This window comes from Bradyrhizobium manausense (assembly GCF_018131105.1).
In the GTDB taxonomy this organism is placed as follows: Bacteria; Pseudomonadota; Alphaproteobacteria; order Rhizobiales; family Xanthobacteraceae; genus Bradyrhizobium; species Bradyrhizobium manausense_B.
Map to the genome: position 1 here is coordinate 1 of NZ_JAFCJI010000001.1, position 55,763 is coordinate 55,763.

The window sequence follows — 55,763 nt, forward strand, 5'->3', positions numbered from 1 at the left end:
ATCGCCGTGCTCGGCCTCACCTTCAAGCCCGACACCGACGACATGCGCGACGCACCGTCGATCCCGCTCGTCACCGGTCTCATCGACATGGGCGCGAAGGTGAAGGCCTTCGATCCCGTCGGCATGGAGCAGGCGAAGAGTGAGCTTCCCAACATCACCTATAGCGAGGATGCCTATTCCTGCGCCGAAGGTGCCGATGCACTCGTTATCGTCACCGAATGGGTGCAGTTTCGCGCGCTCGATCTCGATCGGCTGAAGGCGACCATGACCCAGCCTATCGTGGTCGATCTCCGCAATATCTACCGCCCCGAAGAGATGGCCGCGGCCGGCTTCACCTATGAGAGCGTGGGGCGGTCGGCTCAGGCCTGATAGCTTCTGCGACACCGATCGTCGCCCGCCGCTTCGCAAGGCGGGCGAAATCGTTTCTGATGCGGTATGATCCGGTCACGGCTGCCGCGATGGAGATTTGCCATGACCGACGATACCCACACGCTTCGAAGCGGCTCTCTCACCGCGACCATCAAGGCGCACGGCGCCGAGATGTGCTCGCTCAAGCACAAGGACGGCACTGAGTTCGTCTGGCAGGCGGGGCCGGCGTGGCAACGCCATGCGCCGCTGCTGTTTCCGATTGTCGGGCGCCTCGCCAACGACGAGATGCGGCACCGGGGCAGGACCTACCGGATGACGCAGCATGGCTTTGCGCGCGACAGCCGCTTTGCGTGGGTGGAGCGCGGTGAGAGCAGCTGTGCCCTGGTGCTCACGGACAGCGAGACCACGCGCGCGCTTTACCCGTTCGCATTCCGCCTGACAGCCAGCTATGCACTCGACGATTCCGGTCTCGATCTCTTGCTCACGGTCGTCAATACCGGCGGTGAAACTTTGCCGGTGTCGCTCGGTGGTCATCCCGCTTTCAACTGGCCGCTCCAGCCCGGCGTGCCGAAGGAGAGCTACGCCCTGACGTTCACGAACGACGAGCCGTCTCCCGTTCGCCGCGTCGAGGGCGGACTCCTGCTCGCGGCAACTGATCCGAGTCCCGTCCGCGGCAAGGTGCTTCCCTTGTCGGAAACCCTGTTCGCCAGCGACGCCGTCATCCTCGATCCCGTCAACAGCCATGCGGTCCGCTACGCTTCTGCGGATGGCGCCGGGCCCTGGCTCAAGATGTCGTGGCGCGGCTTTCGCGAGCTCGGTGTCTGGTCGAAACCGTCGGACGCGCCGTTCCTTTGCATCGAGCCGTGGCGCGGCTATGCCAGCCCCAAAGACTTCGACGGCGAATTCACCGACAAGCCGGGCCTGATGCACATCGCGCCCGGCGCAGAGGAGCGCTTGTCGTTCCGGGTCGATGTCGGAACGTCCTGAGCTCTCACACGTCTATGCGCGTGAGGTCCTCGCCGATGATGACAGGACCGGAATAGTCTCGCCTGACGTCGGCGAGCAGCGCGTCCAGCATCGCATCGTCGGTGCGGGGACGGTGATGGGTCAGCGCGAGCTTCTTGACACCGGCCTTGGCCGCGACCTTGCCGACCGTGTCGCCGCAGGCGAGCGTGTATCTTGCAAGCTTGCGGAAATGATCGTTGTTGATCTCAGGCGTTGCCAGAAAGCAGACCTGCACGAGCAGGTCGGCGCCCTCTGCCAGCCGCTCGAGGCCGGGGCAGGGGACGGTGTCGCCGGAAATCGCAATGACCTTGCCTTCCGCCTCGAAGCGGTAGCCGAGACACATCCAGCGCGCGAGAAACGCCGGCGACATGTCGAGGCCGTCGCCATGCGAGACGAGCTCGGCGCTGATCTTCCAGCGGCCGGTGTCGAGGACGGGCCCGGGAATGATGTCGGTTGCGACCACCGGCTTCCAGCCGCCGAAGGTCGGCTCGCCCTGATCGCGCCAGGCGATGTCCTTGTCGTAGACCTGCGTCACCAGCGTGTTGACGAGCCGTTCGGTGTCGGGTGGTCCATAGATGCGCAGGTCGTTCTTGCGCCCATGCATCCAGGAATTCAGCATCACATCGTAGAGATCGCCGATGTGATCGAAATGATGGTGGGTGAGAAAGACCGTGTTGATGGCGCCGAGCGGCACGCCGGCCTTGCTGAGCTGAACCATGACGCCACGGCCGGCGTCGAACAGGATGTTCTCCTCGCCAAGCCTGATCAGCGTGGTCGTCGCCATGCGGCGCGGATCGGGACGCGGGCCGCCGGTGCCGAGCAGGATGACTTCCATGGCGTCTACTCCCGTGTGAAGCCGGTCGATTTGATCATACTGGTTCGAGGCCGGGCCGGCCAAACCGAAGCGGGAGGCCTCCTTTGACGCTATCCCGTGGCTGAACCTGAATTCGGATAAATGGGTGCTCGGGAGCTTCGGTGCGCCCAGTGAGAAGTGTGGGGCAATTCATAGTTAATACTTCAATACCGTGACCTATATTGTTTGGGCGGCACAACGCGCCTAATATTGGGCAGGCAATTTCGGGGGCTCGAATAAGCCGTGAATGTTCGTTCACAGGACAACGCATCACGCGGCAACTCGAATTATCACGCCGGGTCGCACGCACACAGGACATCCAACATCGTGGCTGATTCCGCACTGCAGGAATTGCGTCCTATTGGGCGCGAGCGATTGATCGTGGTCGAAGACGACCCGGTAACCCGGACGATGCTGGTCGGTTACTTCAGCGAGAACAATTTCGAGGTGATCGGCGCCGGCACCTGCGCGGAATGTCGGCAGGCCTTGCGCGCGCGCACCGACCTCGTCTTCCTCGACGTGCAGTTGCCCGACGGCGACGGCTTCGAGCTCGCCAAGGAGATCCAGGCGACCAGCAATGCGGGCATCATCTTCGTGACCCGCCGCGACACCGATGTCGATCGTATCCTTGGCCTCGAGATCGCCGGCGATCATTACGTCACCAAGCCGATCAATCTGCGCGATCTGCTGGCGCGTGCGCGCAGCGTGCTGCGGCGCCGCTCGATCGACCGCAAGGCCGCGCGCAACCATAATTCGATCGCGTTCGGCGACTGGATCATCGACCTGACGCGGCGCGAGCTGCTCGGCAGCGACGGCAAGCCGGTGGCGCTGACGCGCGCCGAGTTCGACCTGCTCGCCGCATTGGTCGGCGCGGACGGCCGGCCGCTCAGCCGCGACTATCTGATCGAGGTGGTCAGCAACCGCCAGGCCGAGGTCGACATCCGCACGGTCGATGCGCTGGTGGCGCGGCTGCGCCGCAAGCTCGTCGGCAGCGGCACGCCCGTCATCGCGACCGTCACCGGCGTCGGTTACAAGCTCGCGCTCAGCGAGCGGCTCTGAGTTCATTTGTCGAAGATCCGTTCGCCCGCGCGCCTATCGCGCCCGGGCGCTTTGATCCGTGGTGATTTGTCCTGTCGTTCCCGCCAGCTGGTCGTCGACTGCATAGAGCGTGCAGGTCGGCGCCCATTTCGTGCAGGCCGCGAGTGAATCGCGTTGCGCGTCGTCCACGGTGTTGCGTCCCGAACGCCAGCCGTAACCGCCGTTCGGCGACACGGCAAAGGCCTTGTGCGGCGAGGTGCTGGCCAGATAGCGCGCGAATTCGGCTTTCGCCGCGTCATTGAAATGGCCCGGCGGCGGCAGCGGATCGGGCGGGCTCAGCACGTCCCGGGCGAGGGCGCGCTCGCGCAGGAAGGTGTCGACATAGGGCGTCCATTGTGGGCGGCCCACCACGGAATAGAGATAGTGACCGTCATCGCCGTAGGGCGGCGCGACAATGAATTTTGCGTTGCCGCCGCCGGCGCGAAACCCGTCATGGAGGCGGCGCGCAAGATCGGGGCCGAAATAGGAATCGTTGCTCGCGTAGACCCATAGCATGGGCACGCGCGAGGTCCTGCCCAAGCTGGCGAAGGTCTGAACCAGGCCATCCTCATTGCAAACCTCGTCATCATCGCGCGAGCCGCGGCCGCCGGCAAAATTGATCGCCGCGACGAGACCCGCCGGGGCCTGCGCCGTCAGCGCGACGGTGGCGAGCCCACCGGCGGAATGGCCGGCTGCGATCATGCCTGTCGTGGTGACGTCGGCCCGTCGTGACATCGCATCGATCGCAGCGCGCAAGTCCGCAACCGCGACTGCCGCTGCCGGCAAATAGGCGGCGTTGGCGCACCCTCCGACGCTGTCGACGCGCCCGCCCGGCGAGGTGCCATAGCCGCGCCGCATCACGACCAGCGCGGCAAAGCCGCGCCGGGCATATTCCAGCGCGATGCCGTAATATTGGTGAGCCGACATGGTGGCGCGGTCGTCAAAACTGCGCGGCGAGCCGTGGCTCAATAGCGCAAGCGGATAGCGCCGGGTGCCAACAGGGCGAACCAGGAACGCCTCCAGCCCCTGCGGTCCGGCCTCCGTCATCGGGATGCGAAGATCCTCGATGTAGAACTGGGCGGCGCGCGCCGTCGCGCCGGCCAGCATGATCGAGCCGAGACTGCCGATCAGAACACATAAAAGCCTGCGAAAGCGCGTCATGCTCCGACTCGAAAAGCTCCGGTCCGATCGACCATAGCACGATCCAGGGAACGGGCACCCGGCCGCGCGTGTTGTGGTTTGGCGCGGGCTCGCCCGATGCTAAGGTGCATCTCGCAATCTCTTGACGACAGGACGAGGATATCCCAGTGGCTGATGTACATCCCGCGGCGGGCAAGCTGGTTTCGCCGAACGCGCTCGCCAATATTCCGCGGCTCGTGACGGCGTATTTCGCCAACAGGCCGGATGCGGCCGACCCGGCGCAGCGAGTGGCGTTCGGGACATCAGGCCATCGCGGGACCTCGTTCAAGAACACCTTCAACGAGGGCCACATTCTCGCGACCACGCAGGCCATCTGTGACTACAGGAAAGAGAAGGGGCTGACTGGTCCGCTCTTCATCGGCATCGACACCCATGCGCTGGCCGAGCCCGCGCTCGCAAGCGCGGTGGAGGTGTTCGCGGCGAACGGCGTCGACATCATGATCGACAAGGACCACGGCTACACGCCGACGCCGGTGATCTCGCACGCAATCCTCACCTACAACAAGGGCCGCACCAGCGGCATCGCCGACGGCGTCGTCATCACGCCTTCGCACAATCCCCCCGAAGACGGCGGCTACAAATACAATCCGCCGAATGGAGGCCCGGCCGATACGGACGTGACGTCCGTCGTCGAGAAGCGCGCCAATGCCTATCTCGCCGACGACCTCAAGGGCGTGAAGCGGATCGACTACGCCAAGGCGCTGAAATCGTCGACCGTCCACGCCTATGATTACATCATGCCTTATGTTGCCGATCTCGGCAGCGTCGTCGATCTCGACCTCATCAAGTCCGCCGGCATCAATATCGGCATCGATCCGCTCGGCGGCGCCGCCGTGCATTACTGGCATCCGATCATCGATCGTTACGGCCTCAAGGCCACCGTGGTGAACGAGGCGATCGACCCGACCTTCCGCTTCATGACGGTGGATTGGGACGGCAAGATCCGCATGGACTGCTCATCACCCTACGCGATGGCGAGCCTGATCGCGATGCGTGACCGCTTCGACGTCGCCTTTGCCAACGACACCGACGCGGACCGCCACGGCATCGTCACCCGCACCGGCGGCCTGATGAATCCGAACCATTATCTGGCGACCGCGATCTCCTATCTGTTCGCGCATCGGCCGAACTGGGCCAGGGACGCCGCGATCGGCAAGACCGTGGTGTCGAGCTCGATCATCGACCGCGTCGCGAAGAAGCTCGGCCGCAAGCTGGTGGAAACGCCTGTTGGCTTCAAATGGTTCGTCGATGGCCTCGTCACGGGCAGCTTCGGCTTCGGCGGTGAAGAGAGTGCAGGGGCCTCGTTCCTGCGCCGCGACGGCACGGTGTGGACCACCGACAAGGACGGCATCATTCTCGGCCTGCTCGCCGCGGAGATCATGGCGAAGACCGGCCGGGATCCGAGCCAGTTGTTCAATGAACTCACCGCCGAGTTCGGCATGCCGCATTACGCCCGTATCGATGTCGCCGCGACCGGCCCGCAGAAGAACATCCTGAAGTCCCTCACGCCCGAGCAACTCGGCCTGAAGGATCTCGCCGGCGATCCCGTTCGCTCAACGCTGAGCAAGGCGCCCGGCAACGGTCAGCCATTCGGTGGCATCAAGGTCGAAACCGATTTCGGCTGGTTCGCGGCAAGGCCGTCGGGCACGGAGGACGTGTACAAGATCTACGCGGAAAGTTTTCGCAGCACCGGGCACCTGAAGAAGATTCAGGAAGAAGCCCAGGCCGGGCTCGCGAAGGTGTTTGGAGCGTAACGGCGCGAACGCATAGAACGGCCACGTCTCTACATTCACGAGAGGTCGTCATGCCCGGGCTTGTCCCGGGCATCCATGTTCTTCGTGCCAAGGTGCAGGGCGTGGAGGATCGAGATAAGCTCGTCCATCTGTATACATAACGTTGGACTGAGGTATAATAGTACGCCAATTTTGCCCTTGAACGAACCTCGCCCTTCAGTATTGTATACATATAGCACACAAGTCTAGGGAGATCGCCGGTGACAAAACCCTTCCCCATGAACGCCTGGTACGCGGCCGCCTGGGATGCGGAGGTGAAGCCGGCGCTGTTGCCACGGACGATCTGCGGCAAGCACATCGTGATGTACCGCAAGGCCGACGGTTCGGTGGCTGCGCTGGAAGATGCCTGCTGGCACCGACTGGTGCCGCTGTCGAAGGGGCGGCTCGAAGGCGACACTGTCGTCTGCGGCTATCATGGCCTGAAATACAATTCGCAGGGCCGCTGCACCTTCATGCCCTCGCAGGAGACCATCAACCCGTCGGCCTGCGTGCGCGCGTATCCCGTCGTCGAGCGTCACCGCTACATCTGGCTCTGGATGGGCGATCCTGCATTGGCCGATCCCGCGCTGGTGCCCGACATGCACTGGAATCATGACCCGGCCTGGGCCGGCGACGGTAAGACGATTCACGTCGCCTGCGATTATCGCCTCGTGCTCGACAATCTGATGGACCTCACCCACGAGACCTTCGTGCACGGCTCCTCCATCGGCAACGAGGCGGTCGCCGAAGCGCCGTTCGACGTTACCCATGGCGAGAAGACTGTGACCGTGACGCGCTGGATGCGCGGCATCGAGGCGCCGCCGTTCTGGGCCAAGCAACTCGGCAAGTCCGGCCTCGTCGACCGCTGGCAGATCATCCGCTTCGAGGCGCCTTGCACCATCGCCATCGACGTCGGCGTGGCGCCGACAGGCACCGGCGCGCCGGAAGGCGACCGCTCGCAAGGCGTCAACGGCTTCGTGCTCAACACCATCACGCCGGAGACCGAGAAGACCTGCCATTATTTCTGGGCCTTCGTGCGCAACTACCAGCTCGGCGAGCAGCGCATCACCACCGAGATCCGCGAAGGCGTCTCCGGCATTTTCCATGAGGACGAGCTGATCCTCGAAGCGCAGCAGCGGGCGATGGACGAGAACCCGGATCGCATCTTCTACAACCTCAACATCGACGCCGGCGCGATGTGGACGCGCAAGCTGATCGACAGGATGGTGGCGAAGGAAAACCCGCCGACCCATCTCCAGGCCGCGGAGTAATTCCATGGCCGAGCGTGAGGTCGACCGCTCCGTCTCGCAGACCGTGAAGGCGCAACTCGCGCTGCGCGACCAGATCCTCTCTGGCTCCTTGCGGCCGGGCGAGCGCATCTCCGAGCTTCAGGCGGTGGAGACCACGGGTGCCTCCCGCACGCCGGTGCGTATGGCACTGGTGAGGCTCGAGGAGGAGGGGCTGCTGGAAGCGATTCCTTCCGGCGGCTTCATGGTGAAGGCATTTTCGGAACGCGACATCTCCGACTCGATCGAGTTGCGCGGCACGCTGGAAGGCCTCGCCGCACGCTTCGCCGCCGAGCGCGGCGTCTCCGCACGCGAGCTCGAGCCGCTGAAGGAATGTCTCGCCGCGATCGACGAGCTGCTGCGCCAGGTCCCGATCTCGATCGAGGCTTTCTCATCCTATGTCGCGCTGAACGCGCGCTTCCACGCGCTGCTCACCGAGATGTCGCGCAGCCCGCCGCTGATCCGGCAGATCGATCGCGCCTCGGCGCTGCCGTTCGCCTCGCCAAGCGGCTTCGTGATGGCGCAATCGGCGCTGCCCGAGGCGCAGCAGATCCTGATCATCGGGCAGGAGCACCACCGCGTCGCGATCGACGCCATCGAGAACCGCGAGGGCGCGCGGGCCGAGGCGATCATGCGCGAGCATGCGCGGCTCGCCGTGCGAAACCTGCGGCTGGCGCTGCGCAACCGGACCCATCTCGATCTTTTGCCGGCGCTCGCGCTGATCAAGACCGCAACGGATTGAGGGCACCATGCGCTTCATCGAAACCTGGATCCCGGCGACGCTGGTCTCGATCCGCGACCTTTCGTCCGGTATCCGCGAATTCCTGATCCGGCCGGATCAGTTCGACGGTGCCGCCTATCCGGTCGGCAGTCACATCAATGTCGGCGTGACCATCGACGGGCAGCCGGAGACGCGATCCTATTCGCTGGTCGGCGAGGCCTCATCGAACGGCTTTCGGATTGCGGTGCGCCGGGCCGAGGATTCCCGCGGCGGCTCGCGCTACATGTGGCAGCTCGCGCCGGGCGCGCGCCTCGACATCACGCGGCCGGCTTCGCTCGTCGCAGTCGACTGGGCGCGCGAAAACTATTGCCTGATCGCCGGCGGCATCGGCATCACGCCGATCCTCGGTGTCGCCCAGGCGCTGGCGCGTCGCGGCGCGGATGTCGCCCTGCAATATGCCGTGCGCAGTCGCGCGGATGCCGCCTATCTCGATGATCTCGCCGGCCTGCTCGGCGACCGCCTGGTCGTCCATGCCAGCGATGAAGGCAAGCGCCTCGATCTCGACGGCCTGTTCGCCTCGCTGCCGAAGGGTACGCTGGCGCTGTTCTGCGGCCCGATGCGCATGCTCGATGCCGCCCGCCACGCCTGGGTCGGCGCGGGCCATCCGCTGCCCGATCTCCGCTACGAAACCTTCGGCTCAAGCGGCACGCTGCCGACCGAAACCTTTCGCGTGCGCCTGAAGGGCTCCGATGTCGAGCTCGAAATCCCGCGCGAGCGTTCGATGCTCGATGTGCTCAACGCCAGCGGCTTTGAGGTGATATCCGACTGCAAGCGCGGCGAATGCGGCCTCTGTGCCATCGACGTCGTCGCCGTCGACGGCGAGATCGACCACCGCGACGTCTTCTTCAGCGATCACCAGAAGCAGAGCAACGCGAAGATCTGCGCCTGTGTGTCGCGCGCGAGGGGCACCATCACGGTGGACACGCTGCTCAGGACGGATGTGGTCTGACCTGGCCGGGACGTAAGCTAGTCACCGCCCCATCGCCATCGCGGGGGCTCGCCTTTCCACCAGCACACAGCGGCAAAAAGAACCGTCAGCACGATGAAATAGGTAATGAACTCCGCCAATGAGTGCCTTGGTATCGTGGCCGCACCGATGGCGATCAGAAGCACGTAGGCGATCATGATCGCCCAACCTTGCCAAGTAGCTGGCATCCCCCAGCCCCAGCCGTAGCGCTTTGCAGGAAACCAGTATTGGATTTGATGTTGCATATGATGCCTCCATCATGCGCGCGCACAAATGAGCTTAGCCGATTGCGTGAACGCCCGTAACGGGTCACTTCCAGCGCCACGCGCTGCTATGCCGGCAAGGGCGTGGTGCGTTAGCCCGGTATTGGTCCAGGCCTGATCGACAGCGGCGCAGAGTGTCCGCGCCAGGTCACCGCCCGAGCTGCTTCGGGTCGTAAAAGAACCGCTCCTCGATCAGCTCGTCGCCCCGCCAGGTCTGCCAGGCGATCTCCTCCAGTGTTCGCGTGACGCCTTCGGCGTTGGTGAAGCTGAAGATCCAGCGCGTCGCGACATGGTCACCCTCGATCAGGCTCGGCCCGATGCGAACCGCCTTGACTTCCCTGGAAGCCGCCAGCACGCCGCGCTCCTTGGCGACGAGCTTGTCGCGGCCGATCGTCGGTGCGGTGTTGTTCTCGTAGGTCACGGCATCCGGCGTGCAGAATTGCTCGATCGCGCCGATGAAATCTCCATCCTCCAGACGCTTGGCAAAGGCTTCGACGACATCACGGCTCGGCATGGTACACCTCGTGAATAAAACCGACTATGGGTCGGTAAATACCGACCGTTAGTCGAAAAGTCAACTGGTGGCCCGAAGCGAATTCGATTAGAGCAGAGTGACTTGAAGCGATGCGACCCAGGACCTCAGACACCTCTCCCGCCGGGGAGAGGTGGAGACGAGACGACATGGCGAAACAGGCGGAGCGGCGGGCGGCGACATCCGAGGCGATCCTGACGGCAGCGCGCCGGCTGTTCGGGACGCGCGGCTTTGCCGCCACCACCATGGACGAGATCGCCTCAGGTGCTGGTATCGCCAAGGGCGCGGTCTATCATCACTTCAAGACCAAGGAGGCCGTGTTCGAAGCGGTGTTCGATCGGGTCTCGCGCGATCTCGTGGTCGAGATCGACAGCGCCGCGCGCGCGGAGAAGGACGTGCTGGCCGCGATGGTCGCCGGCACCCAGCATTACTTTGCCGCGACCGCCAAGGGCCCGACCGGCCAGATCATTTTGCGCGACGGCCCCGCCGTGCTTGGCTGGGAGCGCTGGCGCGAGATCGACGCGAAGCACTTCGGCGGCAAGATGCCGCGTGCGATTGCCGCCGCCATGGAAGCCGGTCTCATCGCGAAGCAGCCGGTCGAGCCGCTGGCGCGGTTGCTGCTCGGCGCGGTGACGGAGGCTGCGGTCGCCTGCGCCGGACGCGCCGATATCGCAAGGGCGGGTGCGGAATATGCCCGTGCGTTCAAGTCACTGGTCGAGGCGCTGCGTCTTCGCGCATGATTGTGCTAATCACGCACCGGAAATGCCCACACCAACAAGAAGAACAGCAGCGCATGAACGCAACTTCGTCCCTCACGCCATCAGATCCTGAGTTCGACTATATCATCGTCGGCGCCGGCTCTGCCGGTTGCGTGCTCGCCAACCGTCTCTCCGCAAACGGCAAGCACAGCGTGCTTTTGCTCGAGGCCGGCCCGAAGGATTCCAACATCTGGATCCATGTGCCGCTCGGCTACGGCAAACTGTTCAAGGAGAAGAGCGTCAACTGGATGTACCAGACCGAGCCGGAGCCCGAGCTGAAGGGCCGGCAGGTGTTCCAGCCGCGTGGCAAGACACTCGGCGGGTCGAGCTCGATCAACGGTCTCCTCTACGTTCGCGGCCAGCATGAGGACTATGATCGCTGGCGCCAGCACGGCAATGCCGGCTGGGGCTATGACGACGTGCTGCCCTATTTCAAGAAGGCCGAGAACCAGACGCGCGGTGCCGATCAATACCACGGCACGGGTGGGCCGCTGCCGGTCTCCAACATGGTGGTGACCGATCCGCTGTCGAAGGCGTTCATGGACGCTGCGGTCGAGACCGGTCTGCCCTACAATCCTGACTTCAACGGCGCCACGCAGGAAGGGGTCGGCCTGTTCCAGACCACGACGCGCAACGGCCGCCGCGCCTCGACGGCGGTGGCCTATCTCGGCCCGGCGAAGACGCGCAGCAACCTCAAGATCGAGACCGAGGCGCTGGGGCAGCGCGTGCTGTTCGAGGGCCGCCGCGCCGTTGGCGTCGAGTACCGGCAAGGCGCAAATGTGCGCCGGGCGCGGGCGCGGAAGGAAGTCGTGCTGTCGAGCGGTGCCTACAATTCGCCGCAGCTCCTGCAGCTTTCCGGCGTCGGCCCCGCCGATCTCCTGCGCAAGCACGGCATCGATGTGGTGCTCGACGCGCAAGGCGTCGGCCACGATCTGCAGGATCACATGCAGGTCCGCATCGTGATGCGCTGCTCGCAAAAAATCACGCTCAACGACACCGTCAACAATCCGCTCCGCCGCACGCTGGCCGGCGCGCGCTATGCGCTGTTCCGGAAGGGCTGGCTGACGATCGCGGCGGGCACCGCGGGGGCGTTCTTCAAGACCAATCCGCGGCTGGCGTCGCCCGACATCCAGGTGCATTTCCTGCCGTTCTCGACCGACAAGATGGGCGAGCGGCTGCACGATTTCTCCGGCTTCACGGCATCGGTGTGCCAGGTGCGGCCCGAAAGCCGAGGCTCCCTGCGCATCAAAAGCGCCGACCCGACCGTGGCGCCGGAAATCCGCATCAACTACATGTCGACCGAAACCGACCGCACCACCAATGTCGAAGGGATCAAGATCCTGCGCAAGATACTGAACGCACCGGCACTGAAGCCGTTCGTGGTCAGCGAGTACGATCCCGGCACCAAGGTCTCCACGGATGCCGAGATCCTGGATTATTGCCGCGAGCGCGGCAGCACCATCTATCATCCGACCTCGACCTGTCGTATGGGCAACGATGCGCTCGCGGTGGTGGACCAGCGTCTGAGGGTGAGGGGGCTCGAAGGCCTTCGCGTCGTCGACGGTTCGATCATGCCGGATCTCGTCTCGGGGAACACCAACGCGCCGATCATCATGATCGCGGAGAAGGCCTCCGATATGATATTGGAGGACGCGCGATAAATACGCGGTTTGAGAGGGTTTGAGCTTGGCTACGCGATTCAGGATCGGCACCCGCAAGAGCGTGATGGCGCTGGCGCAGACGGAAGAGATCGCGCGCCGCCTGACATCAGCCGTATCCGGTCTCGATGTCGAAATCGTCAAGTTCGACACCACGGGCGATCTCGACCAGACCAGCAAGCTGCTGCCGCATGGCGGCAAGGGCGGCGCCTTCGTGGCGCAGATTCGCGCCGCGGTGCTGTCAGGCGAACTTCACGCCGCGATGCATTCGCTGAAGGACATGCCTGGCAATGAGGACACGCCGGGCCTCGTCATCGGCGCCACGCTGTCGCGCGATCCTCCCGGCGATGCGCTGGTGTTGCGCGCGGGAGTGACGCTGGAAGCGCTGCGCCGGTCCCGTGGCAAGGGTTTCAAGATCGGCACCAACGCCGTCCGCCGTGCAGCCTATGCGCGGCGGCTGTTTCCTGATGTCGAGGTGATTCACTTCCGCGGCGCCGCCGATACGCGCGTGCGAAAACTCGACAATGGCGAAATGCAGAAGCTGCCGGACGGCGGCGCGGTCGGTCCCGCGGATGCGTTGATCATGGCGCGATCGGGTCTCGATCGTGTTGGTCTTTCCAGCCGTATCGCCTACGAATTTACAGCGGCCGAGATGCTGCCGGCGGCAGGGCAGGGCATCGTCGCCGTCGAATGCGCCGCGCAGGACTGGCAGACACGGCAGATTCTGTCCGCGATCGACGACGCTGACGCACACGCTTGTGCCGACGCCGAGCGCGAGGTGCTGTGGGTGCTGAACGGTCATTGCAATTCGCCGGTCGCTGGCTTCTCGACCATCTCAGGCGATCAGATGTCGCTGGCCGCCTCCGTGCTCGATCTCTCCGGCAACACCATCATCGAAGCCGCGTGCGCAGGCCCCGCTAGCCGGCCGCGTGAACTCGGCCGTCGCGTCGGACTGGATCTGCTGGGCAAAGGCGCCGCCGAAATCATCGAGCGCAGCCGGCCGCGCTAGGCTCTCGGCGAAATGGCGTTGGGGGTGATGATGGCAGTATGCGCCTGTTTTGCCCGACGGATCAAGTTTTATTCTGAAAAAACGAATGAGCGCGCGACGCGAAATTCCTCAATGATTTGTACTGTGCATGGGGTTGTTTTCGCGGTTTTGCGTCCGCCCGCTTAAGGGCAGCACAAAAATTACCCCCGCACGCGCTTGATCATCTGCTCGACATGGGCGATCGGCGTCTCCGGCTGGATGCCGTGGCCGAGATTGAAGATGAAGCGTCCTTGCGCAAAATTCGCCAGCGTGGTGTCGACCGCCCGGTCGAGCGCAGCGCCACCCGCGATCAGCGCCAGCGGATCGAGATTGCCCTGTACGGCGACCTTGCTCTGCACGCGCTCGCGGATGAAGGCGGGCTCGGCGGTCCAGTCGATGCTGACGGCGTTGACGCCGGTGGCCTCGACGTAGCCAGGCAGTTGCGCGCCGGCCCCGCGGGGGAAGCCGATGATCTTTGCGTCGGGCACCTTGGCACGCACGCCTTCGACGATGCGCCGGGTCGGCTCGGTTGACCAGCGCGCGAATTCGGCCGGCGGCAGCACGCCGGCCCAGGTGTCGAAGATCTGCACGGCGTTGGCGCCGGCGTCCAACTGCGCCAGCAGATAGTGGATCGAGTTCTCGACCAGCACGTCGATGATTTTCGCAAACGCCTCCGGATGCCGATAGGCCATCATCCGCGCCGGCGCCTGGTCCGGCGTGCCCTGGCCCGCGACCATGTAGGTCGCAACCGTCCACGGCGCGCCGCAGAAGCCGATCAGCGCGATATCAGGATCGAGCGCGCCGCGCACGATCTTGAGCGCCTCGAACACCGGCGTGAGCGTGCCGAAGTCGGCCTGCGCGGCGAGCGTTCCGACCTTGGCCGGATCATCCAGCGGCTCGAGCCGTGGGCCCTCGCCGACCTCGAACCGCACCGAGCGGCCGAGCGCGTAGGGGATCACCAGGATGTCGGAGAAGATGATCGCCGCATCGAAGCCGAACCTGCGGATCGGCTGCAACGTGACCTCGGCTGCGAGCTCCGGATTGAAGCAGAGATCGAGGAAGCCGCCGGCCTTGGCCCGCAGCTCGCGATACTCAGGCAGATAGCGGCCGGCCTGCCGCATCATCCACATGGGCGGGACGGTTTGCCGGTGGCCGGAGAGCACGTCGATGAAGGGCTTGGTCTTAGACTGGGGCACGAGATTTCCTGATGCAGATTTGGAGTTCCTGATACACCGCCGCGGGCAGAAGCGGAACAGGGGAACCAGCGCAAATGCGCCGCGTTGACCCGCCGATGGAGGAGGAATTCCATGGCCCAGACATTCAACCCCGCGCCGCATGACAAGCACGCCGACGACTTGCGCGAAGCGCTCGCCGCAGATCGCAACGCTAAGCTCGACACCGGCTTGGAAGATACGTTCCCCGCCTCCGATCCCGTGAGTGTCGCGCAGCCAACGCCGTCGAAGGCCGATGCGGATGCGGACAATCCCTCGCTCTGGGACAAGGTGAAGTCGATCTTCAGCTAGGGGCCGCCGGTTTCCGATAGGCTTGATAAGACCTTGTTAGTGATCTGCGGAAGCCCCGGCCCGTAGGAGTACGGAAAAGCCCGTAGATGAATGCGAATCTGCGCCTGCGCTTCAGGGTTCTATAACAGAAGCAGCAGAGTCTCCGACCATCGGAGATGACTGCCGCATGAACCTCGCCTCACAGAGAGCCGGATGGAGCCGCCTGCCGCTACGCGCGGCGGCGTTCGTCGTGCTCACTTGCGTCGCGATCCTCGGCGTCAGCGGCTGGCGTGAATGGGCCGCGCGCGAGGCGGTGCTGAAGGGTGCCGAAACCGAGATGGCGAACGTCGCCCGCTCCCTGACGCAGCATGCCGAGGACAGCCTTGATCTCCTGGATTCCGGCGTCGTCGGCGTCGTCAGTCGGCTGGAGATGGATGGTGCCGATGCCACAACGATCGGAAAGCTGCGCAACCTGCTGGACGCGCGCAAGAAGGCGATGGAGCGCGTCCACAGCCTCGCCATCATCGACGACCAGGGCAACTGGCTGACCTCGCCCGGCACGATCGCCACAACACTCAGCGACGACGCGTTCTTCCGCCACCACCAGCTCTCGCCCAAGCGCGAGGCCTTTGTCGGCCATCCCGTGAAGAGCCTCGTCGACGGCGAATGGGTCGTCACTTTGTCGCGCCGCTTCAACAAGCCGGACGGCAGCTTTGGCGGCGTGGTGCTCGCGGCCATCGGTTCCCGCTATCTGTCGCATTTCTACGAGCAGTTCGAGATCGGCCGCAACAGCTCGGTGACGCTGATGTACGGCGACGGCCTGATCATCGCGCGCAATCCGAACAACGAGAAGTTCGTCGGCCGCAATGTCGGCGACACGCCGTTGTTCCGCGATCCCAGCCTGCAGCGGCCGAGCGGCGCCTATCATTTCAAATCGCCGCTGGATGGCGCCGAGCGCGTCAGCTTCTTCAAGCGCAGCGGCCGTTACCCGCTGGTGCTGCTCGCAACCGTCGACAAGGAAGAATTGTTGGCACCTTGGCGGGCTGCGGCGATCTCTCGCATGCTGTACGTGATCGCGCTGGTGATGCTGATCGCGATCATCGGCGCGGTGCTGGTGCGGCAGTTGCAACGCGGCCAGCGCATGGCGGCGGCGCTGGTCGAGAAGGAGGCGCACTTCCGCCTGCTGGCGGAGGGCTCCAGCGACATGGTCACCCGCATCGGCCTCGACGAGCGGCTGCGTTACGTTTCGCCATCGTCCAATCGCGTCGTCGGCTGGCGTCCCAATCAGCTCATCGGCACCGATGCGCTCGCCGGCATCCATCCCGAGGACAGGCCGCAGGTGCAGGCGATCGTCGACGCCCTGAAGCGCGGCGACATGGAAGAGGCGCGCATCACTTATCGCAACGGGCACCGGCAGCAGACCGAGATCTGGCTGGAATCGACCATGCGCGTCACGCGCAGGGACAATGGAAGTGTCGACGGCGTGGTCGCGATCTCGCGCGACATCACCGAGCAGAAGAAGCTGGAGACGCGGCTCGAGACGCTCGCGATCGAGGACAGCCTCACCGGGCTAGCCAACCGCCGCCGCTTCGACGAACGGCTGAAGGAGGAATGGGCGCGTGCCTATCGCGACCGCTCCAGCCTCGGCCTCGTGATGATCGACGTCGACCACTTCAAGGCCTACAACGACGAATATGGCCATCCCGCAGGCGATGCCTGCTTGCGCGTGGTCGCAAAGAGCATTGCGGCCGAAGTGCAGCGGGTTGGCGATCTTGCTGCCCGCTACGGCGGCGAGGAATTCGCCATGCTGCTGCCGAACACCGATGCCGCCGGCTGCGCCCGGATCGGCGAGCGGATCCGCAGCGCCGTTCACGATGCGTGTCTGGTGCATGCCACCAATCCCGCCGGGCCGTGCGTCACTGTCTCGGTCGGAGGCGCGGCCTGCCGGCCTTCGGCGGAGCGTACCGCGGGCACAGGATCGCTGGTGGAGGCCGCCGACCGCGCTCTCTACGCCGCCAAGGCCGCCGGCCGCGACCGGTTGATGATGTCGGGCGAGATCATGAATCTGCTGCCGAAAGCGTCAGGCCAGTAATCGCGTTCAATAGTGCGGCGGGCGCTCGTTGGCCGGGCCCGGCGCGTTCGTCTCGGCTTCCTGCAACCGCTCGCCGAGCTCTGTGACTTTCCGCGTCAGCACGTCGATCTGCTTCCATTGCGCGGTGATGGTCTGGTTCAGCGTCTCGATGGTATCGTCCTGATACGCGAGGCGCATCTCCAGCGCGTCGATGCGCTCGGCGAGTGCCTTGATCTCATTCGTCACGTGCCGCGTCCTTGTCCCGTTCGCGTAAGCCATGGCCGAGCGCGACGCGCTCGTCGAACACGAAGCATTCGCCGCGCCAACGGCTTTGCGCCTCCGGCACCTCTTCCAGATATTTCAGGATGCCGCCCTTGAGGTGATAGACCTCGGCAAAGCCACGTGCCAGCAGATGCGCGCTCGCCTTCTCGCAGCGGATGCCGCCGGTACAGAACATCGCAATGCGCCGATGCTTTGCAGGATCGAGCTTCTCGGCGGCATAGTCCTTGAATTGGCCGAAGCTCTTGATGTCAGGGTCGACCGCGCCCTCGAATGTGCCCATCGCCACCTCGAAGGCGTTGCGGGTGTCGAGCACCAGCGTGTCCGGCGAGGCGATCAGCGCGTTCCACTCGGCGGCCTCGACATAGGTGCCGACCTGCCGGGTTGGATCGGCGGCTGCATCGCCAAGCGTGACGATCTCCTTTTTCAGCCGTACCTTGAGCCGGCCGAACGGCATGGTCTCGGCCGTCGAGCACTTCAATTCGAGATTGTTCAACCGGCCGCCGAACACGGTCCCGTGCGCGAGCTCGTGGGCGAAGGCGTCGATCGCCTCGCCGGTGCCCGCGACGGTGCCGTTGATGCCCTCCTGCGCCAGCAGCACGCTGCCTTTCAGGGACAGACCGGCACAGAACGAGCGCAGCGGCTCGCGCAGCTCGCGGTAGTCGGGCAGGGCGGCGAATTGATAGAAGGCGCAGACCTTGTAGAGCATGCGGTTCGTTTAGCAGGCCGCCCGCGCCCGGAAAACCCGCAACGAGCAGGCCTATTCCCGGCGGATGGCAGCCATCTCCTGGTATGCCAGCATTGCCCGGGCGGGCCGGAATGTGTCATGTAAGCCCGGTTTTTCCGAGCCGGCGCGCAAACCGCGCCCCACGGCCCAAGCGAGCCCAACGAGAGCAAGAATTCGATGAGAAACTTCCATTTTCCCGGCAGGTCCACGGTTCATGCCACCAACGCGATGGTGGCGACCTCGCATCCGCAGGCATCCCTTGCCGCAATCGAGGTGCTGCGTGAGGGCGGCACGGCGGTGGACGCGGCCGTGGCGGGTTCGGCCATACTCGGCGTGATCGAGCCGCAATCCACCGGCATTGGCGGCGACTGTTTTGCGCTGATCCAGCCCCGCGGTGAAGGCAAGATCATCGCCTATAACGGCTCCGGCCGGGCGCCGAAGGCGGCGAGCGCCGACTGGTATCTCGAGCGCAAGATCAATTCCGTGCCGCTGACTTCGGCGCATGCGGTTTCGATCCCCGGTGTCATCGACTGTTTCGCGACTGTGCTGCGTGACCACGGCAAGTTCGGCTTCGACCGGCTGCTCCAGCCGGCGATCAAGGCGGCCGAGGAAGGCTATGTCGTCGCGCCTCGCATCGCCTTTGACTGGAAGAACCAGTTCGAGAAGCTGAAGGGCGGCACCAACACCGTGCGTTACCTGCTGCCGGGCGGCAAGCCGCCGGTCGCCGGTGACGTCATCCGCCAGGCCGAGCTCGGCAAGACGCTGCGCGCGATTGCCAGGGACGGCCGCGACGCCTTTTACAAGGGGGCGATCGCTGAGGACTTGGTCGAGACGCTGCGCGGCATCGGCGGCCTGCACACGCTCGACGATTTCGCCGCGCACACCACCGAGACGACGACGCCCATCGGCACCATGTACAAGGGCTACGACGTATGGCAGTGCCCCCCGAACGGTCCGGGCCTGACCGCGCTGCTGATGCTGAACATCTTGTCGCGGTTCGACCTGACGAAATACGCGCCCCTCAGCATCGAGCGCTTTCACCTCGAGGCGGAAGCCGCGCGCATCGCCTACATGCATCGCGAGCTGCACGTCGCCGATCCCGATCACATGCAGGTCGAAGTCTCGAAGATCCTCGCCAAGGAATTCTGCGACGAGCACATCGCAAAGATCCGCATGGACGGCATGCTCGACCTGCCGAACGTCGCGCCGCCGATGAATCCCTCGACCATCTACATCACGGTCGTGGACAAGGACCGCAACGTCTGCTCGTTCATCAACTCGATCGCGCACTCCTTCGGCTCGGCGATCGTCTCGAACAAGACCGGCGTGCTGTTCCAGAACCGCGCCGGTGGCTTCCGGATCCAGCCCGGCCACCCGAACTGCATTGCCGGCGGCAAGCGGCCGCTGCACACGATCATGCCGAGCCTGCTCACCAAGGGCGGCCGCTCCGTGATGCCGTTTGCGGTGATGGGTGGACAGTACCAGCCGGTCGGCCAGACCCACGTTGTGACCAACATTCTCGATTACGGCTGTGACGTGCAGGAAGCCATCGATATGCCGCGCGGCCTGCATTACGAGGGCCAGTATCAGCTCGAGGACAGCGTGCCGGCCGATATCGTCGAAGGCCTCAAGAAGCTCGGCCACAAGACCACCAGCGTCGTGGGCCCGCTCGGCGGCGCGCAGGCGATCTGGATCGACTGGGACAAGGGCACGCTGACCGGCGGTTCCGATCCGCGCAAGGATGGCTGCGCGCTCGGCTACTGATCGTCGCGCGGTTCCTCGGGGCAGGATCAGAAAAAGTTGACGGAGGGCGACGCGGCATTGGCTGCGTCGCCCTTTCCCGTTCGGAACGGAGCTCATGGCGCCAAGTTGGTGGGCGATGAGCGGTGCAGGCGTGCGCTGCTTTGTTGTCGATGCGGCGGAGGCCGGCCATGCCTGATACTTCAAGTTCCCGACCATCCGGATTTGACCGGCGCGCGTTCATGGCAGGTGCCGCAGGCGGCGCGCTTGTTCCGCTTGCCGCGCGCGCGACACAGGATGCGCGCGCGCCCATGGCACACGATCCGGCGCTTCCTGTCGACGTCACGCTGCGGGTGAACGGCCAGGACAAGCACCTCAGCCTCGATCCACGGACCACGGTGCTGGATGCATTGCGTGAGCATCTCAAGCTCACCGGCAGCAAGAAGGGCTGCGACCACGGCCAGTGCGGCGCGTGCACAGTGCTGATCGGCGACCGCCGCGTGGTGTCGTGCCTCACGCTTGCGCTTGCGGCCGAAGGTCAGGAGATCACGACCATCGAAGGTCTCGCGACCGACGACCGCCTGCACCCGATGCAGCAGGCCTTCGTCGACAACGATGCCTTCCAGTGCGGCTATTGCACGCCCGGCCAGATCATGTCGGCGATTGCCTGCGTGAAGGAGGGACATGCGGGCACCGACGCCGACATCCGCGAGTACATGAGCGGCAACATCTGCCGCTGTGCCGCCTATCCCAACATCGTCGCCGCGGTGAAGCAGGCCGCGCCCGAGATCATGAAAGGCTAGGCGCATGCGACCGTTTTCATTCCAGAGGGCGACAGACCCCGGCATGGCCATACAGGCGCTCAGCGCCGCGGCTGCCAACAATCCCCTGACACACGCCACGGTCCAGCCGCTCGCCGGTGGCACCACGCTGATCGACTTGATGAAGCTGGACGTGATGCGGCCCACCGCGATCGTCGACATCAATGCATTGGCGAAGGGCTGGTCGGCGATCGAGCCGGGCAGCGAGAACCTGCGCCTCGGCGCGCTCGCGAGAATGTCGGATGTCGCCGCGCATGACGAGATCCAGCGCAACTATCCGGTCATCGCCAATTCCCTGAAGCTCGCCGCCAGTGCCCAGTTGCGCAACATGGCGACTCTCGGCGGCAACGTGATGCAGCGGACGCGCTGCAGCTATTTCCGCGATGTCTCGTATGAGAATTGCAACAAGCGCAATCCGGGCGCCGGCTGCGCCGCCATGGACGGCGTCAACCGCATGCACGCGGTGCTCGGCACCTCCGATCAGTGCATCGCGACCTATCCCGGAGATTTCGCCCAGGCGCTGGTCGCGCTGGATGCCACGGTCGAGGTCACCGGCAGATCCGGGACCCGCAGCATGCCGTTTGCGGAGCTGCACAAGGCGCCGGGTAATACGCCCGAGATCGAGACCATGCTTCAACCGGGCGAGCTAATCTCGGCCTTTCTCATTTCCGGTCGCTGGCCGCGCTCGGTCTATCTGAAGGCGCGCGACAGGCAATCCTACGAGTTCGCGCTGTCCTCTGCTGCTGTGGCGCTGGATATGCGGGACGGTACGATCAGGGACGCGCGTGTTGCGCTGGGTGGTGTTGCCACCATGCCCTGGCGCGCGCGCGAGGCGGAAGCGTTGCTGAGGGGACAGAAATTTGATGACGGTCTGGCACAACGTGTCGCCGATGCCGCTTTCGCGGATGCGAGGGGACGCCAGCACAACAGCTTCAAGATCGCGCTCGGCAAGCGTGTGGTGGCACGCGCGCTCCAGCAGGCCGTAACGATGGAGATCTGACCATGACCGCTGCTGCTCCCGAGCCCAAGGCGAACATGGGCCAGCCCGTGCCGCGCTATGATGCCGCGGCAAAGGTCACGGGGCGTGCGACCTACGGGTCCGACATGCCGCTGGACAACCCGGCCTACGCGTTCCTGGTCACCAGCGCGATCGCCCGCGGCCGCATCAACAGCTTCGATCTTGACGATGCGAAACGCGTCCGCGGCGTGATCGACGTCGTCACGCACGAGAACGCGCCCAAGTTGAAGGAGTCCAAGCTCTTCAGCAATGGCGGCTATGCCGGCACAACGATTCAGCCGCTGAAATCGGCCGAGATCGCCCATGACGGCGAGATCATCGCAGTGGTCGTTGCGGAGAGCTATGAGGCCGCGCGCGAGGCTGCGAACCGTGTCAAGGTCAGCTTCACAACCGTAACGCCGAGCGCGAGCTTTGACTCGCAGGGAACAACGAAGGCTGCCGCGAAGGGGCAGAACGCCCAGTTCAAGGAAGACCCGCAGGTCGGCGATTTCGCCAAGGCGTTTGGCGAGGCCGAGGTGCAGGTCACTGCGTCCTATGAAACGCCGACCCAGCACCACAATCCGATGGAGCTGTTTTCGACGAGTTGCGCCTGGATGGGTGATACTCTCGTCATCTATGAGCCCAGCCAATATGTCTATGGCTTGAAGAATGGCGTCGCCGAGCAGCTTGGCATCGACGCCGACAAGGTGAGGGTTGTCAATCCTTATGTCGGCGGCGGCTTTGGCTCGCGCGGCTCGATGACACCGCGGACGGCGATCATCGCAGGCATCGCCAAGCGGCTGAACCGGCCGATCAAGCTGGTCCCGACCCGCGACCAGGGTTTTACCATCGCGACCTATCGCGCCGAGACCCGCCACGAGATCAAGCTCGGTGCCAGCCGTGACGGCAAGCTGGTCGCGCTGAGGCACGAGGGCGCCGAGGTGTCCTCGCGCGCCGATCCCTATTGCGTCGGCGGCACCAAGACCACGACGCGGCTCTATGCCTGCCCGAATGTCGATAGCCTGGTGTCGATCGTGCGTGCTGACCGCAACACGCCGGGCTTCATGCGCTCGCCGCCGGAGGTGCCGTATCTGTTCGCGCTGGAGAGCGCGATGGACGAGTTGGCCGTGAAGCTGAACATGGATCCGGTCGAGCTCCGCCGTCTCAACGACACGACTAACGAGCCGATCGGTGGCAAGCCCTATACATCGCGCTCGCTGATGGCGTGTTTCGACGAAGCAGCGAAGGCTTTTGGCTGGTCGCAGCGCTCGGCGGCGCCGAAATCGATGTCCGATGGCGACTGGCTGATCGGCTATGGCTGCGCGGCCACTTGCTATCCGACGCAGATGGCACCCGCCGCGGCGCGCGTGCGCGTGCAGCGCGACGGCCGCACCCGCGTCGAGATCGCCGGCCACGAGATCGGCACCGGCGCTTACACCATCATCGCCCAGACCGCGGCTGAGCGGCTCGGCGTGCCCCTGGAGAAGGTCTCCGTCTTCATCGGTGACAGCGACCTGCCACCGGGACCGGTCGCGGGCGGCTCCAATTCCACGGCCAGCACCTGTTCGGCCGTGATGATGGTGTGCGACCAGGTCCGCCAGCGTCTGTTCAAGGCGGTAATGCCGAACGAAAGTCTCGCGGACAAGGCCAAGGAAACGGTTGGTATGGGGCAGACCCCGTCAACACAGACGGCCAAGAGCGATCGTCCGGTCGACCTGGAAAAGGCATTCGACGCGCTCGGTGCCGGCGTGGTCGAGGAATATGGCGAATGGAAGCCGGAGGGTGCGCCGCTGGATTCCTTCAAGGCGATGCATAGCGGCCACGCGCGACTGGTCGGCGGCGCCGCCATGAAGGACAAGATTGCCTACGCCTTCGGCGCCGAGTTCGTCGAGATCAGGGTCAACCGCTTCACCCACGAAATCCGCGCGCCCCGGCTCGTCGGCGCCTTTGCGGCCGGCCGCATCATGAATCCGCGCACCGCCCGCAGCCAGCTCATGGGTGGCCTGATCTGGGGCATGTCCTCGGCACTGCTGGAGTCGACCGAGATCGACCAGCGCACCGCGCGCTACGTCAACGACAATTTTGCCGACTATCTCGTGCCCGTGAATGCCGACGTCCCAAATGTCGAGGTGATCCTGCTGTCCGAGCAGGACGATCACATCAATCCGGCGGGCGCAAAGGGTCTCGGCGAACTCGCCAATGTCGGCACCAATGCGGCCGTCTGCAATGCAATCTACCACGCCACCGGCCAGCGCATCCGCAAGCTGCCGGTGCGGCTGGAAAATATCGAGGTTTGAGGGGTGGAAACGGCGTCGGCCTTGCGCTAGACACCTTCGGCCTCAAACCGAAGGTGTTTTATGCAGCGTTTCCAGCGCATGCTCCTTGCCATCATGTCGGCACTCGCGATCACTGTGATCGGCGGCGTCTCGACATTCGTCTCCACCACGGCCTCGGCCCAGACCGCAGGAAAGACCATGACCACAGCTTCAGGATTGCAGATCACCGATAGCGTCGTCGGCACCGGCGCCTCGCCGAAGCCCGGCCAGATTTGCGTGATGCACTACACCGGCTGGCTCTACGAGAACGGCCAGAAGGGCAAGAAATTCGACTCGTCCGTCGATCGCAACGAGCCGTTCGAATTCCCGATCGGCAAGGGCCGCGTTATTGCCGGCTGGGACGAGGGCGTTGCCACGATGAAGGTCGGCGGCAAGCGCACGCTGATCATACCGCCGCAGTTGGGCTACGGCGCGCGCGGCGCCGGCGGCGTGATCCCGCCGAATGCGACGCTGATGTTCGACGTGGAATTGCTCGGCGTGAAATAACGCACAAACAAAAGACCGGCCTCACGGCCGGTCTTTTCGCTTTCAGACTCACGCAGGTCATTCAGCCGCGCGACGGGCCGCCGCAGCGGCGCGATCGGTCGCTTCCTTCGCGGCGTCCTTGGCATCGCCCATGGCCTTCTGGCCCTTGCCCTTCACTTCCTGGACCGCGCCTTCGCCCTGCAAGCGCTCGGAACCGGTGGCTTCGCCGATGCCCTGCTTGGCCTTGCCGATCGCCTCGTTGACGTTGCCCTTGATCTTGTCGCTGGTGCCACTCATGAAACTCTCCTTCCAGACTGTTCGCAAAGGCAACGTCTGGCGGCTATGAGGGTTCCGATTTTGGTATGGCTTGCGCCTGCGGCTTTGGGCTAATTTGCGGCGCACAGAACCAACAGAAAGCAAGCCCATGACCGGCCATGACCACACACATTCCCACCATGACCACGATCATCATGATGATCGCTGGAAACATGACGGTGTGCGCGTCATTCCCGGCAATCAGCTCGATACCAATGTGCCATCGACGGCCGGCATGGACCGTGCGGCGGCGATCAATTTCGCCCGTGTCGGCGCGCAGAAATTGTGGGCTGGCACCGTCAGCATCAGGCCGGATGCCAAGACCGGCGCGCATCACCACGGCCATCTCGAAAGCGTCATCTATGTGGTAAAGGGCAAGGCCCGGATGCGCTGGGGCGAGAGCCTGCAATTCACTGCGGAAGCCGGCCCCGGCGATTTCATCTTCGTGCCACCCTACGTCCCGCACCAGGAGATCAACGCCAGTGCTGACGAGGTGCTGGAATGCGTATTGGTGCGCAGCGACGGTGAGGCGGTCGCGGTCAATCTCGACATCGAGCCGGTCGAGAAGCCCGAGACTGTGCTGTGGATCGACCCGATCCATCGGGATCCCAGCGATAAGAAGTAAGACGCGAGGTCAGCGCGGGGTTCGGTGCGACCAGACCCCGCAGCCGGCGTTCAGAAAAATAATTGGAAGCCGTGTCGGAACGCCTCTCGGTCGTTCGTCCTTGGGCAGAACCCCGCCCAAGGAGCTCCCGATGTCCAGGATGTTTTTTCTCAATCTGCCGGTGACCGACCTCAAGCGCGCGACCGCCTTCTACGAGGCGATTGGCGCGACCAGGAACCCGCAATTCAGTGACGACACGGCGAGCTGCATGGTCTTTTCCGAGGCCATCTACGTGATGCTGACGACCCACGATAAGTTCCGGCACTTCACGCCGAAGCCGATCGCGGATGCAAAGACATCGAACCAGGCGCTGTTCTGCCTGTCCGCCGATAGCCGGAGCGAGGTCGATGAGATCGTCGGCAAGGCCGAAGCTGCGGGCGGGGTCCCCGATCCCAGCCCGATCGATGACTACAGCTTCATGTACGGCCGCAGCTTCGAGGATCCGGACGGCCATATGTGGGGCGTGAACTGGCTGGACATGGCAGCCGTTCCCGCGAAGCCCGCCATGGCCACGGCCTGATCGAAAGCCGAAGAGGAGCATTCGCAATGTCCAAGCTCGTGCCTTGCATGTGGTTCAACGGCGATGCCGTGGAAGCCGCGAGATTCTACGTTTCGCTCGTTCCGAACTCGGAGATCACGCACGTTCAGCACAACGTTTCCGACGGCCCGTCCGGCAAGGAAGGCTCGGTGCTGGTCGTCGAGTTCACGGTGGCCGGACAGCCCCTGGTCGCGCTCAACGGCGGCATGAAGATGGAGTACACGCACGCGATCTCGTTGATGATCCATTGTGACGATCAGGCCCAGGTCGACAGCGTCTGGAATGCGTTCCTGGCCCACGGCGGCAAGGAAGAGCAGTGCGGCTGGCTCAGGGATCGCTGGGGCGTGGCCTGGCAGGTCGTGCCGAAGGTGATGTTCGAGTTCCTCACGAGCTCCGACAAAGCTGCCGCCGCCCGTGCGATGCAGGCCATGATGAAGATGGTGAAGCTGGACGTGGAGACTTTGCGACACGCGTTCGAGGGCAAGTCGGCGGCGTGACTCGTGCCGCGCACTCAGTGCCGCAGGGTAGGCAAAGGCGGGCAAGCGCCGTGCCCACGATCTCTCTGCGATTGAGGGAGGTGGTGGGCACGCTTGCGCTTTGCCCACCCATGAGACCGTGCGGCCCGTTAGTAGTTAATCCTCAGCCCCACGCCGCCATGGATGGTGTTGCCCACCGGCTGAGGGCCCAGCGTGCCGTTGGCGAAGAGGTCCACGACCCACCCCTTCTGCACGCGGAAGCCGAGGCGGCCGCCATATTCGAACCAGCCCTGATTGCCCATCGTCGGCACCACCGTGCCGTCGCCGGTGACGGTGGCGACGATGCCGCTGTGGCTGGCGAACGACTGCACCCAGCCGCCGTTGATGTTGGTCTCGATGTTGCCGGCGAAAAGATGGGTCCATTGGCCGCCGATCTTGACCAGGCTGGTGCGGTCGGTGCCATCAGCAATGGTGGCGTCGAACGGATTGAACGCGACTGTGTTGTCCGCATAGCCCGACACGCGCTGCCAGAGCTGCCAGACCTCGATCGAGGCCGCGACCTCGTCGCGCGGTGACAGCCGGCTCATCCAGCCGGCGCGACCGTAGACTGCGTAGTTCGCAGCATTGGTCGCACTCGTCACGTTCACCGGACCGAGGCTGGTGTCGTAGCTGCGGGTGTAGCGCGCCTTTTCCCACGGCGTCAGGATCGTGCCGACGTCGAAGAACGGGCGTGACGAGCCCCAATCGGTGAAGTCATAGCGCAGCGCAAAGGCGCCGATCGGCGCACTGGTGATGTGGTAGCCGCCCTCGCTGTATTGCGTGTAGGCAAGGCCGGCGAGCAGCGATAGATTGTTGGTCAGCTCCTTGCGGCCGTGGATGCCGGCCGAGAACGAGCCGGCCGAACCGAATGCGCTGACGCAGTCGCTGCAATTGACTTGCTCGTTGACACCAAGCAGCACCGTGCCGAGCACGCGGTTGGTGATCATCTGGTTGAAGCGCTGGTTGGCGAGACCGCCCACCGAGTCGCCACTGGAATCGGCGCCGGTCGGCATCGGGCTCGGCGACGGATAGGGACTTGGCGACGGATAAGGGTAGGGCCCGCCGCATCCGGACTCGCAGCTCGCAGCGGTGACAGGCCGCGTGTTGAGTGCGAACAGGGCAAGCATAGCGGCGGCGGCCAACGCGCCGGCCAGAAAAAGCCGTCCGAAGCGGAGCTTCGCCATCATCAGCGTCCGCACAGCATGCCGTCGTCTTGGACGGCAGGGGTGATCGTCGGTGAGGCATCGGCATATTGGTTGACGGCGCAAAGCCCGGCATTGGCGGCGCAGTTGGCCGCAAACGTCCAGGGCGGCGTATTGGTCTTGGTGATGGTGACCTTGCCGCCCGTCGAGGTGATCACCGCGGTGTCGCCCGGTTGGGTGAGCTGGATGCACTGGAAGTTCAGCGTGCAGACGCTGGCCGCGCCCTCCTGAAGCACGACAACCGAGCGGCCGCGCTGCGACAGGATGTCGAGCGTGGTGCCGCGAACGCCGATGGTCGCGAGTGGCGTCGTGATCTTGTAGGCGGTTTTCGCCGAGTGTCCGGTCACGAAGCGGAAGGCGCCGGTGGTCATGCGGATCGCGACGTCGCGATAGCTGCGTTCGTCGTTGAAAACGGTGCGGTCGAGCTTCAGCGTCGCGCTCGGCCCGAGCGACAGATTGGTGCTATCGGCCATTACGAAGCGCGCCGCGCCGTCGGCGCCGGTGCGCACGGTCTCGTCGCGCAGCATGCTGTCGCCGACGCTGATCGGCGTCGTGGTCGCGGCGACGCGGACCACCTCGTTCTGGACGAGGACGGCTTCACCGACGCGCGTCTGGGCCTGTGCACAAGGCGCAACGCACAGTGCGGCCGTCAGCAGTGTGGGGAAAAGCAGAAAACGTAAATTCATTTCGTAACCGATCGAGGTCCCTGATCGCGCACGCTCATGTTGTGGTAGAATGATCTCAAGCGGCGCGAGACGAGCGTTAGCTTAGTGACAGTTGCGGCAGAATGCGTTCAATGGATCGGCTGAGTTGTTTTTTATTCGCGGTGACGCAGATTTGCCACGTAAAATAGTCCCAGAGCAGTCGCATGAAGCACACGCGGTTCCGAAGGTGTCGCGAAGCGCAGTGATCGCTGTCGCGATCTTCCTGGTTGCTCATCTTGCGTTTCTGATCGGGCTTGTGACGCCGGAAAAATTCGTCTTCGACGAGGTGCATTACGTGCCGGCCGCGCGGCAGATGCTGGGCTCCACGGCGTCGCAGACGATGCTCAATCCGATGCATCCGCCGCTGGCGAAAGAGCTGATCGCGGCATCGATCGCAGCCTTCGGCGACAACGCATTCGGCTGGCGCTATCCTGCGGCGCTGTTCGGCGCACTCGCGATCGTCGCGATCTATCTCTGCGGCCTCGCATTGTTCGGATTGCAAGGGCCGGCGATCGCGGCGGCGTTGATCGCGGCATTCAACCAGATGCTCTATGTGCAGGCGCGCATCGCGATGCTCGACATCTTTGCGCTCGGCTTCGGTCTGCTCGCCATCGCGGCCTTCATGCACGGCTTTCGACGCGAGCGGCCGCAGGCGCTGTTCGCGCTCGCGGGTGCGCTGTTCGGTCTCGCGGCTGCCTGTAAATGGAGCGGCCTGTTTCCGCTCGGTGTCTGCATCGTCATCGTTGCGGTGATCCGCCTGATGCAGGGCTGGCACACCCTGTTTGCCGACGCGAAGCCCGCTGACTGGTACCGGCCCGATCTCTGGCCCGGATTCAGGGCGCATCATGCCGTGCTCTGCTTCGTGCTGCTGCCGGTCGTGACTTATGTCCCCGCCTTCGTTCCGCTTTACGGGGTGTCGCTGCCGGATCTGCTCGAGGCGCAGCGCAGGATCTTCGCTGACAACACCACGGCTGCGATCGCCGGCCACACCTATATGAGCTCGTGGCCGTCCTGGCCGCTGCTGGCGCGGCCGGTGTGGTATCTGTTCGACAGGACCACGGACGACAACGTCGCGGCGATCGTCTTCCTCGGCAACCCCCTGGTGCTGTGGCCGGCGCTGTTCGCGCTGTTGATGGTGCTGCGCGACTTCATCGTCGCACGTCGCTGGGACGCGTTCCTGATCGCGGCGTTCTATTTCGGACCCTGGTTTGCCTGGGCGCTGCTGCCGCGGACGCTCGGCTTCATCTATTATTATCTGCCGGCCGCAACTGCGGCCTCGCTCGCGCTGGTCTATGTGCTGCGCAGAGAGGGCGTGCCGCGATGGTTGTTGTGGGGGTATGTCGGAATCGCCGCGATCGGCTTTGCGGTGATGCTGCCGATTTCAGCCGCCTTCATCGGCACGTCGATGCAGATGTTCAACCGGCTGATGCTGTTCCAGAGCTGGATCTGACAAGTGGAAAACCGCCCGCCGCGCAAGCGGCAGGCGGTTTGTCGATCATTGCGATCACTTCGACGCGGTCTTGGTGTCCATGTTCACGACCTGGACGCGGCGGTTGATCGGGTCGGCGCCGTTGGCGGTGTCCTTCAGCTTGGTCTTGCCGTAGCCGACGGTGACGAGGTCGCTGCCGTTGAGGCCGTAGTTCTGCACCAGGTACTTCTTGATGGTGTCGGCGCGACGCTCCGACAGACCTTGATTGTACTCGTCGGTGCCGACCGCATCGGTGTGGCCGGCGACCACGAAGGTCGAGCCCTTCAGCGACGGGTCCGACAGAGCCTTGCCGAGCGCCTGTACCGATGGCACCGAGGTCTTGGCGATGTCGGCCGAGTTGTAGTCGAACTGGATCTCGAGATCGACGTTCGGCTTGGTCGCCGCGAGTTCGGCAATCTGGTCACGTTCGCCCGTCGAGAGTGAACGGGTTTGCCGATTGCGTATGGTGTTCAGGAAGGTCGCTTCCTTGGCCTGCGCGGTCGCGTCGACCTGCGGACCGGTGGAGAGACCGCGGGTGATCGGCTTCGGCTTCAACGCATCCAGGATCTGGCTGGTCGAGACGTTGGTATCGCCGGCGAAAGCCAGGCCCGCGGTCAGCGACAGTGCGGCCGTGAGCGTGATCGTCTTCAGTCCAAAAAACTTATTGAAATGGGTCATTGTCGTATCCTCGCTGTGACGCCTGATGGCGATTTGATGCTGCGAGCATAGAGAAGGTTCAAATGCTCCGATGTGATCCTCGTCACCTTGCTGGGCAGGGGCTTCCAGGCCCAGTTTAGCGGATTTTCGCAGCGTTTCAGCTGCCCCCCGCGAACTGGTGAACAGCATGCGTTGCGCCTCTTTCAATGCTAGTTCGAGCCCCCCGCACATCTTGCGTGATGTGGGTCACATTCAGCTTGCGTCGAAGAGTTCAAAGTCCACCCCATCGGCAGTTCCGAATTCGGGGAGAAAGACCATGCGTTTCCTGATCGCGGCAGTCTCCTTCGCGGCTCTCGTCTTCTCTGGCAACGTCGTGCTGGCTGTCGACGCAGCCGTTCCGGCGATTGCCCCCCAGGCCAGCGAAGTCGAGCTCGAGTTCTGGCGGTCGATCAAGGACAACAGGATCGAGGAACTCAGCGCCTATCTGAACAAATATCCAAACGGCGCATTCAAGGCGCTGGCGCTGGCCCGTATCGCGGCGATCCAGAAGGGCTCCGCGACGACGACGCCCAATCCCATACAAGCTACCGCCCCTTCGATTACCAGGGACGTCGCCAACCAAGCCTCCGAAGAGCAGATCGATCTGGACAAGGACCAGCGCCTCGACGTGCAGCGCCGCCTGGACGGCCTTGGCTTCGATACCAAGGTGAGCGGCAAGTTCGACGACGACACGCGCTATTCGCTCAAGCGCTGGCAGACCGCGCGCGGTTATCCCGCGAGCGGCTATCTCAACAAGCTCCAGCACAAGGCCTTGCTTTCGGAGGTCGTCTCAACCCGCGTCGCTGCGACCGGCAATTCCGACGACGAGCCGGCGCATCGTCGCTCTTTGGCTACCAATGGCCGCCGCTATCACAGCAGTGGCGGCGGTGGTGACCGCGGCGGTGATGGCATGGACGGCCCTGGCGTCTTCCTCGGCCACGTGGTGGGCGGGCTGTTCGGGCGCTGAAACCTATGCACATCGATCGTCGCAAAGCCGTCGCTGCATGGCCTGCTCGCGAACAAGAAATCGGCCAGATGCGCGCCTAGCAAAATCGTCATCCGAACAGCAGACGAGGGAGCCGAGTTCCGTCCAGTGCCGAGGCCAAGTGACTACCAGTTCTACCGCAATGGCCCGCCGGATCGGACCGTGTCTCTGAATGCGATGCCGATCTATATCGGTGCGGCGATGATCGCGGTGGCGATCCTGCTCTCGACATTGATCACGGGGCTCACCAGCCGTTATGTCGGCCTCGAAGCTCCGACCGAGGAGAACATGTGGCTGGTCGACCGCCTGACCGGCAGCGTGTATCGCTGCCAGGCGGAGGGGCGGGGCAGGGCGTCCTGTGAGCCCGATATCGCAACCGGCAGCCTCAGTGATGGGCCCAGGGACCAATCCAAGGACCAGCCCAAGGCGCCGAAGGACGGACGCTAATCTCGGCTCGCTTTGCGTTGCAACAAGAAAGAAAATTGTCTTCTCCGCGAAACGTTCTCACCAGAGAATACGTATTTGCGAATGCCGGCATGACGCCGGTTTCGTTTTACTTAAGGAGACTTCTCGATGAAGACATTGCTCACCGCCGCAGCCTTTGTCGCGTTTGCCCTTTCAGTTTCCCCGGCGTCCGCCGCGATGATGGCGTGCACCAACGATAATCTGATGAAATCGACGGCCATGATGACCGGCACCGCCGACACGCCCGCCAAGGTCGCCGCGAACAAGGAAATGGCGATGGCCAACACGGACATGAGCATGGGCAAGATGAAGGGCGCTTGCATGCATTATATGAAGGCGCAAAAGGCCATGATGATGAAGTAGGCCTCGGCCGCATCATCCAGCCGCGTTGTCAGCAGATGGCAGCGCGGCTTTTCTTTGCCGCGTTCTCTCGTGTTCTGCTTTTGCTTGGCGCGAATCCCGCTACATTGTTCCTTGCAATGTCCCGCGCACCAAAACCCCTTCCGCTTCCGACAACACAGGCCCGGCAGATCTGGCTGCGCGCCCAGCGGCTCGACACGCGCGCGCCGTTCGGGGAGGGCGCGCGGGCGGTGGCCGATGCGATCGCGCATCTCGGCTATGTGCAGATCGACACCATCAATGTGATCGAGCGCTGCCATCACCATATCCTGTTCAGCCGCATCCCGACCTATCGCCGCGCCGACCTGCGCGATGCCCAGGGCGTCGACAAGAGCGTGTTCGAATACTGGACCCATGCGTTGTCCTACATTTCCTCGAACGATTTTCGCGTCTTCCTGCCGGCGATGCGCGAGCACAAGCGGGAGGGGCATCGATGGTATGCCTCGGTGACGCCGGCCGACACGCGCAAGGTGATGCGGCTGTTGCGTGCCGGTCCGCTGACGATTCGCGACATCGAGGACGACGTGCTCACCGAGAAGGAGCATCTGTGGCAGAGCCGAAAACCCTCGAAGCGGGCGCTTCAGCTCGCCTTCTACACCGGTGTTGCGACCATCAGTGCGCGCCAGGGCATGCTCAAGACCTATGATCTGATGACGCGGCACTTCGGCTGGGACAAGCTGCCGAAGCCGGCGTCGCCTAAAGAGATCACGGCCTATCTGCTCGACCGCGCGCTGCGCTCGCAGGGCGTCGTCAGTCTCGATTCGATCTGCCACCTCGATGCGCCGAGCAAGAAGGCGGTCAGTGCCCTGATCGCCGCGCGTGTTCGTCGCGGCGAGCTCGTGCCTGTCGCGATCGAGGGGGCCGGCAAGCAGGAGCATTGGGCGAGTCCTGCGGCGCTGGAGCCGCATGACGTGCCGCCCGATCTTGTCCATATCCTGTCGCCGTTCGATCCGTTGATCATCCAGCGCAAGCGCACCAATCTCATCTTCGGCTACAACCATCTGTTCGAGGCCTATGTGCCGAAAGCCAAGCGCAAGCTCGGCTATTTCGCGCTACCCGTGCTGGTCGGAGACGAGATCGTCGCCGCGCTTGATCTGAAGACCGACCGGCAGGCCAAGAAGCTGTTGATGCAGAAATGGACCTGGCTTGGGCAGGGCAAGAAGACGGTCGGGCGCAAGGAACTCAAGCAGAAGATTGAGGAAGAACTCGATCGCTTCGAGCGATTTCAGCTGGCGGAGTGAATGGAGATCGGACGCGTCGCGGCGAGCCGGTCGATCCAGACGCCGAACGCAATCCCGATCGCATACGCCAGAGCGGCGCGGGTCAGAACCTTGCGTCGCTGCGCAATTGTGTTGCCCGGTTGCGCTCCGCGCATGGCTTCCATTGACTCTTTGCCCATGATGCTCAAAACCGCCAATCAGCCCATAAAAGCAACAACCCTGGGGAAGATATGAGCCAGACCACGACCTACGCCGGTTCTGCCGGAGCGGCCAAGAGCGAAATCGAGACGTCGGCCATCCGCGCCATCTCCTGGCGCCTGATCCCGTTCCTGGTGCTGGCCTACTTCTTTTCCTATCTCGACCGCGTCAATCTCGGCTTCGCCGCGCTGACCATGAACGCCGAGCTGAAGTTCACGCCGCTGATCTTTTCCTGGGGCGCCGGCATCTTTTTCATCGGCTATTTCATCTTCGAGGTGCCGAGCAACCTGGCGCTGGAGAAGTTCGGCGCCAGCCGCTGGATCGCTCGCATCATGGTGACCTGGGGCATCATCTCGGCGCTGATGGCGCTAGTGAACGGCGTGACCGGCTTCTACGTCCTGCGTTTCCTGCTCGGCGTCGCCGAGGCCGGCTTCTTCCCCGGCATCATCCTCTATCTCACCTATTGGTACCCGGCCGAATATCGCGGCCGCTTCCTCGCGGCCTTCGCGATTGCCGTGCCTGTTTCGACCGTGATCGGCGCACCGATCTCGGGCCTCTTGCTCGGGCTCGACGGTGCCATGGGCCTGAAGGGCTGGCAGTGGCTGTTCGTTCTCGAGGGCATCCCCTCGATACTGCTCGGCATCGTCACCTGGTTCTACCTCACCGACAGGCCGGAGAAGGCCGACTGGCTCTCGGCCGAGCAGAAGGCCTGGCTGAAGGGGCGGCTCGATTCCGAGATCGCGGCCAAGCAGGCGGTAAAGCATCTGACGCTCGGCGAGGCGCTGTCTTCGCCCAAGGTGATCATGTTGAGCCTGATCTATTTCGGCTTCGTCGGCGCGCTTTACGGCATGCAGTTCTGGCTGCCGCAGATCGTCAAGGCGTTCGGTCTCACCAATGCGCAAACCGGCTTCGTCACCGCGGTCCCCTATGTGTTCGGCACGATCGCGATGATCCTGTGGGCACGGCATTCGGACTCTACGCGCGAGCGCGTGATGCATGTCGGTCTGCCCATGATCCTGATCGCGGTTGCGCTCGCGATTTCCAGCTACATCACCGATCCCGTCATGACGATGGTGGCGCTCACCTTCGCCGCGATCGGCGTGTTCTGCGTCTTCGGCGTGTTCTGGACCTTGCCGACCTCCTGGTTGTCAGGCACGGCGGCCGCCGGCGCGATCGCACTGATCAACTCGATCGGCAATCTCGCCGGCTTTGGCGGTCCCTATCTGATCGGCTGGGTCAAGGAGACCACCGGCCAGACCTCGACCGGCCTGTTGGTGCTCGCCGTGCTGCCGCTGCTCGCTGGCATTTTGGTCTTTGTCGGTGGCCATGAGACCAAGCACGAGTTTGTCGAGCAGAGGCGGTAAGCCGAGCAAACGGTCCCGTAGGGTGGGCAAAGGCGTGCTCTTCGCACGCCGTGCCCACCTTCTGCTGCGATAAGGGTCGCAGGCACGGCGCTGGCGCGCCTTTGCCCACGCTGCGGTATATCGCCTTGGGCTCGCCGCGCTCGATCCGGCCTCACGGCCCTGCCACAGCACCTCCCACAATCGCGCCATCCCAATCCTTACCACCCCCTAATGATCACGCTTTCCTGATGACTGACGATTATTGACTTTTATCAGTGATTAGTCGACATTCCTCTCAACGCAGACGCAGGAGTGTCCTCCGATGTTCGTTCGGTCAGTTTTGTCCAGCTATTCCAGGCTATTGGCGGGTGTGTCGCTGGCGCTGATGGCGACCGCACTGGCTGGGTGCAATGATACCGTGGCACAAAAGGCCGAGCCGCCGCGGCCGGTCCTGGTCGCGACGGCCCACTATGATGCCGAGACCCCTGAGCGCAGCTTCGTCGGTACCGTCAGGCCTCGGATCGAGAGCGACCTTGGCTTTCGCGTGGCCGGCAAGGTCGCCAAGCGCCTCGTGGAAGTCGGCCAGACTGTCGAAGTCGGCCAGGCGCTCGCGACCCTTGATGAGGTCGATCTAAAACTCCAGGCCGAGCAGGCCGTTGCCGAGCAGACCGCAGCAACCGGGGTGCTGGCCCAGGCTGCTGCTGCCGAGCAGCGGACCAAGGATCTGAAGGCCAAGGGCTGGACTACCGATGCCCAGATGGATTCGAGCCGCGCAGCCGCCGACGAGGCGCGGGCGCGCCTGGACCGGGCCGAGCGCTCGGTCGAGCTGACCAAGAATTCCCTTTCCTACGCGACGCTCAACGCCGACGCCCGTGGCGTCGTCACCGCAACGCTGATCGAGCCCGGCCAGGTGGTCGCCGCGGGCCAGGCTTCGATCCGTGTCGCCCGCTTTGCCGAAAAGGAAGCGGTCGTCGCGATCCCTGAGACGCTGGTTGGGCGTGCCAAGTCGGGCGCCGCCAGCGTCACTCTTTGGTCGGAGCCGGGAAAGAAATACGCCGCGAAGCTGCGCGAGATCGCGCCCACCGCCGATCCGTCCACCCGCACCTATCTCGCAAAATTCTCGCTGCCCGAGGCCGATGACAAGGTCGAACTCGGCATGACCGCGACGCTGACGCTGTCGGACGCCGCCACCGAACGCGTCGCGCGGCTGCCGCTGTCGGCGCTGTTCAACGAAGGCGGCAAGCCGTCCTTCTACGTCGTCGACGACAATGGTGGGGTCACGCTGAAGCCGGTCGCCGTGAAGTCCTACGACAGCAACGACGTCGTCATCACCAGTGGTGTCGACGAGGGCGCCAAGATCGTCGCCCTCGGCGTTCAGAAGCTCGATCCCGGCCAGAGGGTTCGGGTGGTGTCGTCACTGTCCTTCTAAGTGCTTTTACGAGTTCGTCGTGTGAGGTGAGTTTCGGCCCAAGCGCAAATGCAAGGGCTGAAGCGGCGAAGCGATCCAGAACCTGCCCAGCCCCCTGGATTGCTTCGCTGCCTCGCGCCGACGGTTGAACAGAGCGGCTGTCGTTTTTGGCAATTGGATCGACTTTCCGGAGAGAGCGATGAAGCGCTTCAACCTTTCGGCCTGGGCCGTCAGCCATCCGACGCTGGTCTTGTTCCTGATGCTGGTGCTCGGCGTTGCCGGCTTCTTCTCCTATGAGAAGCTCGGCCGCGCCGAAGATCCGTTCTTCACCGTGAAGGTGGTCAACGTCTCAGTGCTGTGGCCGGGGGCGACCTCGCAGGAGATGCAGGCGCAAGTCGCCGATCCCATCGAGAAGAAGATTCAGGAACTGCCCTATTTCGAGAAGGTGCAGACCTATTCCAAGCCCGGCTTCACCGCACTTCAGGTGACCTTCCGCGATTCGACGCCGCCGAAGGACGTGCCCTATCTCTTTTATCTCCTGCGCAAGAAACTCGCCGATGTGCAGGGCCAGTTGCCTGCCGGCATCCTCGGTCCGGTCGTCAATGACGAGTTCTCCGACGTCGACTCCATCCTCTACATGATGACCGGCGACGGCGCCGACTACGCTCAGCTCAAGAAGGTCTCGGAAGGCTTCCGCCAACGCCTGCTCAAGGTGCCTGGTGTGACCAAGGTCGATGTCTACGGCAATCAGGACGAACGCATCTTCGTCGAATTCTCGCATGCCAAGCTCGCGACGCTCGGCATCACGCCGCAGGCGCTGTTCGATTCGCTCGCCAAGCAGAACAACGTGACACCGGCCGGCACGGTCGAAACCTCGGCGCAGCGGGTGCCGCTGCGCGTCACCGGCGCGCTCGACGGCGTCAAGGCCGTGGCCGAGACCCCGGTCGAGAGCAATGGCCGCGTGTTCCGCCTCGGCGACATCGCAACCGTCACGCACGGCTATGTTGATCCGCCGAGCTTCGTCGTCCGCCAGGAAGGCAAGGCCGCGATCGGCATCGGTGTCGTCACCGCCAAGGGCGCCAACATCCTGGAGCTCGGCAAGGAGGTCGAGAAGGCGACCGCTGAATTCATGAAGGCGGTGCCGCAGGGCATCGACGTCTCGATGATCGCCGATCAGCCCAAGGTGGTCGAGCACGCCGTCAGCGAATTCGTGCACTCCTTCATGGAGGCGCTGGTCATCGTGTTGTTCGTGTCGTTCCTCGCGCTCGGCTGGCGCACCGGCATCGTGGTCGCGATGTCCGTCCCGCTCGTGCTCGGCATCGTCTTCATCGTGATGAACGTGATGTCGCTCGACCTGCACCGCATCACCCTCGGTGCGCTGATCATCGCGCTCGGCCTCCTGGTGGATGACGCCATCATCGCGGTCGAGATGATGGTCGTGAAGATGGAGCAGGGCTGGGATCGCATGCGCGCCGCCTCCTTTGCCTGGGAATCAACTGCGTTTCCGATGCTCACGGGAACGCTGGTCACGGCCGCTGGCTTCCTCCCCATCGGCTTTGCCAATTCCGCGGTCGGCGAATATGCCGGCAGCATCTTCTGGATCGTGGCGATCGCGCTGGTCGCCTCCTGGTTCGTGGCGGTGATTTTCACGCCCTATATCGGCGTCAAGCTGCTGCCGGAGATGAAGGCGCACCACAATCACGATCCGCACGCGGTCTACGAGACCCGCATGTACCGCGGCCTGCGCGCCATCGTGCAATGGTGCGTCGATCATCGCATCACGGTGGTGGTTGCGACCGTCGGCGTCTTCGTGGCCTCGATCGTCGGCTTCGGCCACGTCCAGCAGCAGTTCTTCCCGCTCTCCGAGCGGCCCGAGCTGTTCTTCCAGTTGCGCCTGCCTGAGGGCACCGCCTTCAACGTGACCGAGAAGGCCGTGAAGAAGGCCGAGACGCTGCTCAAGGACGACAAGGACATCGAGACCTATACGTCCTATGTCGGCCAGGGGTCGCCGCGTTTCTGGCTTGGCCTCAATCCCCAGCTTCCGAACGAGGCGTTTGCCGAGATCGTCATCGTCGCCAAGGGTGTCGAGGCGCGCGAGCGCATCAAGGCCAAGATCGAGAATGCGGCGGCGGACGGCATGCTGAGCGAGGCGCGCGTCCGCGTCGACCGCTTCAATTTCGGTCCGCCGGTCGGCTTCCCCGTGCAGTTCCGCGTGATCGGCCCCGACGCCAACAAGGTGCGCGAGATCGCCTACCAGGTTCGCGACGTCATGCGGCAGAACAAGAACGTCAAGGACGTTCAGCTCGACTGGAACGAACAGTCGCCTTACCTCAAGCTCGTCGTCGACCAGGATCGCGCCCGTGCCATGGGCCTGACCCCGCAGGACGTGTCGCAGGCGCTGTCGATGCTGATCTCGGGTTCACAGGTCACGACCGTGCGTGACGGCATCGAGAAGGTCGGCGTGGTTGCTCGTGCCATTCCCTCTGAGCGTCTCGACCTCGGCGGGGTCGGCGATCTCACCATCACCACGCGCAACGGTGTCGCCGTGCCGCTGCGGCAGATCGCCAAGATCGAGTATTCCCATGAGGAGCCGATCCTGTGGCGGCGTAATCGCGACATGGCGATCACCGTGCGCTCCGACGTGATCGACGGTGTGCAGGCGCCTGATGTCACCGGCCAGATCGCGCCGAAGCTCCAGCAGATCAAGGATTATCTCGAACCGGCCTACCGCATCGAGGCGGGTGGCGCGTTCGAGGAATCGGCCAAGGGCAATGCCTCGATCTTCGTTCTCTTCCCGGTGATGGTCATGGTGATGCTGACGCTGCTGATGATCCAGCTGCAGAGCTTCTCGCGGCTGCTGCTGGTGTTCCTGACCGCGCCGCTCGGCATTGTCGGCGCCTCCTTGGGCCTCAACGTCGCCAACGCCCCGTTCGGCTTCGTGGCGCTGCTCGGCCTGATCGCGCTCGCCGGCATGATCATGCGCAACACGGTCATCCTGGTCGACCAGATCGAGACCGACGTCTCGCACGGCCTGACCCGGCGCGAGGCGATCGTGGAGGCGACCGTCCGCCGCGCCCGTCCGGTGGTGCTGACGGCGCTCGCCGCCATCCTCGCCATGATCCCGCTGTCGCGCTCGGCCTTCTGGGGCCCGATGGCGATCACCATCATGGGCGGCCTGTTCGTCGCGACCTTCCTGACGCTGCTCTACCTGCCGGGCCTCTATGCCCTGTGGTTCAGGAAAAGCCTCGACGAAGCCGGTACGCCGGAACAGCCTGCCGCGCCGCAGCATGGGAGCGATGACCAGCACGCAATTCCGCTTGCTGAAGCGGCTGAATAAATGAGAAGACTAACGATGGACGAGTCCTGACACATGACACTGGTTGCGGAACATATCGAAGGCGACACCCGGGATCGTATTCTCGAGGTGGCCGAGCGGCTGTTCCGCGTAATCGGCTACCAGAAGACCACGGTCGGAGACATCGCCAAAGAACTCCGGATGAGCCCCGCCAACGTCTATCGCTTCTTCGAATCGAAGAAGGCGATCCACCAGGCGGTGGCAAGAGGCCTGATGGGCGAGGTCGAGCTGGAAGCACAGCGGATCGTGGCCGCGCCCGGTCCAGTGCTGGAGCGCTTCCGCGAACTGCTCACCACCATCCATCGCATGAACACCGAGCGCTATGTCGGTGACTCCAAGCTGCATGAGATGGTCGAGATCGCGATGCAGGAGGACTGGGACGTCTGCGTCGCGCATATGGAGTGCATTGCCGGCGTCATCGGCCAGGTGATCGCGCAAGGCGCTGCCACCGGCGAGTTCGAGGCGCCGGACCTGCAACTGGCTTCGCTCTGTGCCTGCACCGCCATGATGCGGTTTTTCCACCCCCAGATGATTGCCCAGTGCGCCACCAAGCCGGGCCCGACCATCGACCAGATGATCGATTTCGTCATCGCCGGTCTGTCGCCGCGCCACTGACGGGCCGCTGGATTTCCCCCTATAAGCAGGCCGACCGCCCCGGGCTGACCGGTTGGTGGCGGGCGAGGACGGATCAACAAATTCCGTCACTGCGAGCGTAGCGAAGCAACCCAGACCGTCTCCGCAGAGGGATTCTGGATTGCTTCGCTGCGTTCGCAATGACGAAAAGGAAGCAGCGCGTGACCGACAAAGACCTGTACTTCTACGAACCCTCCAAGGGCCACGGCCTCAAGCACGATCCCTTCAACGCGATCATCGCACCGCGGCCGATCGGCTGGATCTCCTCGCGCGATGGCAAGGGCCACGTCAACCTCGCGCCCTACAGCTTCTTCAACGCATTCTGCTATGTGCCGCCGATCATCGGCTTCTCCTCCACCAACTGGAAGGACTCGGTCGAGAACATCCAGCAGACCGGCGAATTCGTCTGGAATCTCGCCACCATGGATCTCGCCAGGCACATGAACGCGACCGCCGCGCATGTTGCGCCCGAGGTCGACGAGTTCGAGATTGCGGGCCTCACTGCCGTGCCCGGCAAGCTCGTCAACGTGCCGCGCGTGGGCGAGAGCCCGGTCGCCTTCGAGTGCAAGGTCTCCGACATCGTCCGCCTCAAGGGCGCCGACGGCAAGGAGGCCGACGCCTGGCTGACGCTGGGCGAGGTCGTCGCCGTCCACATCGACAAGGCCATGATCAAGGACGGTGTCTACCAGACAGCGGCGGCCCGCCCGATCGTGCGTGCGGGGCGCCGCGGCGATTACTTTGAGATCAAGCCGGAAAACATGTTCGAGATGGTCCGGCCGGACTAGGCCGGGCCACGCCCAAGCCGTCATTCCGGGGCGCGCCGTCAGGCGCGAGCCCGGAATCCATTCATCCACCGGCGCTGCCCTGCGATGGATTCCGGGCTCACGCTTCGCGCGCCGCGGAATGACGGTAGGAGAGATTCAAGCCCATCCCCTCCCGGAACTGCCAGCACGCCCCGGCCGTTATGGTCCCTCGGGGGGCGGCCGCCCGGTCGCGTCAATTCGCATCATTTTGCGCGAAGTGTTCACTCACCCCGGCCAGTTTCCGCTAAAATACCCGATATCAGCGCCGTTGCATGAGGTCCGCCATGAGCTTCCGCCGCGACACCCTGACAAAGCCGATCTTCTCCTGGGCGCGCGGCGTGCTGCCGTCGATGTCCGACACCGAGCGCGAGGCCATCGAGGCCGGTGACGTCTGGTGGGATGCCGATCTCTTCACCGGCAATCCCGACTGGTCGAAACTCTTGAAGACGCCGCAGGCAACGCTGACGGATGAGGAGCGGGCCTTTCTCAACGGTCCCGTCGACGAGCTCTGTGCCATGCTCGACGAGTGGAAGATCCTTTGGGAATGGCGCGACCTGCCTCCGGATGTCTGGACCTTCATCAAGCGCGAAAAATTCTTCGGCATGATCATCCCGAAGGAGTTTGGCGGTCTCGGCTTCTCGCCCTATGCGCATTCGGAAGTGGTTCGAAAGATCTCGACCCGCTCGATCGCGGCTGCCGTCACCGTGATGGTGCCGAACTCGCTCGGGCCCGGCGAGTTGCTGATGCGCTTTGGCACCAGGGAGCAGCAGGAGCGCTGGCTGCCGCGGCTTGCCGACGGCGTCGACATTCCCTGCTTTGGCCTCACCAGCCCGGAGGCCGGCTCCGATGCCGCCTCGATGCTCGACACCGGCATCATCTGCAAGGGCGTTTTCGAAGGCCGCGAGGTCACAGGCCTCAGGCTCAACTGGCACAAGCGCTACATCACGCTCGGTCCCGTCGCGACCTTGCTGGGCGTCGCCTTCAAGGCCTACGACCCGGATCGTCTCGTTGGCGATCAGGAAGAGCTGGGCATCACCGCGGCGCTGATCCCGACCAATCTGCCCGGCGTCGAGATCGGCCACCGCCATCTGCCGTCGATGCAGGTCTTCCAGAACGGTCCGAACTGGGGCCGCGATGTCTTCGTTCCGCTGGACTATGTCATCGGCGGCAAGGAGCGCCTCGGCCAGGGCTGGAAGATGCTGGTGACGGCGCTGGCTGCCGGCCGCGGCATCTCGCTGCCGTCGCTCTCGGCCGCTGGTGCCGCATACGCCGCGCGCACCACCGGCGCATATGCCCGTATCCGGGAGCAGTTCGGCATCTCCATCTCCAAATTCGAAGGCGTCGAGGAGCCGCTCGCGCGCATCGTCGCGACCGCCTATCAGCTCGACGCGGCGCGGCGGTTGACCTGCGCGGCGCTGAATGCCGGCGTGCATCCGGCCGTGATCTCCGGCATCATGAAGCTGCACGCGACCGAGCGGATGCGGACCGCGATCGACGACGCCATGGACATTCATGGCGGCAAGGCCGTGATCGACGGACCGCAGAACTATCTCGGCAATCTGCACCGTGCAGTGCCTGTGGGTATCACGGTCGAAGGCGCCAATATCCTCACCCGCAGCTTCATTGTGTTCGGGCAGGGCGCCATTCGCGCGCATCCCTATCTGCTTGACGAGATGACGGCCCTTGCAGACACTGACCGCGAGCGCGGCCTCACGGCCTTCGACAAGGTGTTCTGGAAGCACGTCGGCCACAGCGTCCAGACGCTGTTCCGCGCCTTCGGCCGGAGCTGGACCTTTGGCGCCTTCGCGCTTGCGCCAGATGCGGGCGACGCCACGCCGTTCTATCGCCAGCTGTCGCGCTATTCCGCGGCGTTCGCGCTTTGCGCCGACATGGCGCTGCTGACGCTCGGCGGTGCGCTGAAGCGCAAGGAGATGCTGTCCGCGCGGTTCGGCGACATTCTGTCCGAACTCTATCTGCTCTCGGCCGCGCTCAAGCGCTGGCAGGACGAGGGCCGGCAGAAGGAGGACTTTGCCGCGCTTGAATGGTGCATGGCGAGCGGGTTCAAGACCATCGAGATCAGGCTCGCCGAAATTCTCACCAATCCGCCGAACCGTTTCGTCGCGCTGATCCTCAAGTTCGTGGTCCAGCCCTTCGGCGCCCGCGTGCTCGGCCCATCCGACCGCGTCGTGCATCAATGTGCGAGCCTTGTGCTGGAACCGTCGGCGGCACGCGAGCGCCTCACGCCGGATCTTGCCCATGTCGATGACGACAGCGGCTTCGCCCGGCTCGAGCGCGCGTTCAAGCTGGTTACGGCCACGGATGCCATCGCCAAGCGCATGCGCGCCGCGCATATCCGCGACTGGAAGGAGGCCGTCGCCAAGGGCGTGATCACGCAGGCCGAAGGCGAGCAGTTGGCGGTCGCACACGAAGCCGTCACAAAGGTGATCGAGGTCGACGATTTTGCGCCCGAGGCGCTGTCGCCGATTTACAAGAAATCCGACGACGTGCATCAATTCTTCCAGGAACTCGGTGAACAGAGGGCGGCGAGCTGATGGCACGACCGGTTTTCATCGTTGACGGCAGCCGGACGCCGTTTCTGAAGGCCCGTTCCGGGCCGGGCCCGTTCACGCCAGTCGATCTCGCCGTGCAGTGCGGACGGCCGCTGCTGGCGCGCCAGCCGTTTTCGCCTGATGATTTCGATCAGGTCATCCTCGGCTGCGTCAATGTGATCGCGGACGAGATGAATCCGGCCCGCGTCGCCGCGCTGCGGCTCGGCATGGGCGAGGACATGGTCGCCTTCACGGTGCAGATCAATTGCGGCTCCGGCATGCAGTCAATCGACACCGCCTATCGCTACATCCGGGAGGGCCATGCTGACATGATCCTCGCCGGCGGCACCGAGGCGCTCAGCCACGCGCCGCTGGTCTGGCCGAATTCCGGCGTGCGCTGGTTCGCCGGCCTTGCCACCGCCAAGGGCGTGGCCGCGAAGATGGCCGCCGCGTTCAAGCTGCGCCCGCGCTATCTCAAGCCGATCATCGGGCTGGAGCGTGGGCTGACCGATCCTATCACTGAACTCAACATGGGGCAGACCGCCGAGGTCGTCGGCCATCTCTTCGGCATCACGCGCGCGCAGTCCGATGCTTATGCCGCCGAGAGCCATCGCCGGCTCGCGCATGCGCAGGCCGAGGGCTTTCTGAAGGGCGAGGTCGAGACCACATTCTCCCGAGACGGCAAATTCTTCGACCATGACGACGGCGTCCGCCCGGACTCCACGGCCGAGACGCTGGCAAAGCTGAGGCCGGTGTTCGAGCGCCCCTGGGGCCAGGTCACCGCCGGCAATTCCTCGCAGATCACCGACGGCGCCTCCTGGGTGATCCTCGCCTCCGACGCCGCCGTGGCAAAGCACAAGCTGACACCGAAAGCCGCGATCGTCGACAGCAACTGGGCCGCGCTTGATCCCAGCATCATGGGGCTCGGCCCGGTGATGTCGGCGACGCCGCTCCTGACACGCAACAACCTGACCCTGCAGGACGTCGAGACCTGGGAGCTCAACGAAGCTTTTGCGACGCAGGTGCTCGGCTGCCTCGCTGCCTGGAACGACGACAAATTCTGTCGCGAGATCCTGCGGCTCGACGGCACGGCGGGCGAGATCGATCGCGAAAAACTCAACGTCGACGGCGGCGCGATCTCGCTCGGCCATCCCGTCGGCACCTCCGGCAACCGCATCGTGCTGCACCTCGTCAACGCGATGAAGCGACTTGGTACGCGGCGCGGGATTGCCACCGAATGCATTGGTGGCGGGCTCGGCGGCGCCATGCTGATCGAGGCGGTGTGACCATGGATTCCAAGATCATGACCGCGCTCGCCGACCGTATTCTGGAGCTCGGACCCAAGCCTGGGACTGACAGTCCGTACAAGCACTTCAAGCTGACGCGCGATGCCGACGGCGTCGCGTGGCTGCTGTTCGACCGCGCCGACGCGAGCGCCAACACGCTTTCATCCGACGTGATGGAGGAGTTCGATGCCGCGCTTGCCGCGATCGAGACCGAGCGTCCGGCCGGCCTCGTGATCCGCTCGGCAAAGCCGTCCGGATTCATCGCCGGCGCGGACGTCAACGAATTCCGCGGCGCCACCGATCCTGAAGTGGTGGAGACCCGCATTCGTGCCGCGCATGCGGTGGTCGATCATCTGGAGGCGTTGAAGCTGCCTACCGTTGCTGTGATCCACGGCTTCTGCCTCGGCGGCGGGCTCGAGGTCGCGCTCGCCTGTCAGTCGCGCATCGCCATCGATGGCGCGCGCTTCGGCTTCCCTGAGGTGATGCTGGGCCTGCATCCGGGTCTCGGCGGCACGGCGCGTTTCACCGCGCTGGTCAATCCGACCCAGTCGATGGCGATGATGCTGACCGGTCGCACCATCGATGCGCGCCGTGCCAAATCGCTTGGCCTCGTCGACAGCGTGACGCAGGAGCGCCACGTCCGGGGCGCTGTGAAGGATGTGTTGTTCGGACGCCTGAAACGGGCCAAGCCCGGTCTTCTGACACGCGGAGCCAATCTCGCTCCGGTGCGCGGGTTGCTCGCCAAGCGCATGCGCTCGGAGGCGGCGAAGGCCGCGCCGCGCGAGCATTATCCCGCGCCTTACGCGCTGATCGATCTCTGGGAAACGCATGGCGGCAGCAAGGCCGCGATGCTGAAGGCGGAACAGACGTCCTTCGCCAAGCTGATGGTCACGCCGACCGCGCAGAATCTGATCCGCGTGTTCTTCCTGCGCGAGCAGATGAAGAAGGCCGCCGGCTCCGGCAACACGGTCAAGCACGTCCATGTCATCGGCGCCGGCGCGATGGGGGGCGACATCGCGGCTTGGGTAGCCGGGCAGGGGCTGCGCGTCTCGCTCGCCGACATGAAGGCTGAGCCGATCGCCGGTGCAGTGAAGCGCGCCGCGGAACTCTACGGCAAGATCATCCGCAAGCCGACCGAGGTGCGTGACGCGCTCGATCGGTTGATCCCGGACATGGACGGAGAAGGCGTCCGCAACGCCGATCTCATCATCGAGGCGGTGCCGGAAAAGCTCGAGCTCAAACAGAAGGTCTACGCCGGGCTCGAACCAAAGATGAAGCCGGGCGCGATCCTTGCGACCAACACGTCCAGCATTCCGCTTCAGGACCTGCGTACGACGCTGGCGCGGCCGGAACGGCTGGTCGGCCTGCACTTCTTCAATCCGGTGTCGCGGCTGCAACTGGTCGAGGTCATCAGCCATGACGGCAATGACGCGCAGGTGCTGAAGGAGGCGCTCGCCTTCGTCGGCGTCATCGATCGTCTGCCGTTGCCAGTGAAGAGCTCGCCCGGCTTCCTCGTCAACCGCGCACTCACGCCTTACATGCTCGAAGCCATGGTGATGCTGGACGAAAAGATCGACCAGCGCCTGATCGACGCCGCGGCTGAACAGTTTGGCATGCCGATGGGACCAATCGAACTGGCCGATCAGGTTGGCCTCGACATCTGCCTCGACGTCGGCGACATGCTGCGCGCCAGGTTCGGCGATCTGTTGCCGCCGACGCCGGCCTGGCTGCGCGAAAAGGTCGCCAAGGGCGAACTCGGCCGCAAGTCCGGCAAGGGATTTTACACCTGGAAGGACGGCAAGGCGGAGAAGGCGCCATTGCCCGAGACCGGTCCGCGCGTCACTGACCAGATGATCGACCGCCTGGTGCTGCCGATGTCCAATGTCTGCGTCGCGGCTCTTCGCGAAGGCATCGTCGACGATCCTGATACGGTCGACGGCGCCATGATCTTCGGCACCGGCTACGCGCCGTTCCGCGGTGGCCCCCTCAACTATGCGCGCACGCGGGGCATGGAGAATATTGTATCGACCATGCGTGCCCTGGCTGGGCGATTCGGTGAGCGTTTCGCGCCCGATCCGGGCTGGGAAAATTTCAAGTGAGTGACATATGACCGAAACGTCCGAGACCGAGCCGAGCGGCGATCTTTGCATCCGGACGCTAGCGATGCCTGCCGATACCAATGCCAATGGTGACATTTTCGGTGGCTGGCTGCTCAGCCAGATGGACGTCGGTGGCGGCGTTTTCGCCTCGAAGGTCGCGAAGTCGCGCACCGTCACGGTTGCGATCGACGCGATGAATTTTCGAAAAGCCGTCTATGTCGGCGATCTCGTCTCGGTCTACGCCAATCTCGTACGCGTCGGGCGCACCTCGCTCACCGTCCATCTCGAAGCCTGGGCGCTGCGGCGGCGCGAGTTGCAACCGATCCTCGTGACCGACGGCAATTTCACCTACGTCTCGATCGATGAGAGCGGCCATCCGCAAGCGATCCAGCGAGACGCTCCGCCGATCGCGACGTAAGCGCGCGCGGCGTTGCGTCTCAGCTCACGAAGTCGTGCGGCGTTAAGAAACGCGGCGCGACCAAGTCATCGCGTCGCGCCTTCGGCAACAACCAGTCACAAAACGGATGAGGTCCCGGCGTACTCAATAGCCGTCGATTCGGGGTGAAAACCGACCACTTCGCCTGAGGAACTTTCAGGCATGGATCCGGTTATTTGCCCGCACTGAGGAATCCACGGGCCATGCCGGACAGCTACATCATCGAAGTAAACTCGCAGACCGCGGGCATCGTGGTCCGCGGCCACGGAGGCTATTGCTTCTTCGCCTCGTCCCAGCAATTCAGTCGCCTCGAAGGCCAGCTCTTTCGCAACGCCCGCGAAGCCGAGCGCGCCGCGCGCAAGCTGATGAATGGTGATGTGAAGGAGGCGGCGTAGCCTTCTTCCTTCTCCCCCTTGTGGGAGAAGGTGGCGCGAAGCACCGGATGAGGGGTGTACTATCCGCGGACTCGGGTTTGCTTCACGGAAGCATCCCTCTTACCCGTCTCGCCGCTGCGCGGCGATCCTCTCCCGCAGGGGGAGAGGGTAAGAGTCTCACAACTTTGTTGCGGAGCGCGACAACAGCTTCCACTCGTCGCCCTGCTTCTGCCAGTTCATCAGGATGTGAAGGCTGTTTGCCACTTTCTGTCCGCCGGTCATCATCTCGGCCATCCAGTGGAAGCGCACGATGGCGGCGGGACCGACGACCTTGATGGTCGGATCCTTGTACGTAATCGACAGGAATTCCGTTTTGCCGTCGGTGGCGTTGGCGATGAAGGCCGCCTTGTCCTCCAGGAAGCCGTTGGAGTGGCTGTAGCTCAGATCGTCCGCGCACAGCGGGCCTAGCGCCTTCGGATCGGCTGCGATCTGGGCGAGGCGAAATGCCTCGACGTTTTTTGCCACCGCCTCATGGTCCGTCCTGGCAGCATGATCGCGATTAAGTGTCATCATATCCTCCGCTCTTGAGCTTGTACCTACTGTTGCAGCCGCATGCGATTTTGTCGAGCCTCGGGCCGCAGCAGGCTGCATTGCGTCAGCCGGCGCGAATTGATACCCCTCGCGCATCGTTACGCCGGGCGCGAGAGGAAACACGAAATGATGCCGGGACTGGGCAAGGCGTTGCTGTTCGACATCGACGGCACGCTCGCGAACACCGATCCGCTGCACCTCAAGGCCTTCAACCAGGTGCTCGGTCCGCGCGGCCATGTCTTCGACCACGCGCGCTTCTCCAGGGAGTTGCAAGGTTTTGCCAACGTGTCGATCGGCGAGCGCTTTCTGCCTGACGAGCCATTGGACCGCCGCGCCGAAATTCTCGGTGAGAAAGAAGAAGTGTTCCGCACGCTGGTCGCGGGCCAGATCGAACCGCTGCCCGGCCTGATGGCACTGCTCGACCGCGCGGACGGCGCGGGTATTCCCATGGTCGCCGTCACCAACGCGCCGCGTCTCAATGCCGAACTGCTGTTGTCCGGCCTGGGCATCACGCATCGCTTCAAGGCGCTCGTGATTGGCGACGAACTGCCGCACGGCAAGCCGCATCCGCTGCCTTATCAGGAGGGCTTGCGCTTTGTCGGCGCCAGCGCGGCCGCCTCGATCGCCTTCGAGGATTCCCGCTCCGGCGTGCAGTCGGCCACCGCCGCCGGCATTGCGACCATCGGTATTCGGACCAGCCTCAGCGATGCTGACCTTGTTGGATCAGGTGCGGTTGCCTCGGCGAGGGCCTTCGACGATCCGGAGCTGCTCGCGCGGCTCGCCGCCGCGATGGCGTGGTGAGAGTTTCGTCCATTAACCGTGATCGGCACGCGCATTGACCGCGCGCGCGAGAAGCCGCACCATGCATCATTCTGATTTGAGGCCGTTGTCGTGACCGGATTGACCCATCGCCAAGCTGAAATCCTCAACATCGCCCGCGCCTCCGGCCGCGTCATGGTCGAGGAGCTGGCGCGCCGGTTCGAAGTCTCGGCGCAGACCATCCGCAAGGATCTCAACGATCTCTGCGAGCGCCGTTCGCTCACTCGCGTCCATGGCGGCGCGATCATCGCCTCGGGCGTCGAAAATCTGGCTTACGAGGCGCGCCGCTTCGTTGCCGCCGACGAGAAGAAGGCGATTGGCGCAGCCGCAGCCTCGTTGATTCCGAACGGCTGCTCGCTCTTCATCAACATCGGCACCACGACGGAGGAGGTCGCGAGCGCGCTGACCTCGCATGAGGACCTCCTTGTCATCACCAACAACCTCAATGTCGCGATGCTGCTCTACCGCCATCCCCGCATCGAGGTGGTGGTCGCCGGCGGAACGGTGCGGCGCGCCGACGGAGCCGTGGTCGGCTCGACTGCGACGCAGCTGATCGGCCAGTTCAAGGTCGATTACGCCATCATCGGCGCGTCCGCGATCGACGAAGAGGGCGCGTTGCTCGACTTCGACTATCGCGAGGTGCAGGTGGCGCAGGCCATCATCGCCAATGCCCGCAGCGTCATGCTGGTGGCTGACTCGACAAAACTTCGCCGCAGCGCGCCGGTCCGCATCGCCCATATCAGCCAGATCCAGACCTTCGTCACCGATCAGGAACTGCCCGAGCGTCTCGCCACCATCTGCCACAGCAAGGGAATCGAGGTAATGGCGGCGATGCCGAAGGGAGCGGGAGATATCGACGAGACCCAGGCCGATGCGCAGGACGCGGCACCCGAAGCCGCACCCGTGGTGAGGCTGCGCTAGCGCGTCAGGCGCCGTCCCAAGGGTTGAACAGCGGAACGTCGAAAGCCGCGAAATCCTTCTCGTTGCGCGTGACGAGCGTGAGCGTGTTGGCCAACGCAGTGGCCGCGAAGAACCCGCCCATCACGGACAATGCAACGCCGCTGCGACGGCTCTGTGCCATCAGATCCCCCCAGCGCTCAGCCACCGCGTGGTCGATCGGCAGGATGCGCTCTGCAAATCGCGCCGGCAAATCGTGGGCGAGCCGGGTGGTCAGCGCCGCGCGCCGACGGCCGTCATCGAGCAGCGCGATGCCGCGGCGAAGCTCGGCGATCGAGGCAACGCTGATGAACGCGCGATCCTCATCGACCGTATCTAGCCAAGCCAGAACTTTTGGAGAAGGTGCCGGTCGCTGGACCTCCGACAGCACGTTGGTGTCGAGCAGCAGGTTCATGGCATTTCGTCACGCGGTTCGTCGTGAGCGCGCTCAAGTTCGAGTTCGGCACCGCGCAGCGGCGAGGCCAGCAGGAATTCGGCGAGAGTGCCTTTGCGCGCGGTTTTGCGTGCCCATTCCTCGGCGGAAACGACCACTGCATCGGGCCTGCCGTGGCGGGTAATGATCTGCGGGCGGGTTTGGGCACGGTCGACGACCTCCGATAGGCGCGCCTTGGCGTGCGCAAGCGTCCAGGTGTCTTTCGGTGTGGCAGTCGGCGGCGTTTCGGGGGCGGTGCTGTGATCCGTCATGTCGATCAACTCATATGACTAATATGACTATAATGGTCATAAGCGGCTGTTCAAGAGCTGGGCGATCGTTGGGGATTATCGAGCGAATCGTCGATTTCGACAGCCGGCTGCACACAGAAAAAGTTCCACTTTCGCTTCCTTTGGTCTCTCTTTCATCTTGCTTTCGTTTTTTGGTGTGATCTAATCAAAAACGAAAGTAACCGCTGGAATGAACGAGCGGTCGCCGGGGGATGCGTCTGTTGGAGCGGATTTTCGACCTCGCCATCATTGGAGGCGGTGTTAACGGTTGCGGCATCGCGCGTGACGCGGTCGGCCGCGGCAACAGTGTTTTCCTGTGCGAAATGAACGATCTGGCGAGCGGGACGTCGTCCTGGTCGACCAAGCTGGTGCATGGCGGCCTGCGCTATCTCGAATATTACGAGTTCCGCCTGGTCCGTGAGGCGCTGATCGAGCGTGAGATCCTCTGGGGCATCGCGCCCCACATCATCCGCCCGCTGCGTTTCGTCTTGCCGCACCACGCCGGCCTGCGTCCGGCCTGGCTGCTGCGCCTCGGCCTCTTCCTCTACGATCATATTGGCGGTCGTCATTTGCTGCCGGCGACGCGTTCGGTCGATCTCAGGCACGACGAGGTCGGCAAACCGCTGATCCCGAATCGCTATGGCCGCGCGTTCGAATATTCCGACTGCTTCGTCGATGACGCCCGTCTGGTCGTGCTCAATGCGCGCGACGCTGCCGACAAGGGTGCGGAGATCCGCACCCGCACGCGCGCGACGGATATCAAGCAGTCCGACGGCATCTGGACCGTCAGCATGGTCGACACGCTGACCGGTGCGCGCTCGCAGATCCAGGCCCGCGCGCTGGTCAATGCCGGCGGCCCCTGGGTCGAGGATGTGCTCGGGCGCGGTGCCGGCGTCAACGCCAAGGCAAAGGTGCGGCTGGTGCAGGGCTCGCACATCGTGGTCAAGAAGCTCTACGACCACGACCGCGCCTACATGTTCCAGAACGCCGACGGCCGCATCATCTTCGTGATCCCCTATCAGGATGATTTTACGCTGATCGGCACCACCGATCGCGACTATGACGGCGATCCCGCCAAGGTGAAGGCGACGCCGGAGGAGATCGAGTATCTCTGCACGGCCGCCAGCGAATATCTCGCCAAGCCCGTGACATCAGACGACGTGGTCTGGACCTATTCCGGCGTGCGACCGCTCTATGACGACGGCGCCAGCGAAGCCAAGGCTGCGACCCGCGACTACGTGTTCGAGCTCGACACGCCGGGCGGCGTGCCGCTGCTGTCGATCTATGGCGGCAAGATCACGACTTACCGCCGCCTCGCCGAAGAGGCGCTGGAGCGGCTCGCGCCCTATCTTCGCAGTGCGAAAGCGCGCGAGGGGTGGACCGGCAAATGGCCGCTGCCCGGCGGCGACATGGATGTGTCGGCCGTCGATGGCCTGATCGCCGAACTCCAGCGCGGCTATCCCTTCCTGACCCATGAGCATGCGCGACGCCTTGCGCGTGCCTATGGCACCCGCGCCATCAAGCTGCTCGGCGACGCCAAATCGGCGGCCGATCTCGGACAGGCTTTTGGCGCAACTCTGACCGAACGCGAGGTTCGCTACCTGATGACCAACGAATGGGCGGTGACCGCCGAAGACATCGTCTGGCGCCGCTCCAAGCTTGGCCTGCGGCTATCTGTCGACGAAATTGCCGCCTTGGACGACTGGATAAGGACCCACGTTGTATCGCAAAGTCCTCTGCTGGAAGCAGGAGGGCGCTCATGAGCGTGACACTCGATCACGTGACGCGGACCGTCGACGGGGTCCAGCACATCCGTGACGTCTCGCTGACGCTGGAGAGCGGCACGCTCAACGTGCTGCTCGGGCCGACACTGTCCGGCAAGACCTCGATCATGCGGCTGCTGGCCGGCCTCGACAAGCCGAGCACGGGCAAGGTGCTGGTGAGCGGCAAGGACGTCACCGGCGCCGACGTGCGCCAGCGTTCGGTTGCGATGGTCTATCAGCAGTTCATCAATTATCCCTCGCTCACGGTCTACGAGAACATCGCCTCGCCCTTGCGCGTGCAGGGCAAGCCGCGCGCGGAGATCGAGGCGCGCGTCGCGGAAGCGGCAAGATTGCTGCGGCTCGAACCGTTCCTCAAGCGGACGCCGCTCCAGCTCTCCGGCGGTCAGCAGCAGCGCACCGCGATCGCACGCGCCCTGGTCAAGGGCGCCGATCTCGTGCTGCTCGACGAGCCGCTGGCCAATCTCGACTACAAGCTGCGCGAGGAGCTGCGCACCGAATTGCCTCGCATCTTCGAGGCATCGGGCGCGATCTTCGTCTATGCCACGACCGAGCCGACCGAGGCATTGCTGCTCGGCGGCAACACGGTCTGCATGTGGGAAGGGCAGGCGCTCCAGATCGGCGGGACACCAAGCGTCTATCGCCAGCCTCAGACCCTGCGTGTCGCGCAGGTGTTTTCCGATCCGCCGCTGAATCTCGTCGGTATCGAGAAGAAGAACGGCTCGGTGCAATATGCCGGAGGCATCGCCGCACCGGCTTCCGGTCTCTATTCGTCACTTGCCGACGGCGCCTATCGCGTCGGCTTCCGCGCGCATCAGCTTGCACTCGCCAATGGCCAGACTGATCGCCACGCCTTCCATGCCACGGTGACGGTGACCGAGATCACCGGTTCGGAGAGTTTTGTGCATTTGACCCGCGACGGATCGAACTGGGTTGCGGTGCTGCACGGCGTGCACGAGTTCGAGCCCGGCCAGACCATCGACGCCGTGCTCGATCCCAATGATGTCTTCGTCTTCGACGCGGCCGACCGTCTGGTCGCCGCGCCCGCCTCGTGAGGGAGATGCGATATGGCCCGCATTGACCTCGTCGATCTCGCCCACTCCTACGGTGGCAACGATGCACCGGAGGAAAGCTTTGCGCTGAAGCCGGTGACCATGACCTGGCGGCAGGGCGGCGCCTATGCGCTGCTCGGCCCGTCCGGCTGCGGCAAGACCACGCTGCTCAACGTCATCTCCGGCATCATCACGCCGTCGCGGGGGAAAATCCTGTTCGACGAACAGGACATCACACCACTGTCAACCCAGAAGCGCAACATCGCCCAGGTGTTCCAGTTTCCGGTGATCTACGACACCATGACGGTGGGGCAGAACCTGGCGTTTCCGCTGAAGAACCGCGGCGTGCCGAAGGCCGAGATCGACAAGCGTGTCGCCGAGATCGGCCGCCTGCTCGACCTCGAACCCTATCTGAAGCGCAAGGCGACGCGGCTCACCGCCGACGCCAAGCAGAAGATCTCGCTTGGCCGCGGGCTCGTCCGCTCCGACGTCGCTGCCGTACTGTTCGACGAGCCGCTGACGGTGATCGATCCCGAGCTGAAATGGCAGCTTCGCTCCAAGCTGAAGGCGCTGCATCGAGAGCTCGACCTCACGATGATCTACGTCACCCACGACCAGACCGAAGCGCTGACTTTCGCTGACACCGTCGTCGTCATGCATGACGGCCGTGTGGTGCAGAGCGGCACGCCGGCCGAGCTGTTCGACAAGCCCGCCCATACCTTCGTCGGTTATTTCATCGGCTCGCCCGGCATGAACATCCTGCCGGCCGAAGTGAAGGGGCGCGAGGCGCGGATCAACGGCCACGTCATTGCGCTCAATCGCGCTTACGACAACCTGCCCGCAGGCGCCAAGATCGAAATCGGCGTGCGTCCGGAGTTCGTCGACGCGGTTGCGCCCGTATCCGATCTGCTCACGGCAAAAATCGAGCGCATCGACGACCTCGGCCGTATCCGCTTTGCCCGCGCGCGTCTTGGCGATGCCAAGCTCGCAGCGCGGGCCCCGGCGGGCTTCACCAGTTCGGACGGCACGGCCGGGCTGAAATTCGATCCAGCGCACATCCACGTCTATGCCGACAGCCTTCTGGTGGAAGGAGCCGCCTGATGGACAAGACCGTCAACCAAAAAGCCTGGTTCCTGGTACTGCCGGTGTTCCTGGTCGTCGCCTTCTCGGCGGTGCTGCCGCTGATGACGGTGGTGAACTATTCGATGCAGGACACCTTCGGCAACAACCAGTTCTTCTGGAACGGCGTCGGCTGGTTCAAGGAATTGCTCGATCCCTCGACCGATCTCGGCGGCCGCTTCCTGGCTTCGCTAGGACGCAATCTGTTCTTCTCGATGGTGATCCTCGCGATCGAGGTGCCGCTCGGTATCGTCGTCGCGCTGTCCATGCCGCGCCAGGGCTGGACGGTCGCGGCCTGCCTCGTGATCCTCGCGCTGCCGCTGCTGATTCCGTGGAACGTTGTCGGCACGATCTGGCAGATCTTTGGCCGGCCCGACATCGGCCTGCTCGGTTACGTGCTGAACGCCATCGGCATCGACTACAATTACGTCTCCAACGAGTTTGACGCCTGGGTCACGGTCATCGTGATGGACGTCTGGCACTGGACCAGCCTCGTCGCGCTGCTCTGCTATGCAGGCCTGAAGTCGATCCCCGAGGCCTATTATCAGGCCGCGCAGATCGACGGCGCATCCCGCTGGGCCGTGTTCAAGGCGATCCAGCT

56 protein-coding genes (1 of these 56 running past the window's edge) are annotated in these 55,763 nt (G+C 64.1%); 41 read left to right on the plus strand and 15 right to left on the minus strand.

What is annotated here, in order from left to right; genetic code table 11:
- Both JQ631_RS00005 and JQ631_RS00010 read left to right on the plus strand, forming a co-directional pair.
- Positions 1 to 369: UDP binding domain-containing protein (locus tag JQ631_RS00005; RefSeq protein WP_212322403.1), on the plus strand; the 369-nt coding region annotated here is incomplete at its 5' end.
- A gap of 102 nt (positions 370 to 471) precedes the next feature.
- Complete coding sequence (locus JQ631_RS00010) at positions 472 to 1,356, plus strand: aldose 1-epimerase family protein (protein ID WP_212322426.1); 885 nt, start codon at positions 472 to 474, stop codon at positions 1,354 to 1,356.
- A 4-nt stretch (positions 1,357 to 1,360) separates the two neighbouring features.
- Here JQ631_RS00010 and JQ631_RS00015 read toward each other — a convergent pair whose 3' ends face one another.
- The gene (locus JQ631_RS00015; RefSeq protein WP_212322430.1) at positions 1,361 to 2,209 is read right to left on the minus strand and encodes an MBL fold metallo-hydrolase; all 849 of its coding nucleotides are present in this window, start codon (positions 2,207 to 2,209) and stop codon (positions 1,361 to 1,363) included.
- Between the two features lie 261 nt (positions 2,210 to 2,470).
- Here JQ631_RS00015 and JQ631_RS00020 point away from each other — a divergent pair, with 261 nt between their 5' ends.
- Positions 2,471 to 3,286 (plus strand): winged helix-turn-helix domain-containing protein, encoded by an 816-nt coding sequence (locus tag JQ631_RS00020; protein WP_212322433.1) that lies wholly within the window; start codon positions 2,471 to 2,473, stop codon positions 3,284 to 3,286.
- 33 nt (positions 3,287 to 3,319) lie between these two features.
- On the opposite strand, the gene JQ631_RS00025 is transcribed toward JQ631_RS00020, so the two are convergent.
- The gene (locus JQ631_RS00025) at positions 3,320 to 4,465 is read right to left on the minus strand and encodes a dienelactone hydrolase family protein (protein ID WP_212322436.1); all 1,146 of its coding nucleotides are present in this window, start codon (positions 4,463 to 4,465) and stop codon (positions 3,320 to 3,322) included.
- 146 nt (positions 4,466 to 4,611) lie between these two features.
- Here JQ631_RS00025 and pgm point away from each other — a divergent pair, with 146 nt between their 5' ends.
- The 4 genes from pgm to JQ631_RS00045 all read left to right on the plus strand — a co-directional run bounded on the left by pgm (position 4,612) and on the right by JQ631_RS00045 (position 9,292).
- Positions 4,612 to 6,258 (plus strand): phosphoglucomutase (alpha-D-glucose-1,6-bisphosphate-dependent), encoded by a 1,647-nt coding sequence (pgm, locus tag JQ631_RS00030; RefSeq protein ID WP_212322438.1) that lies wholly within the window; start codon positions 4,612 to 4,614, stop codon positions 6,256 to 6,258.
- A 239-nt stretch (positions 6,259 to 6,497) separates the two neighbouring features.
- A complete protein-coding gene (locus tag JQ631_RS00035) occupies positions 6,498 to 7,547 on the plus strand; it encodes an aromatic ring-hydroxylating dioxygenase subunit alpha (RefSeq protein ID WP_212322440.1) in 1,050 nt (349 codons plus the stop codon).
- Between the two features lie 4 nt (positions 7,548 to 7,551).
- Positions 7,552 to 8,304 carry a GntR family transcriptional regulator gene (locus tag JQ631_RS00040; protein ID WP_212322442.1) on the plus strand — a complete coding sequence of 251 codons (753 nt, stop codon included), beginning with the start codon at positions 7,552 to 7,554 and terminating at the stop codon, positions 8,302 to 8,304.
- 7 nt (positions 8,305 to 8,311) lie between these two features.
- Entirely contained in the window at positions 8,312 to 9,292 is a 981-nt protein-coding gene (locus tag JQ631_RS00045; RefSeq protein WP_212322445.1) for a PDR/VanB family oxidoreductase, read from the plus strand.
- A 17-nt stretch (positions 9,293 to 9,309) separates the two neighbouring features.
- Here JQ631_RS00045 and JQ631_RS00050 read toward each other — a convergent pair whose 3' ends face one another.
- Together JQ631_RS00050 and JQ631_RS00055 are read right to left on the minus strand one after the other, a co-directional pair.
- The gene (locus JQ631_RS00050; RefSeq protein WP_212322458.1) at positions 9,310 to 9,555 is read right to left on the minus strand and encodes a hypothetical protein; all 246 of its coding nucleotides are present in this window, start codon (positions 9,553 to 9,555) and stop codon (positions 9,310 to 9,312) included.
- Between the two features lie 166 nt (positions 9,556 to 9,721).
- Positions 9,722 to 10,087 carry a nuclear transport factor 2 family protein gene (locus JQ631_RS00055; protein ID WP_212322461.1) on the minus strand — a complete coding sequence of 122 codons (366 nt, stop codon included), beginning with the start codon at positions 10,085 to 10,087 and terminating at the stop codon, positions 9,722 to 9,724.
- Positions 10,088 to 10,254: 167 nt separating this feature from the next.
- On the opposite strand from JQ631_RS00055, the gene JQ631_RS00060 reads away from it, so the two are divergent.
- Genes JQ631_RS00060 through hemC form a run of 3 tightly spaced genes read left to right on the plus strand, consistent with a single transcriptional unit; the run spans position 10,255 to position 13,530 of the window.
- A complete protein-coding gene (locus JQ631_RS00060) occupies positions 10,255 to 10,845 on the plus strand; it encodes a TetR/AcrR family transcriptional regulator (protein ID WP_212322463.1) in 591 nt (196 codons plus the stop codon).
- A gap of 53 nt (positions 10,846 to 10,898) precedes the next feature.
- Positions 10,899 to 12,524: a GMC family oxidoreductase gene (locus tag JQ631_RS00065; protein WP_212322466.1), complete on the plus strand. Its 1,626-nt coding sequence runs from the start codon at positions 10,899 to 10,901 to the stop codon at positions 12,522 to 12,524.
- A 25-nt stretch (positions 12,525 to 12,549) separates the two neighbouring features.
- Positions 12,550 to 13,530 (plus strand): hydroxymethylbilane synthase, encoded by a 981-nt coding sequence (gene hemC, locus JQ631_RS00070; protein ID WP_212322469.1) that lies wholly within the window; start codon positions 12,550 to 12,552, stop codon positions 13,528 to 13,530.
- Positions 13,531 to 13,709: 179 nt separating this feature from the next.
- Here the strand turns inward: hemC and hemE are convergent, their stop codons facing one another.
- Positions 13,710 to 14,744 carry a uroporphyrinogen decarboxylase gene (gene hemE, locus JQ631_RS00075; RefSeq protein WP_212322472.1) on the minus strand — a complete coding sequence of 345 codons (1,035 nt, stop codon included), beginning with the start codon at positions 14,742 to 14,744 and terminating at the stop codon, positions 13,710 to 13,712.
- A gap of 111 nt (positions 14,745 to 14,855) precedes the next feature.
- Here hemE and JQ631_RS00080 point away from each other — a divergent pair, with 111 nt between their 5' ends.
- Together JQ631_RS00080 and JQ631_RS00085 are read left to right on the plus strand one after the other, a co-directional pair.
- On the plus strand, positions 14,856 to 15,071 hold the full coding sequence (locus tag JQ631_RS00080) for a hypothetical protein (protein ID WP_212322476.1): 216 nt from the start codon (positions 14,856 to 14,858) through the stop codon (positions 15,069 to 15,071).
- Positions 15,072 to 15,237: 166 nt separating this feature from the next.
- Positions 15,238 to 17,142 (plus strand): diguanylate cyclase, encoded by a 1,905-nt coding sequence (locus JQ631_RS00085; protein WP_212322479.1) that lies wholly within the window; start codon positions 15,238 to 15,240, stop codon positions 17,140 to 17,142.
- A gap of 6 nt (positions 17,143 to 17,148) precedes the next feature.
- Here JQ631_RS00085 and JQ631_RS00090 read toward each other — a convergent pair whose 3' ends face one another.
- Positions 17,149 to 17,367, minus strand: a complete 219-nt coding sequence (locus JQ631_RS00090) for a SlyX family protein (protein ID WP_212322482.1) — start codon at positions 17,365 to 17,367, stop codon at positions 17,149 to 17,151.
- Positions 17,357 to 18,109 (minus strand): oxygen-dependent tRNA uridine(34) hydroxylase TrhO, encoded by a 753-nt coding sequence (gene trhO / locus JQ631_RS00095; protein WP_212322484.1) that lies wholly within the window; start codon positions 18,107 to 18,109, stop codon positions 17,357 to 17,359. The genes JQ631_RS00090 and trhO overlap by 11 nt, the downstream gene beginning before the upstream one ends.
- Before the next feature lie 195 nt (positions 18,110 to 18,304).
- Between trhO and ggt the strand changes: the two genes are divergently transcribed.
- The 5 genes from ggt to JQ631_RS00120 all read left to right on the plus strand — a co-directional run bounded on the left by ggt (position 18,305) and on the right by JQ631_RS00120 (position 24,507).
- On the plus strand, positions 18,305 to 19,891 hold the full coding sequence (gene ggt, locus JQ631_RS00100) for a gamma-glutamyltransferase (RefSeq protein ID WP_212322486.1): 1,587 nt from the start codon (positions 18,305 to 18,307) through the stop codon (positions 19,889 to 19,891).
- Between the two features lie 218 nt (positions 19,892 to 20,109).
- Positions 20,110 to 20,670 carry a (2Fe-2S)-binding protein gene (locus JQ631_RS00105; RefSeq protein ID WP_249160051.1) on the plus strand — a complete coding sequence of 187 codons (561 nt, stop codon included), beginning with the start codon at positions 20,110 to 20,112 and terminating at the stop codon, positions 20,668 to 20,670.
- A gap of 4 nt (positions 20,671 to 20,674) precedes the next feature.
- The gene (locus tag JQ631_RS00110) at positions 20,675 to 21,688 is read left to right on the plus strand and encodes an FAD binding domain-containing protein (RefSeq protein WP_212322490.1); all 1,014 of its coding nucleotides are present in this window, start codon (positions 20,675 to 20,677) and stop codon (positions 21,686 to 21,688) included.
- Between the two features lie 2 nt (positions 21,689 to 21,690).
- Positions 21,691 to 23,982, plus strand: coding sequence for a xanthine dehydrogenase family protein molybdopterin-binding subunit (locus JQ631_RS00115; protein ID WP_212322492.1), 2,292 nt, complete (start codon positions 21,691 to 21,693; stop codon positions 23,980 to 23,982).
- 60 nt (positions 23,983 to 24,042) lie between these two features.
- A complete protein-coding gene (locus JQ631_RS00120) occupies positions 24,043 to 24,507 on the plus strand; it encodes an FKBP-type peptidyl-prolyl cis-trans isomerase (RefSeq protein WP_212322495.1) in 465 nt (154 codons plus the stop codon).
- Positions 24,508 to 24,564: 57 nt separating this feature from the next.
- Here the strand turns inward: JQ631_RS00120 and JQ631_RS00125 are convergent, their stop codons facing one another.
- Entirely contained in the window at positions 24,565 to 24,783 is a 219-nt protein-coding gene (locus JQ631_RS00125; RefSeq protein ID WP_212322499.1) for a CsbD family protein, read from the minus strand.
- Positions 24,784 to 24,910: 127 nt separating this feature from the next.
- Between JQ631_RS00125 and JQ631_RS00130 the strand changes: the two genes are divergently transcribed.
- From JQ631_RS00130 to JQ631_RS00140, 3 genes are all read left to right on the plus strand, one after another.
- Entirely contained in the window at positions 24,911 to 25,426 is a 516-nt protein-coding gene (locus JQ631_RS00130; RefSeq protein WP_212322502.1) for a cupin domain-containing protein, read from the plus strand.
- 130 nt (positions 25,427 to 25,556) lie between these two features.
- The gene (locus JQ631_RS00135) at positions 25,557 to 25,985 is read left to right on the plus strand and encodes a VOC family protein (RefSeq protein ID WP_212322505.1); all 429 of its coding nucleotides are present in this window, start codon (positions 25,557 to 25,559) and stop codon (positions 25,983 to 25,985) included.
- Between the two features lie 26 nt (positions 25,986 to 26,011).
- Positions 26,012 to 26,500, plus strand: coding sequence for a VOC family protein (locus tag JQ631_RS00140; RefSeq protein ID WP_212322508.1), 489 nt, complete (start codon positions 26,012 to 26,014; stop codon positions 26,498 to 26,500).
- A gap of 128 nt (positions 26,501 to 26,628) precedes the next feature.
- On the opposite strand, the gene JQ631_RS00145 is transcribed toward JQ631_RS00140, so the two are convergent.
- Complete coding sequence (locus JQ631_RS00145; RefSeq protein WP_212328431.1) at positions 26,629 to 27,702, minus strand: hypothetical protein; 1,074 nt, start codon at positions 27,700 to 27,702, stop codon at positions 26,629 to 26,631.
- Between the two features lie 2 nt (positions 27,703 to 27,704).
- Entirely contained in the window at positions 27,705 to 28,406 is a 702-nt protein-coding gene (locus JQ631_RS00150; RefSeq protein WP_212322510.1) for a FecR family protein, read from the minus strand.
- A gap of 205 nt (positions 28,407 to 28,611) precedes the next feature.
- On the opposite strand from JQ631_RS00150, the gene JQ631_RS00155 reads away from it, so the two are divergent.
- Entirely contained in the window at positions 28,612 to 29,874 is a 1,263-nt protein-coding gene (locus tag JQ631_RS00155) for a phospholipid carrier-dependent glycosyltransferase (RefSeq protein WP_349644947.1), read from the plus strand.
- Positions 29,875 to 29,928: 54 nt separating this feature from the next.
- On the opposite strand, the gene JQ631_RS00160 is transcribed toward JQ631_RS00155, so the two are convergent.
- Positions 29,929 to 30,570 (minus strand): OmpA family protein, encoded by a 642-nt coding sequence (locus JQ631_RS00160; RefSeq protein WP_212322513.1) that lies wholly within the window; start codon positions 30,568 to 30,570, stop codon positions 29,929 to 29,931.
- A gap of 295 nt (positions 30,571 to 30,865) precedes the next feature.
- Here JQ631_RS00160 and JQ631_RS00165 point away from each other — a divergent pair, with 295 nt between their 5' ends.
- The 4 genes from JQ631_RS00165 (at position 30,866) to JQ631_RS00180 (ending at position 33,678) form a co-directional block, all read left to right on the plus strand.
- Positions 30,866 to 31,555 carry a peptidoglycan-binding domain-containing protein gene (locus JQ631_RS00165; RefSeq protein WP_349644948.1) on the plus strand — a complete coding sequence of 230 codons (690 nt, stop codon included), beginning with the start codon at positions 30,866 to 30,868 and terminating at the stop codon, positions 31,553 to 31,555.
- Between the two features lie 195 nt (positions 31,556 to 31,750).
- Entirely contained in the window at positions 31,751 to 32,020 is a 270-nt protein-coding gene (locus JQ631_RS00170; RefSeq protein ID WP_212328432.1) for a hypothetical protein, read from the plus strand.
- A gap of 126 nt (positions 32,021 to 32,146) precedes the next feature.
- The gene (locus JQ631_RS00175) at positions 32,147 to 32,401 is read left to right on the plus strand and encodes a hypothetical protein (protein WP_212322518.1); all 255 of its coding nucleotides are present in this window, start codon (positions 32,147 to 32,149) and stop codon (positions 32,399 to 32,401) included.
- A 116-nt stretch (positions 32,402 to 32,517) separates the two neighbouring features.
- Positions 32,518 to 33,678: a winged helix-turn-helix domain-containing protein gene (locus tag JQ631_RS00180; protein WP_212322520.1), complete on the plus strand. Its 1,161-nt coding sequence runs from the start codon at positions 32,518 to 32,520 to the stop codon at positions 33,676 to 33,678.
- Here JQ631_RS00180 and JQ631_RS00185 read toward each other — a convergent pair.
- Positions 33,663 to 33,845, minus strand: a complete 183-nt coding sequence (locus JQ631_RS00185; RefSeq protein ID WP_212322522.1) for a hypothetical protein — start codon at positions 33,843 to 33,845, stop codon at positions 33,663 to 33,665. The two genes, JQ631_RS00180 and JQ631_RS00185, sit on opposite strands and share 16 nt — an antisense overlap.
- Before the next feature lie 42 nt (positions 33,846 to 33,887).
- Between JQ631_RS00185 and JQ631_RS00190 the strand changes: the two genes are divergently transcribed.
- The 10 genes from JQ631_RS00190 to JQ631_RS00235 all read left to right on the plus strand — a co-directional run bounded on the left by JQ631_RS00190 (position 33,888) and on the right by JQ631_RS00235 (position 48,162).
- Entirely contained in the window at positions 33,888 to 35,219 is a 1,332-nt protein-coding gene (locus tag JQ631_RS00190; protein ID WP_212322524.1) for an MFS transporter, read from the plus strand.
- A gap of 301 nt (positions 35,220 to 35,520) precedes the next feature.
- Positions 35,521 to 36,627 (plus strand): efflux RND transporter periplasmic adaptor subunit, encoded by a 1,107-nt coding sequence (locus tag JQ631_RS00195; RefSeq protein WP_212322526.1) that lies wholly within the window; start codon positions 35,521 to 35,523, stop codon positions 36,625 to 36,627.
- A gap of 178 nt (positions 36,628 to 36,805) precedes the next feature.
- On the plus strand, positions 36,806 to 39,943 hold the full coding sequence (locus JQ631_RS00200) for an efflux RND transporter permease subunit (protein WP_212322528.1): 3,138 nt from the start codon (positions 36,806 to 36,808) through the stop codon (positions 39,941 to 39,943).
- A gap of 33 nt (positions 39,944 to 39,976) precedes the next feature.
- Positions 39,977 to 40,576, plus strand: a complete 600-nt coding sequence (locus JQ631_RS00205) for a TetR/AcrR family transcriptional regulator (protein ID WP_212322537.1) — start codon at positions 39,977 to 39,979, stop codon at positions 40,574 to 40,576.
- A gap of 179 nt (positions 40,577 to 40,755) precedes the next feature.
- Positions 40,756 to 41,379 (plus strand): flavin reductase family protein, encoded by a 624-nt coding sequence (locus JQ631_RS00210; protein ID WP_212322543.1) that lies wholly within the window; start codon positions 40,756 to 40,758, stop codon positions 41,377 to 41,379.
- A gap of 302 nt (positions 41,380 to 41,681) precedes the next feature.
- Entirely contained in the window at positions 41,682 to 43,949 is a 2,268-nt protein-coding gene (locus JQ631_RS00215; RefSeq protein WP_212322546.1) for an acyl-CoA dehydrogenase, read from the plus strand.
- A complete protein-coding gene (locus JQ631_RS00220) occupies positions 43,949 to 45,232 on the plus strand; it encodes an acetyl-CoA C-acetyltransferase (RefSeq protein WP_212322549.1) in 1,284 nt (427 codons plus the stop codon). The genes JQ631_RS00215 and JQ631_RS00220 overlap by 1 nt, the downstream gene beginning before the upstream one ends.
- Positions 45,233 to 45,234: 2 nt before the next feature.
- Complete coding sequence (locus JQ631_RS00225; protein WP_212322552.1) at positions 45,235 to 47,331, plus strand: 3-hydroxyacyl-CoA dehydrogenase NAD-binding domain-containing protein; 2,097 nt, start codon at positions 45,235 to 45,237, stop codon at positions 47,329 to 47,331.
- 7 nt (positions 47,332 to 47,338) lie between these two features.
- Entirely contained in the window at positions 47,339 to 47,749 is a 411-nt protein-coding gene (locus JQ631_RS00230; RefSeq protein ID WP_212322555.1) for an acyl-CoA thioesterase, read from the plus strand.
- 221 nt (positions 47,750 to 47,970) lie between these two features.
- Positions 47,971 to 48,162: a hypothetical protein gene (locus JQ631_RS00235; protein WP_212322558.1), complete on the plus strand. Its 192-nt coding sequence runs from the start codon at positions 47,971 to 47,973 to the stop codon at positions 48,160 to 48,162.
- A 156-nt stretch (positions 48,163 to 48,318) separates the two neighbouring features.
- On the opposite strand, the gene JQ631_RS00240 is transcribed toward JQ631_RS00235, so the two are convergent.
- Positions 48,319 to 48,714 carry a nuclear transport factor 2 family protein gene (locus tag JQ631_RS00240; RefSeq protein ID WP_212322560.1) on the minus strand — a complete coding sequence of 132 codons (396 nt, stop codon included), beginning with the start codon at positions 48,712 to 48,714 and terminating at the stop codon, positions 48,319 to 48,321.
- A gap of 144 nt (positions 48,715 to 48,858) precedes the next feature.
- Here JQ631_RS00240 and JQ631_RS00245 point away from each other — a divergent pair, with 144 nt between their 5' ends.
- Together JQ631_RS00245 and JQ631_RS00250 are read left to right on the plus strand one after the other, a co-directional pair.
- Positions 48,859 to 49,533 carry an HAD family hydrolase gene (locus JQ631_RS00245; protein ID WP_212322563.1) on the plus strand — a complete coding sequence of 225 codons (675 nt, stop codon included), beginning with the start codon at positions 48,859 to 48,861 and terminating at the stop codon, positions 49,531 to 49,533.
- A gap of 90 nt (positions 49,534 to 49,623) precedes the next feature.
- Positions 49,624 to 50,472 carry a DeoR/GlpR family DNA-binding transcription regulator gene (locus JQ631_RS00250; protein WP_212297491.1) on the plus strand — a complete coding sequence of 283 codons (849 nt, stop codon included), beginning with the start codon at positions 49,624 to 49,626 and terminating at the stop codon, positions 50,470 to 50,472.
- Between the two features lie 4 nt (positions 50,473 to 50,476).
- On the opposite strand, the gene JQ631_RS00255 is transcribed toward JQ631_RS00250, so the two are convergent.
- Together JQ631_RS00255 and JQ631_RS00260 are read right to left on the minus strand one after the other, a co-directional pair.
- On the minus strand, positions 50,477 to 50,902 hold the full coding sequence (locus tag JQ631_RS00255; RefSeq protein ID WP_212322566.1) for a type II toxin-antitoxin system VapC family toxin: 426 nt from the start codon (positions 50,900 to 50,902) through the stop codon (positions 50,477 to 50,479).
- A complete protein-coding gene (locus tag JQ631_RS00260; protein ID WP_212322569.1) occupies positions 50,899 to 51,192 on the minus strand; it encodes a type II toxin-antitoxin system Phd/YefM family antitoxin in 294 nt (97 codons plus the stop codon). Before JQ631_RS00260 ends, JQ631_RS00255 begins: the two co-directional genes overlap by 4 nt.
- 230 nt (positions 51,193 to 51,422) lie before the next feature.
- Here JQ631_RS00260 and glpD point away from each other — a divergent pair, with 230 nt between their 5' ends.
- The 4 genes in view from glpD to JQ631_RS00280 are tightly spaced (at most 12 nt apart) and all read left to right on the plus strand, a layout consistent with a single transcriptional unit that may run on beyond the window.
- Positions 51,423 to 52,973 (plus strand): glycerol-3-phosphate dehydrogenase, encoded by a 1,551-nt coding sequence (gene glpD, locus JQ631_RS00265; RefSeq protein ID WP_212322578.1) that lies wholly within the window; start codon positions 51,423 to 51,425, stop codon positions 52,971 to 52,973.
- Positions 52,970 to 54,046, plus strand: coding sequence for an ABC transporter ATP-binding protein (locus tag JQ631_RS00270; protein ID WP_212322580.1), 1,077 nt, complete (start codon positions 52,970 to 52,972; stop codon positions 54,044 to 54,046). The genes glpD and JQ631_RS00270 overlap by 4 nt, the downstream gene beginning before the upstream one ends.
- Positions 54,047 to 54,058: 12 nt before the next feature.
- Positions 54,059 to 55,144: an ABC transporter ATP-binding protein gene (locus JQ631_RS00275; protein ID WP_212322583.1), complete on the plus strand. Its 1,086-nt coding sequence runs from the start codon at positions 54,059 to 54,061 to the stop codon at positions 55,142 to 55,144.
- On the plus strand, positions 55,144 to 55,763 hold the 5' portion of the coding sequence (locus tag JQ631_RS00280; RefSeq protein ID WP_212322586.1) for a carbohydrate ABC transporter permease. It continues 283 nt past the right edge of the window; the window shows 620 of its 903 coding nt (coding positions 1–620); its start codon is at positions 55,144 to 55,146; its stop codon lies beyond the right edge, outside the window. The genes JQ631_RS00275 and JQ631_RS00280 overlap by 1 nt, the downstream gene beginning before the upstream one ends.

Coding starts and splice junctions, on each gene's coding strand:
- JQ631_RS00010 (WP_212322426.1), top strand. CDS start 472: ATGACCGACGATACCCACACGCTTCGAAGCGGCTCTCTCACCGCGACC.
- JQ631_RS00015 (WP_212322430.1), bottom strand. CDS start 2,209: ATGGAAGTCATCCTGCTCGGCACCGGCGGCCCGCGTCCCGATCCGCGC.
- JQ631_RS00025 (WP_212322436.1), bottom strand. CDS start 4,465: ATGACGCGCTTTCGCAGGCTTTTATGTGTTCTGATCGGCAGTCTCGGC.
- JQ631_RS00040 (WP_212322442.1), top strand. CDS start 7,552: ATGGCCGAGCGTGAGGTCGACCGCTCCGTCTCGCAGACCGTGAAGGCG.
- JQ631_RS00045 (WP_212322445.1), top strand. CDS start 8,312: ATGCGCTTCATCGAAACCTGGATCCCGGCGACGCTGGTCTCGATCCGC.
- JQ631_RS00050 (WP_212322458.1), bottom strand. CDS start 9,555: ATGCAACATCAAATCCAATACTGGTTTCCTGCAAAGCGCTACGGCTGG.
- JQ631_RS00055 (WP_212322461.1), bottom strand. CDS start 10,087: ATGCCGAGCCGTGATGTCGTCGAAGCCTTTGCCAAGCGTCTGGAGGAT.
- JQ631_RS00060 (WP_212322463.1), top strand. CDS start 10,255: ATGGCGAAACAGGCGGAGCGGCGGGCGGCGACATCCGAGGCGATCCTG.
- JQ631_RS00065 (WP_212322466.1), top strand. CDS start 10,899: ATGAACGCAACTTCGTCCCTCACGCCATCAGATCCTGAGTTCGACTAT.
- JQ631_RS00080 (WP_212322476.1), top strand. CDS start 14,856: ATGGCCCAGACATTCAACCCCGCGCCGCATGACAAGCACGCCGACGAC.
- JQ631_RS00085 (WP_212322479.1), top strand. CDS start 15,238: ATGAACCTCGCCTCACAGAGAGCCGGATGGAGCCGCCTGCCGCTACGC.
- trhO (WP_212322484.1), bottom strand. CDS start 18,109: ATGCTCTACAAGGTCTGCGCCTTCTATCAATTCGCCGCCCTGCCCGAC.
- ggt (WP_212322486.1), top strand. CDS start 18,305: ATGAGAAACTTCCATTTTCCCGGCAGGTCCACGGTTCATGCCACCAAC.
- JQ631_RS00105 (WP_249160051.1), top strand. CDS start 20,110: ATGGCAGGTGCCGCAGGCGGCGCGCTTGTTCCGCTTGCCGCGCGCGCG.
- JQ631_RS00110 (WP_212322490.1), top strand. CDS start 20,675: ATGCGACCGTTTTCATTCCAGAGGGCGACAGACCCCGGCATGGCCATA.
- JQ631_RS00115 (WP_212322492.1), top strand. CDS start 21,691: ATGACCGCTGCTGCTCCCGAGCCCAAGGCGAACATGGGCCAGCCCGTG.
- JQ631_RS00120 (WP_212322495.1), top strand. CDS start 24,043: ATGCAGCGTTTCCAGCGCATGCTCCTTGCCATCATGTCGGCACTCGCG.
- JQ631_RS00125 (WP_212322499.1), bottom strand. CDS start 24,783: ATGAGTGGCACCAGCGACAAGATCAAGGGCAACGTCAACGAGGCGATC.
- JQ631_RS00130 (WP_212322502.1), top strand. CDS start 24,911: ATGACCGGCCATGACCACACACATTCCCACCATGACCACGATCATCAT.
- JQ631_RS00135 (WP_212322505.1), top strand. CDS start 25,557: ATGTCCAGGATGTTTTTTCTCAATCTGCCGGTGACCGACCTCAAGCGC.
- JQ631_RS00140 (WP_212322508.1), top strand. CDS start 26,012: ATGTCCAAGCTCGTGCCTTGCATGTGGTTCAACGGCGATGCCGTGGAA.
- JQ631_RS00145 (WP_212328431.1), bottom strand. CDS start 27,702: ATGGCGAAGCTCCGCTTCGGACGGCTTTTTCTGGCCGGCGCGTTGGCC.
- JQ631_RS00150 (WP_212322510.1), bottom strand. CDS start 28,406: ATGAATTTACGTTTTCTGCTTTTCCCCACACTGCTGACGGCCGCACTG.
- JQ631_RS00160 (WP_212322513.1), bottom strand. CDS start 30,570: ATGACCCATTTCAATAAGTTTTTTGGACTGAAGACGATCACGCTCACG.
- JQ631_RS00165 (WP_349644948.1), top strand. CDS start 30,866: ATGCGTTTCCTGATCGCGGCAGTCTCCTTCGCGGCTCTCGTCTTCTCT.
- JQ631_RS00170 (WP_212328432.1), top strand. CDS start 31,751: ATGCCGATCTATATCGGTGCGGCGATGATCGCGGTGGCGATCCTGCTC.
- JQ631_RS00175 (WP_212322518.1), top strand. CDS start 32,147: ATGAAGACATTGCTCACCGCCGCAGCCTTTGTCGCGTTTGCCCTTTCA.
- JQ631_RS00180 (WP_212322520.1), top strand. CDS start 32,518: ATGTCCCGCGCACCAAAACCCCTTCCGCTTCCGACAACACAGGCCCGG.
- JQ631_RS00190 (WP_212322524.1), top strand. CDS start 33,888: ATGAGCCAGACCACGACCTACGCCGGTTCTGCCGGAGCGGCCAAGAGC.
- JQ631_RS00195 (WP_212322526.1), top strand. CDS start 35,521: ATGTTCGTTCGGTCAGTTTTGTCCAGCTATTCCAGGCTATTGGCGGGT.
- JQ631_RS00200 (WP_212322528.1), top strand. CDS start 36,806: ATGAAGCGCTTCAACCTTTCGGCCTGGGCCGTCAGCCATCCGACGCTG.
- JQ631_RS00205 (WP_212322537.1), top strand. CDS start 39,977: ATGACACTGGTTGCGGAACATATCGAAGGCGACACCCGGGATCGTATT.
- JQ631_RS00215 (WP_212322546.1), top strand. CDS start 41,682: ATGAGCTTCCGCCGCGACACCCTGACAAAGCCGATCTTCTCCTGGGCG.
- JQ631_RS00220 (WP_212322549.1), top strand. CDS start 43,949: ATGGCACGACCGGTTTTCATCGTTGACGGCAGCCGGACGCCGTTTCTG.
- JQ631_RS00225 (WP_212322552.1), top strand. CDS start 45,235: ATGGATTCCAAGATCATGACCGCGCTCGCCGACCGTATTCTGGAGCTC.
- JQ631_RS00230 (WP_212322555.1), top strand. CDS start 47,339: ATGACCGAAACGTCCGAGACCGAGCCGAGCGGCGATCTTTGCATCCGG.
- JQ631_RS00235 (WP_212322558.1), top strand. CDS start 47,971: ATGCCGGACAGCTACATCATCGAAGTAAACTCGCAGACCGCGGGCATC.
- JQ631_RS00240 (WP_212322560.1), bottom strand. CDS start 48,714: ATGATGACACTTAATCGCGATCATGCTGCCAGGACGGACCATGAGGCG.
- JQ631_RS00245 (WP_212322563.1), top strand. CDS start 48,859: ATGATGCCGGGACTGGGCAAGGCGTTGCTGTTCGACATCGACGGCACG.
- JQ631_RS00255 (WP_212322566.1), bottom strand. CDS start 50,902: ATGAACCTGCTGCTCGACACCAACGTGCTGTCGGAGGTCCAGCGACCG.
- JQ631_RS00260 (WP_212322569.1), bottom strand. CDS start 51,192: ATGACGGATCACAGCACCGCCCCCGAAACGCCGCCGACTGCCACACCG.
- glpD (WP_212322578.1), top strand. CDS start 51,423: ATGCGTCTGTTGGAGCGGATTTTCGACCTCGCCATCATTGGAGGCGGT.
- JQ631_RS00270 (WP_212322580.1), top strand. CDS start 52,970: ATGAGCGTGACACTCGATCACGTGACGCGGACCGTCGACGGGGTCCAG.
- JQ631_RS00275 (WP_212322583.1), top strand. CDS start 54,059: ATGGCCCGCATTGACCTCGTCGATCTCGCCCACTCCTACGGTGGCAAC.